This window comes from Lonsdalea quercina subsp. quercina, from assembly GCF_000688655.1.
In the GTDB taxonomy this organism is placed as follows: Bacteria; Pseudomonadota; Gammaproteobacteria; order Enterobacterales; family Enterobacteriaceae; genus Lonsdalea; species Lonsdalea quercina.
The window spans coordinates 115,344-173,014 of the sequence record NZ_JIBO01000010.1 but is presented as its reverse complement, the minus strand read 5'-3'; the positions used below and the strand labels follow the sequence as shown (position 1 = coordinate 173,014).

Annotated in this window: 52 protein-coding genes (2 of these 52 cut by a window edge); 24 read left to right on the top strand and 28 right to left on the bottom strand. The window is 55.8% G+C overall.

The genetic code is table 11. From position 1 onward, the window contains the following. The 7 genes from RZ35_RS11450 to nfsA form a co-directional block, all read right to left on the bottom strand. Positions 1-256 carry the 5' portion of a YbjO family protein gene (locus RZ35_RS11450; protein ID WP_036153256.1) on the bottom strand. Its footprint begins 197 nt before the window's first position, so the window shows 256 of its 453 coding nt (coding positions 1-256); it begins with the start codon at positions 254-256; the stop codon falls past the left edge of the window. 111 nt (positions 257-367) lie between these two features. After that, positions 368-1,213, bottom strand: coding sequence for a putrescine ABC transporter permease PotI (gene potI / locus RZ35_RS11445; protein WP_026743431.1), 846 nt, complete (start codon positions 1,211-1,213; stop codon positions 368-370). Next, entirely contained in the window at positions 1,210-2,157 is a 948-nt protein-coding gene (gene potH, locus RZ35_RS11440; protein WP_026743430.1) for a putrescine ABC transporter permease PotH, read from the bottom strand. Before potH ends, potI begins: the two co-directional genes overlap by 4 nt. A 17-nt stretch (positions 2,158-2,174) precedes the next feature. Further along, entirely contained in the window at positions 2,175-3,308 is a 1,134-nt protein-coding gene (gene potG / locus RZ35_RS11435; RefSeq protein ID WP_026743429.1) for a putrescine ABC transporter ATP-binding subunit PotG, read from the bottom strand. Between the two features lie 108 nt (positions 3,309-3,416). Beyond that, positions 3,417-4,526 carry a spermidine/putrescine ABC transporter substrate-binding protein PotF gene (potF, locus tag RZ35_RS11430; protein ID WP_026743428.1) on the bottom strand — a complete coding sequence of 370 codons (1,110 nt, stop codon included), beginning with the start codon at positions 4,524-4,526 and terminating at the stop codon, positions 3,417-3,419. 378 nt (positions 4,527-4,904) lie between these two features. Further along, positions 4,905-5,384, bottom strand: a complete 480-nt coding sequence (locus RZ35_RS11425; protein ID WP_026743427.1) for a type III secretion system chaperone family protein — start codon at positions 5,382-5,384, stop codon at positions 4,905-4,907. Between the two features lie 376 nt (positions 5,385-5,760). After that, positions 5,761-6,483 carry an oxygen-insensitive NADPH nitroreductase gene (nfsA, locus tag RZ35_RS11420; RefSeq protein WP_026743426.1) on the bottom strand — a complete coding sequence of 241 codons (723 nt, stop codon included), beginning with the start codon at positions 6,481-6,483 and terminating at the stop codon, positions 5,761-5,763. A 269-nt stretch (positions 6,484-6,752) separates the two neighbouring features. Here nfsA and RZ35_RS11415 point away from each other — a divergent pair, with 269 nt between their 5' ends. Next, the gene (locus tag RZ35_RS11415) at positions 6,753-7,016 is read left to right on the top strand and encodes a GrxA family glutaredoxin (protein WP_026743425.1); all 264 of its coding nucleotides are present in this window, start codon (positions 6,753-6,755) and stop codon (positions 7,014-7,016) included. Positions 7,017-7,141: 125 nt separating this feature from the next. On the opposite strand, the gene ybjM is transcribed toward RZ35_RS11415, so the two are convergent. Then, entirely contained in the window at positions 7,142-7,516 is a 375-nt protein-coding gene (ybjM, locus tag RZ35_RS11410; RefSeq protein WP_026743424.1) for an inner membrane protein YbjM, read from the bottom strand. Positions 7,517-7,824: 308 nt separating this feature from the next. On the opposite strand from ybjM, the gene RZ35_RS11405 reads away from it, so the two are divergent. Beyond that, positions 7,825-9,513, top strand: coding sequence for an aspartate:alanine antiporter (locus tag RZ35_RS11405; protein ID WP_026743423.1), 1,689 nt, complete (start codon positions 7,825-7,827; stop codon positions 9,511-9,513). Positions 9,514-10,048: 535 nt separating this feature from the next. Further along, the gene (gene deoR / locus RZ35_RS11400; protein ID WP_071999793.1) at positions 10,049-10,903 is read left to right on the top strand and encodes a DNA-binding transcriptional repressor DeoR; all 855 of its coding nucleotides are present in this window, start codon (positions 10,049-10,051) and stop codon (positions 10,901-10,903) included. Here deoR and RZ35_RS11395 read toward each other — a convergent pair. The 4 genes from RZ35_RS11395 to RZ35_RS11380 all read right to left on the bottom strand — a co-directional run bounded on the left by RZ35_RS11395 (position 10,839) and on the right by RZ35_RS11380 (position 14,888). Beyond that, positions 10,839-12,029, bottom strand: a complete 1,191-nt coding sequence (locus RZ35_RS11395; RefSeq protein WP_026743422.1) for a serine hydrolase — start codon at positions 12,027-12,029, stop codon at positions 10,839-10,841. The genes deoR and RZ35_RS11395 overlap by 65 nt on opposite strands. Positions 12,030-12,284: 255 nt before the next feature. Next, positions 12,285-12,944, bottom strand: a complete 660-nt coding sequence (locus tag RZ35_RS11390) for a methionine ABC transporter permease (protein ID WP_026743421.1) — start codon at positions 12,942-12,944, stop codon at positions 12,285-12,287. After that, positions 12,937-13,953 carry a methionine ABC transporter ATP-binding protein gene (locus RZ35_RS11385; RefSeq protein ID WP_026743420.1) on the bottom strand — a complete coding sequence of 339 codons (1,017 nt, stop codon included), beginning with the start codon at positions 13,951-13,953 and terminating at the stop codon, positions 12,937-12,939. The genes RZ35_RS11390 and RZ35_RS11385 overlap by 8 nt, the downstream gene beginning before the upstream one ends. A gap of 83 nt (positions 13,954-14,036) precedes the next feature. Beyond that, positions 14,037-14,888: a MetQ/NlpA family ABC transporter substrate-binding protein gene (locus tag RZ35_RS11380; RefSeq protein WP_026743419.1), complete on the bottom strand. Its 852-nt coding sequence runs from the start codon at positions 14,886-14,888 to the stop codon at positions 14,037-14,039. A gap of 183 nt (positions 14,889-15,071) precedes the next feature. On the opposite strand from RZ35_RS11380, the gene RZ35_RS11375 reads away from it, so the two are divergent. The 3 genes from RZ35_RS11375 to sanA all read left to right on the top strand — a co-directional run bounded on the left by RZ35_RS11375 (position 15,072) and on the right by sanA (position 18,119). Further along, positions 15,072-15,689: a glutathione S-transferase family protein gene (locus RZ35_RS11375; RefSeq protein WP_026743418.1), complete on the top strand. Its 618-nt coding sequence runs from the start codon at positions 15,072-15,074 to the stop codon at positions 15,687-15,689. Between the two features lie 103 nt (positions 15,690-15,792). Continuing rightward, a complete protein-coding gene (gene rimO, locus RZ35_RS11370) occupies positions 15,793-17,196 on the top strand; it encodes a 30S ribosomal protein S12 methylthiotransferase RimO (protein WP_235195110.1) in 1,404 nt (467 codons plus the stop codon). A 176-nt stretch (positions 17,197-17,372) separates the two neighbouring features. Next, positions 17,373-18,119 (top strand): outer membrane permeability protein SanA, encoded by a 747-nt coding sequence (gene sanA, locus RZ35_RS11365; protein WP_051625559.1) that lies wholly within the window; start codon positions 17,373-17,375, stop codon positions 18,117-18,119. A gap of 11 nt (positions 18,120-18,130) precedes the next feature. Here the strand turns inward: sanA and yeiB are convergent, their stop codons facing one another. The 6 genes from yeiB to RZ35_RS11335 all read right to left on the bottom strand — a co-directional run bounded on the left by yeiB (position 18,131) and on the right by RZ35_RS11335 (position 26,454). After that, the gene (yeiB, locus tag RZ35_RS11360; RefSeq protein ID WP_026743416.1) at positions 18,131-19,312 is read right to left on the bottom strand and encodes a DUF418 domain-containing protein YeiB; all 1,182 of its coding nucleotides are present in this window, start codon (positions 19,310-19,312) and stop codon (positions 18,131-18,133) included. A 197-nt stretch (positions 19,313-19,509) separates the two neighbouring features. Next, positions 19,510-20,175 carry a GTP cyclohydrolase I FolE gene (gene folE, locus RZ35_RS11355; protein WP_026743415.1) on the bottom strand — a complete coding sequence of 222 codons (666 nt, stop codon included), beginning with the start codon at positions 20,173-20,175 and terminating at the stop codon, positions 19,510-19,512. 301 nt (positions 20,176-20,476) lie between these two features. Beyond that, entirely contained in the window at positions 20,477-22,144 is a 1,668-nt protein-coding gene (locus tag RZ35_RS11350) for a methyl-accepting chemotaxis protein (RefSeq protein ID WP_026743414.1), read from the bottom strand. A 425-nt stretch (positions 22,145-22,569) separates the two neighbouring features. Beyond that, on the bottom strand, positions 22,570-24,258 hold the full coding sequence (locus RZ35_RS11345; RefSeq protein WP_026743413.1) for a methyl-accepting chemotaxis protein: 1,689 nt from the start codon (positions 24,256-24,258) through the stop codon (positions 22,570-22,572). A 675-nt stretch (positions 24,259-24,933) separates the two neighbouring features. Beyond that, entirely contained in the window at positions 24,934-25,272 is a 339-nt protein-coding gene (locus RZ35_RS11340) for an ArsR/SmtB family transcription factor (RefSeq protein WP_026743412.1), read from the bottom strand. A gap of 63 nt (positions 25,273-25,335) precedes the next feature. Beyond that, entirely contained in the window at positions 25,336-26,454 is a 1,119-nt protein-coding gene (locus tag RZ35_RS11335; protein ID WP_026743411.1) for an alkene reductase, read from the bottom strand. Positions 26,455-26,669: 215 nt separating this feature from the next. On the opposite strand from RZ35_RS11335, the gene RZ35_RS11330 reads away from it, so the two are divergent. From RZ35_RS11330 to RZ35_RS11315, 4 genes are all read left to right on the top strand, one after another. Next, positions 26,670-27,533: a LysR family transcriptional regulator gene (locus RZ35_RS11330; protein ID WP_026743410.1), complete on the top strand. Its 864-nt coding sequence runs from the start codon at positions 26,670-26,672 to the stop codon at positions 27,531-27,533. Between the two features lie 90 nt (positions 27,534-27,623). After that, the gene (locus RZ35_RS11325) at positions 27,624-28,745 is read left to right on the top strand and encodes an S-(hydroxymethyl)glutathione dehydrogenase/class III alcohol dehydrogenase (protein WP_026743409.1); all 1,122 of its coding nucleotides are present in this window, start codon (positions 27,624-27,626) and stop codon (positions 28,743-28,745) included. 17 nt (positions 28,746-28,762) lie between these two features. Further along, complete coding sequence (gene fghA, locus RZ35_RS11320) at positions 28,763-29,605, top strand: S-formylglutathione hydrolase (RefSeq protein ID WP_026743408.1); 843 nt, start codon at positions 28,763-28,765, stop codon at positions 29,603-29,605. Positions 29,606-29,808: 203 nt separating this feature from the next. Further along, positions 29,809-30,021, top strand: coding sequence for a KTSC domain-containing protein (locus RZ35_RS11315; RefSeq protein ID WP_026743407.1), 213 nt, complete (start codon positions 29,809-29,811; stop codon positions 30,019-30,021). Positions 30,022-30,058: 37 nt separating this feature from the next. Here RZ35_RS11315 and RZ35_RS11310 read toward each other — a convergent pair whose 3' ends face one another. Beyond that, on the bottom strand, positions 30,059-31,147 hold the full coding sequence (locus RZ35_RS11310) for an oxidoreductase (RefSeq protein WP_026743406.1): 1,089 nt from the start codon (positions 31,145-31,147) through the stop codon (positions 30,059-30,061). Positions 31,148-31,413: 266 nt separating this feature from the next. Between RZ35_RS11310 and RZ35_RS11305 the strand changes: the two genes are divergently transcribed. From RZ35_RS11305 to RZ35_RS11295, 3 genes are all read left to right on the top strand, one after another. Next, positions 31,414-32,925, top strand: a complete 1,512-nt coding sequence (locus RZ35_RS11305) for a sugar ABC transporter ATP-binding protein (RefSeq protein ID WP_026743405.1) — start codon at positions 31,414-31,416, stop codon at positions 32,923-32,925. 71 nt (positions 32,926-32,996) lie between these two features. Next, complete coding sequence (locus tag RZ35_RS11300) at positions 32,997-33,917, top strand: ABC transporter permease (protein WP_235195113.1); 921 nt, start codon at positions 32,997-32,999, stop codon at positions 33,915-33,917. 201 nt (positions 33,918-34,118) lie between these two features. Beyond that, positions 34,119-35,309, top strand: a complete 1,191-nt coding sequence (locus RZ35_RS11295; RefSeq protein ID WP_026743403.1) for a sugar transporter — start codon at positions 34,119-34,121, stop codon at positions 35,307-35,309. Positions 35,310-35,512: 203 nt separating this feature from the next. Here RZ35_RS11295 and RZ35_RS11290 read toward each other — a convergent pair whose 3' ends face one another. Both RZ35_RS11290 and yieE read right to left on the bottom strand, forming a co-directional pair. Next, a complete protein-coding gene (locus tag RZ35_RS11290; protein ID WP_026743402.1) occupies positions 35,513-36,985 on the bottom strand; it encodes an amino acid permease in 1,473 nt (490 codons plus the stop codon). A gap of 180 nt (positions 36,986-37,165) precedes the next feature. Next, the gene (gene yieE, locus RZ35_RS11285; RefSeq protein WP_026743401.1) at positions 37,166-38,050 is read right to left on the bottom strand and encodes a DNA-binding transcriptional regulator YeiE; all 885 of its coding nucleotides are present in this window, start codon (positions 38,048-38,050) and stop codon (positions 37,166-37,168) included. A gap of 112 nt (positions 38,051-38,162) precedes the next feature. Here yieE and RZ35_RS11280 point away from each other — a divergent pair, with 112 nt between their 5' ends. Together RZ35_RS11280 and nfo are read left to right on the top strand one after the other, a co-directional pair. After that, positions 38,163-39,242 (top strand): YeiH family protein, encoded by a 1,080-nt coding sequence (locus RZ35_RS11280; protein WP_051625558.1) that lies wholly within the window; start codon positions 38,163-38,165, stop codon positions 39,240-39,242. Between the two features lie 113 nt (positions 39,243-39,355). Beyond that, positions 39,356-40,207 carry a deoxyribonuclease IV gene (gene nfo / locus RZ35_RS11275; protein WP_026743399.1) on the top strand — a complete coding sequence of 284 codons (852 nt, stop codon included), beginning with the start codon at positions 39,356-39,358 and terminating at the stop codon, positions 40,205-40,207. Between the two features lie 158 nt (positions 40,208-40,365). Here nfo and fruA read toward each other — a convergent pair whose 3' ends face one another. Genes fruA through fruB form a run of 3 tightly spaced genes read right to left on the bottom strand, consistent with a single transcriptional unit; the run spans position 40,366 to position 44,160 of the window. Next, positions 40,366-42,078 (bottom strand): PTS fructose transporter subunit IIBC, encoded by a 1,713-nt coding sequence (gene fruA / locus RZ35_RS11270; protein WP_051625557.1) that lies wholly within the window; start codon positions 42,076-42,078, stop codon positions 40,366-40,368. 16 nt (positions 42,079-42,094) lie between these two features. Continuing rightward, positions 42,095-43,033, bottom strand: a complete 939-nt coding sequence (fruK, locus tag RZ35_RS11265; RefSeq protein WP_026743398.1) for a 1-phosphofructokinase — start codon at positions 43,031-43,033, stop codon at positions 42,095-42,097. Further along, positions 43,030-44,160: a fused PTS fructose transporter subunit IIA/HPr protein gene (fruB, locus tag RZ35_RS11260; protein ID WP_026743397.1), complete on the bottom strand. Its 1,131-nt coding sequence runs from the start codon at positions 44,158-44,160 to the stop codon at positions 43,030-43,032. Before fruB ends, fruK begins: the two co-directional genes overlap by 4 nt. Positions 44,161-44,485: 325 nt before the next feature. Here fruB and RZ35_RS11255 point away from each other — a divergent pair, with 325 nt between their 5' ends. Continuing rightward, complete coding sequence (locus RZ35_RS11255) at positions 44,486-45,667, top strand: sugar efflux transporter (RefSeq protein WP_026743396.1); 1,182 nt, start codon at positions 44,486-44,488, stop codon at positions 45,665-45,667. Positions 45,668-45,681: 14 nt separating this feature from the next. On the opposite strand, the gene RZ35_RS17395 is transcribed toward RZ35_RS11255, so the two are convergent. Beyond that, positions 45,682-45,936, bottom strand: a complete 255-nt coding sequence (locus tag RZ35_RS17395; RefSeq protein ID WP_071999792.1) for a YkgJ family cysteine cluster protein — start codon at positions 45,934-45,936, stop codon at positions 45,682-45,684. 188 nt (positions 45,937-46,124) lie between these two features. On the opposite strand from RZ35_RS17395, the gene yeiP reads away from it, so the two are divergent. The 8 genes from yeiP (at position 46,125) to yejF (ending at position 55,215) form a co-directional block, all read left to right on the top strand. After that, a complete protein-coding gene (yeiP, locus tag RZ35_RS11250) occupies positions 46,125-46,697 on the top strand; it encodes an elongation factor P-like protein YeiP (RefSeq protein ID WP_026743395.1) in 573 nt (190 codons plus the stop codon). 67 nt (positions 46,698-46,764) lie between these two features. Then, on the top strand, positions 46,765-47,754 hold the full coding sequence (locus RZ35_RS11245; RefSeq protein ID WP_026743394.1) for a CobW family GTP-binding protein: 990 nt from the start codon (positions 46,765-46,767) through the stop codon (positions 47,752-47,754). Between the two features lie 33 nt (positions 47,755-47,787). After that, on the top strand, positions 47,788-48,492 hold the full coding sequence (locus RZ35_RS11240) for a phosphatase PAP2 family protein (RefSeq protein WP_026743393.1): 705 nt from the start codon (positions 47,788-47,790) through the stop codon (positions 48,490-48,492). Positions 48,493-48,899: 407 nt separating this feature from the next. Then, a complete protein-coding gene (mepS, locus tag RZ35_RS11235) occupies positions 48,900-49,478 on the top strand; it encodes a bifunctional murein DD-endopeptidase/murein LD-carboxypeptidase (protein ID WP_026743392.1) in 579 nt (192 codons plus the stop codon). 223 nt (positions 49,479-49,701) lie between these two features. Beyond that, entirely contained in the window at positions 49,702-51,510 is a 1,809-nt protein-coding gene (locus RZ35_RS11230; protein ID WP_026743391.1) for an extracellular solute-binding protein, read from the top strand. Between the two features lie 9 nt (positions 51,511-51,519). Next, on the top strand, positions 51,520-52,599 hold the full coding sequence (locus RZ35_RS11225; protein ID WP_026743390.1) for a microcin C ABC transporter permease YejB: 1,080 nt from the start codon (positions 51,520-51,522) through the stop codon (positions 52,597-52,599). Further along, positions 52,596-53,621 carry an ABC transporter permease gene (locus RZ35_RS11220; protein ID WP_026743389.1) on the top strand — a complete coding sequence of 342 codons (1,026 nt, stop codon included), beginning with the start codon at positions 52,596-52,598 and terminating at the stop codon, positions 53,619-53,621. The genes RZ35_RS11225 and RZ35_RS11220 overlap by 4 nt, the downstream gene beginning before the upstream one ends. Before the next feature lies 1 nt (position 53,622). Then, positions 53,623-55,215 carry a microcin C ABC transporter ATP-binding protein YejF gene (gene yejF / locus RZ35_RS11215; RefSeq protein WP_026743388.1) on the top strand — a complete coding sequence of 531 codons (1,593 nt, stop codon included), beginning with the start codon at positions 53,623-53,625 and terminating at the stop codon, positions 55,213-55,215. 15 nt (positions 55,216-55,230) lie between these two features. On the opposite strand, the gene RZ35_RS11210 is transcribed toward yejF, so the two are convergent. The 3 genes from RZ35_RS11210 to rsuA form a co-directional block, all read right to left on the bottom strand. Continuing rightward, complete coding sequence (locus RZ35_RS11210) at positions 55,231-55,575, bottom strand: YejG family protein (RefSeq protein ID WP_026743387.1); 345 nt, start codon at positions 55,573-55,575, stop codon at positions 55,231-55,233. Positions 55,576-55,898: 323 nt separating this feature from the next. Beyond that, positions 55,899-57,089 carry a Bcr/CflA family multidrug efflux MFS transporter gene (locus tag RZ35_RS11205; RefSeq protein WP_026743386.1) on the bottom strand — a complete coding sequence of 397 codons (1,191 nt, stop codon included), beginning with the start codon at positions 57,087-57,089 and terminating at the stop codon, positions 55,899-55,901. A 148-nt stretch (positions 57,090-57,237) separates the two neighbouring features. Beyond that, positions 57,238-57,671: the 3' portion of a 16S rRNA pseudouridine(516) synthase RsuA gene (gene rsuA / locus RZ35_RS11200; protein ID WP_026743385.1), read on the bottom strand. The gene runs 265 nt beyond the window's last position; the window shows 434 of its 699 coding nt (coding positions 266-699); the start codon falls outside the window, past its right edge; it ends in the stop codon at positions 57,238-57,240.

Sequence of the window (57,671 nt, the reverse complement as noted above, 5' to 3'; positions counted from 1 at the left end):
CCAGATAGCACCAGCGTCCCCAGTTACGTCCATACAGCACCGCAAAACCGCAACGAACCTCAAGGCAGAACAGCAACCACGCCGCCAGCATCAGTAGCGTGGTGTCCCATTGCGCTGCGCTGTCGCTTAGCCAGCCGCCGAACCCGCCAGGCCCCAGCTCGCCAATCACCAACGCCAGCCCCACGCAGCGGGTGGCGATGATACCGGTTCCCGCCACCATCACCGCGACAGGCGTGCCGCGTCGGTACAAACGCACTACATCTTTTTTTATAGACAGAATAGGTCTCTCCCCCTAAACATAACGCCACCCCGAATGAAGGTGGCGTTATCACGACTAATGAACCGGCGCTTACTCGCCGTGTGACGCTCAGCCCTGACGGGCTTTTTGCATGTCGCGCTGCCGCTGTTTTTCCGCACGAGCCATAAACCACCAGGCGATGATACCAATTATGCCGACCACCAAGAGTATCAACGAAGCCAGCGCGTTGATCTGAGGATTTACACCCATCCTCACGCTGGAGAAGACTAGCATAGGCAGCGTGGTTGCACCGGGTCCAGAGACAAAACTGGCGATCACCAGATCGTCCAGAGACAACGTAAACGCCAGCAGCCAGCCGGAAACCAGCGCGGGGGCAATCATCGGCACGGTGATGATGAAAAACACTTTGAGCGGCGTGGCGCCTAAGTCCATCGCCGCTTCTTCAATCGAGTGGTCCAGCTCACGCAGGCGCGCACTCACCACTACCGCCACATAGGCGGAGCAGAAGGTGACATGGGCCAGCCAAATGGTCAGCATACCGCGTTCCGCCGGCCAGCCAATAGCATGACCCAACGCGACGAACAGCAGCAGCAGCGACAGCCCGGTGATAACGTCGGGCATCACCAGTGGCGCAGTCAGCATGAAGGCAAAGCCGTTCGAACCGCGAAAGGTGCCGAAACGCACCATCACCAGCGACGCCATCGTCCCAATCACGACGGCCATCGTCGCCGACGCCGCCGCAATGGTCAGGCTGAGCACAACCGCACTAATCATCGCAGAGTCATGGAACAACGCCGTATACCACTGCGTGGACCATCCGGCCCATACCGTCACCAGGCGGGAACTGTTGAATGAGTAGACCACCAGCATCAGCATCGGCGCATACAGGAAGGTAAATCCCAGCACCAAAATTACTATACGCCAGGGGGATCGCACTGCGGGTAAATCATTCATGCCTGATCCTCCGCCGTTTTATTTTGGTGTTTATGGAACCAGATGATGGGGACAATCAGTAGGAGCAGCATCACCGTCGCCACTGCGGACGCCACCGGCCAGTCGCGGTTATTGAAGAATTCCTGCCACAGAATACGACCGATCATGATGCTGTCCGGGCCGCCCAGCAGTTCCGGGATGACATACTCGCCGACCGTCGGAATAAACACCAACATCGAACCGGCGATAATACCGCCCTTGGTCAGCGGCACGATCACGCTGAAGAACGTTTTAAACGGCCGAGCGCCGAGATCCAGCGACGCTTCCACCAGCGAATAGTCCAGACGCGTCAGCGCCGTGTAGATCGGCAGCACCATAAACGGCAAATAGGAGTACACCACTCCGATGTAGACCGCCAGATTTGTGTGCAGGATCGTCAAAGGACTGTCGATGACACCCAGCCAGATCAGAAAGTTGTTCAGGATGCCGTTTTCTTTGAGGATCCCCATCCATGCATAAACCCGGATCAGGAACGACGTCCACGACGGCAGGATCACCAAAAGCAAGAGAATATTGCGAGTAGAGGGCTTGCTGTGGGCAACCGCCCAGGCCAGCGGATAGCCGAGCAGCAGACACAGCAGCGTCGAAATCGCCGCGACCTGCAGCGACTGAAGATAAGCTTCGATGTAGAGCGGATCGGACAACAACTGCAAATAGTTACCGATGTTCAGCGCGATATTCAACGTGCCATCGGCCCATGTCATCAGGTCCGTATAGGGCGGCACCGTACGCGCCATTTCCGCCAGACTGATTTTGAAAACAATCAGGAAAGGCAGCATGAACAGACACAGGAGCCATAAATACGGCAGCGCGATCACCNCTTTGTGGCCATACCGCATCCGCCAGCGCCTGAGCAGGCCGACGGTTTTCCCCGTTGTCTGATGTTGTTCAGATAAGATCGTCATTGATGTGTGCTCCCCAGCTACACCGTCAGCACCACACAGCTGTCCGCATCCCAGCACAACCGCACTTCATCGCCCCACGTCGGCGCATTTTTGCGATAGCGGTAGACGTTCTGCAACTGTGCACTGAGAACCTGTCCGCTTTTAAGACGAACGTGATAGATCGATAAATCGCCCAGATAAGCGATGTGCACCACCTCACCCACCGCAAAATTGCAGCCGTCTTCCGGCTCATTTTCGCATAACATGATTTTTTCGGGTCGCAACGCGATGGACACCGGTAAGCCGTCGACCACCGAGACGTCGGAAGCCACCTTGAGCGGATGCACCAGCCCCGGGCTTTGTAGGATGAATGCATCGTCCTGACGTTCCTGCAACAGCCCCTCGAACATGTTCACCGAGCCAATAAACTCCGCGCTGAATCGGGTAGTCGGATTTTCGTAGATCTCTTCCGGCTCGCCGATCTGCACAAATTTCCCGCGATTCATGATCGCGATACGTCCCGCCATCGTCATCGCTTCTTCCTGGTCGTGTGTGACCATTACGCAGGTAACGCCGACCCGTTCCAGAATATCCACCACTTCCAACTGCATCCGGTCGCGCAGCTTTTTATCCAAGGCGCCCATCGGTTCATCCAACAGCAGCAGCTTGGGGCGTTTCGCCAGACTTCGCGCGAGCGCAACGCGCTGACGCTGACCACCGGAAAGCTGGTGCGGCTTACGGTTGGCGAACTCCTGCATGTGAACGAGCGAGAGCATTTCCGCCACCCGATCTTTAATTTCTCCGCGCGACAGCCTGTCCTGCCTGAGGCCGAAAGCAATATTCTTCTCTACGGACATATGGGGGAATAGGGCGTAGGACTGAAACATCATGTTGATAGGACGTAGATAGGGCGGCACTAACGACAAATCCTGACCGTCCAGCATAATTTGCCCCTGCGTCGGCCGTTCAAAGCCAGCCAGCATACGCAGCAGCGTGGATTTACCGCAGCCGGACGCACCGAGCAGAGCGAAGAGTTCACCCTTATAGATGGTCAGGCTAACGTCATCGACGGCCAGTTGCCCGTCGTAGGATTTGGTCAGATTGCGGACCTCCAGCAACGGAGTGGCCGCCTTTTGGGTTTTAGACTGAGGGCGGGAAATCGCTTCGTTCAAAATAGTGCTCTCCGGCAGAAGCAAGATACATCACAGTCAGCTGACTGCGACAAATGAAGGGGCAATCAGGCGATCGTCGCCGCCTGATTGCCGAGGTCAGAAGGTGCGTTATTTACCGCTTTTGACCTTGGTCCACGAACGCGTGATCACGCGATCGATTTTCGGGGACTGTACTTTTAACGTAAACAGCTTGGCGCGAATGTCGGCCGGTGGGTAAATGCCCGGATTATTTTTAACGTCGTCTTTCACCAGCGGCAAAGCGGCCTTGTTCGGGTTAGCGTAATAGACGTAGTTAGTGACGCCTGCGATCACATCCGGTTTCAGCAGGTAGTTAAGGAACGCATAGGCTTCATCCAGATTTTTGGCATCTTTTGGGATCGCCAGCACGTCGAAGAAAGCCAGCGCGCCCTCTTTCGGGATGCTGTAGCCGATATTGACGCCATTTTTCGCCTCTTTAGCGCGGTTCGCCGCCTGCATAACGTCCCCTGCCCAGCCGATAGCAACGCAAATATCGCCATTAGCCAGATCGTTGATGTATTGCGAGGAGTGGAAGTAGCGGATGCTCGGGCGCAGCTTCAGCAGCAGGTCGTTGGCGGATTGGGTGTAGTCGCTCTCTTGGGTGCTATTAGGATCTTTGCCCTGATAATTCAGCACGGTGGCATAAATTTCCGCCGGCGCGTCGAGGAAGGAAACGCCGCAACTTTTCAGTTTTTCCAGGTTTTCAGGCTTCAGCACCAAATCCCAACTATCGAGCGGCGCGTCTTTGCCCAGTACCGCTTTAACCTTGTCGACGTTATACCCAATACCGGTGGTCGCCCACAGATACGGCACCGCATATTGATGACCCGGATCGTGAGGCTCAATCAGTTTCATCAGCTCAGGATCGAGGTTCTGGTAGTTAGGTAGCCGGCTTTTATCGAGCGGCTGGAAAATGCCTGCGCTGAGCTGGCGCTCCAAAAAGCTGGCCGAAGGCACTACCAGATCAAATCCGGTGCTGCCCGCCATCAGTTTGCCTTCCAGCAGTTCGTTTGAGTCAAACACGTCATAAACGACCTTGATGCCCGACTCTTTCTGGAAGTTCTGCAGCGTATCCGGCGCAATATAGTCAGACCAGTTGTACACATGCAGCGTTTTATCTTCCGCCGATGCCGTGACGGACGCGGCCATCAGCACACCGGCAACCACACCCGATAACCATTTTATATGTTGGGTGAACATCCGTTCAGTCCTCCATCTCAGGGGATAAATTAGGATCAACAGTGAATCTATCAATAACGCGAGTGTGTCGAGCTGGGCAGCATTCGCAATGTGTTTTCACCGACTTACGTCAGAATTCAGTATAGCGACTGACCGTCGAAGCACGGCGGACCTCATGCACACCTACCGCTTTAAAGCATAACCGTACTGAACTGGAGGCACCATAGAGGGGAGTTAAAACCGGGGTTTATGAAGGATTTACTTGTATTTGGTTGCTAGTACACATCCAATGTCGCCTAAATGCCGTGGAATATATGGCAAATAGGCGATGAAACTAAAATAAAATCTTGAGGGATAAAAATAAGAAAATGCGATGGTATTGACTGATTACTAACACGATCAATGAAGACTGGGCGCGATAACACGACTAGCAGGACTCTCTTCTTCATCGCCAATAAACAGCAGATTATTGGCGCCAGCTTCCATAATCACCATCGACGTTTGCTCTTCGGCCTGCTGCATGAAGTAGCGGAACTGTTCAAGAGTGATCCCCGCGCCTGCGCTAAAGGTTTGACAAGCGATCAGCTTAGGAAGGTTGTCGTCCTGAATGTCCAAAAATACCTTGGCTGTCAAAGAACTGGCATTGGTCTGGCTCAGGTCTCCCACCAGCGGGATAAGCGCGGTCGGCTTCACTTCGGCCAACGCGGAAAATACGATGACCTTGTCAACGATATCGACCTTGGCATCAAATATGCCGTCAAAATTTTGCATATGGGGTAAATGCAGCGCCTCACAGGAGTCACATTCGAAATAAATGATGCCCAGTTGATCCAGCCACCGCCGTAGCACATTCAAATCAGGGACGATGATTGAATCCATATAAACTTGCCTCATTACTTACCTATCAGTGAAAAAAAACACCGGCCCGCAAGACTATCGTGAGCCTATATCCGGAATAATACTCCCGCAGGTGGAAGCAACGGCGACACCTCTGGGCATGCGCATAAAGCTTGCGGGGAGTGACGAACAGTCACAACGCTGTCGAACAACAACGATAGCGTAAAACAGATTGAACGCCATCGTACCTCTGCTGCCTGACACTGTGCCCGAACGCGAGCCTAGTATATCAATAGCGACGCCGCCGAGTCCCCCTGTTTTTGCTGCCTAAACGGCCAGTCCATTTTTCAAGTGGTCATTATCGCCAACGGAAAGATGGAGTGCGGCTCGACACCGGTATTTATTACGCCATGCGCCGTCAGCGTTTGATCCATCCCTGACGATGCAGATAATCCAGAATGAATGGACGTTGCTCTTTCGCCAGCGCCGTTCTGATATGATCACTCCAGTCACCGCTTCGTTGATTACCGTTGCGGTGCTGGTAATACTCCGCCAGATGCTGGTCGTATTGCGCCAGCACCCTTTTATCCATCGGCTTGTAAGTATTTTCGTGGATCACCAACTCTGCGGGCAGTCTCGGTTTTTGATCCGGCTGAGCGGCCGGATGGCCCAGGCACAGCCCAAATAGAGGCAGCACCTGCTCAGGCAGTTCCAGCAACTCCGTTACCTCTGCGATGTGGTTGCGGATCCCGCCGATATATACGCCGCCCAGCCCGAGCGATTCCGCCGCGACCAGCGCGTTCTGCGCCATAATGGCGGTATCGATACAGCCCAGCAATAGTTGCTCCGCCAGCCCCACTTCCGCCGCCGGGAAGATTTGTAGGTGTCGGTTGAAGTCCGCGCAAAAAACCCAGAATTCCGCTGCCTGCGCCACGTACGCCTGGCCGCCGCTCAATGTGACCAGCGCCTGACGCGCCGCGTTATCGGTAATACGTATAATCGAGCTGCATTGCAACAGGCTCGAGGTCGAGGCACTTCGGGCGGACTGAAAAATGGCCTGACGCTGCTCTTCCGTCAGCGGTTGGTCGGTAAATTGGCGAATGGAGCGGTGTTGACACAGTAAATCGATAGTGGGAGTCACGATGGCAATCCTCACGCGTAATAAAAGGGCTGTCGCGCCGGCAGTCGGCGACAGCGCGACAATCAACGGGTACAAAGGCGACAGCAAACGTCGCTTAGCCCACAATTATAAGACAGCCCGCCCGACTCACAACGTCATGCGCTCGTCATCATTGCGGTATCGATAGCCTTAAGAAATCAATACGACAGGCAATGACTGCTTTTTATTAATTGGTCGAGCGGGCATAGTAGGTGGGTTGGCTAAATTTAAGTTTGAATAAAGGAGTAAGCATGTTTGCTGTAATTTTCGGACGTCCGGGTTGCCCCTATTGCGTACGCGCCAAAGAACTGGCGGAAAAACTGACCGCTCAGCGCGATGACTTCAACTATCGCTACGTGGATATTCAGGAAGAAGGGATCACAAAAGCAGACCTGTCGAAAACCGTCGGCAAACCGGTTATGACCGTTCCGCAGATTTTCCTTGATGAGCAGCACATCGGCGGCTGCACGGATTTTGAAGCTTATGCGAAAGAACATCTAAATCTGTTCAAGTGACAGCGTCACTTGGTGAGCATTGATCCAACAGAAGGCGCTGCCCGCGCCTTTCTTATATCGATCGAGCAGACTGACTCTACGAATGACTTGGCTCTTTTGACGAAATTGAGTAGAACCCTCGAATGTTATTTGTGAAAAAAATGACGGACCACCGCCCTCAGAAACAGCACAAGCAACCCACCCAGTAGAGTCCAGAATACAGACACCACCACATACGCCAGGTCTTGCCAGAATGATCCGCAAGATGCATGGCCTGAACGCAGCAGCCATAGACAAAGAGGAACTGCGATCAAGGAGCCAATCAGGGTATAGCGCATTCTGTCGCAACCCGTCAGATAGCTGGAGATCATACCTGGCAGTAAAAACAGCAACATGCCCGGCTCTCCATTACTCCCTTGTACCGTCGTCACTTTGAACGACATCATCTTCTGACTGAGAAAAACCAGTGTAAACAACACAAGACAACTGATTATCCCAATCCAACCTTTATTGTTTGCCATGCTTCGTCTTCTCACTATAAACAGGTGACAATACCTTCCGGCCTCGTCATACAGCACAGGCCACCCATCATGGTATTTCCCTGATGTGCCAAGACGTTGCTCTTGGCGCGTTTTATCTGCATACACAGCTGGTTGTCACGCAAATAAACTTTTAGAATAGCGACCGCCACACCAATCGTTACAGACACGGCTGATTCCCTTCATTTCATGCAACTCTGCTGTCGACGCCAGCGTCCTTGTGATGGAGTAAATTTAGCCTAAATTACTTTTATATCAAGAACTTAATAGTAAAAAATAAGTTGCATCCCATGAATATAAACGTCGCTGATTTGTTAAACGGGAATTACATTCTGCTGCTGTTCGTTGTTCTGTGTTTGGGTCTTTGTTTAGGGAAGTTAAGGCTAGGTTCCGTACAACTTGGTAATTCTATTGGAGTTTTGGTGGTCTCATTGTTTCTGGGCCAACAACATTTCGCCATCAATGCCGAAGCCCTCAGCCTGGGATTCATGTTGTTTATTTTTTGTGTAGGCGTCGAAGCTGGCCCCAACTTCTTTTCAATTTTTTTCCGCGACGGCAAAAACTATTTGATGCTGGCTCTGATTATGGTCGGCAGCGCGTTGATACTTGCTCTGATATTGGGAAAGGTTTTCGGCTGGGGGATCGGACTGACCGCCGGGATGCTAGCAGGCTCGATGACTTCAACTCCAGTACTGGTCGGCGCAGGCGACACGCTCAGAAACGCGTTCGGAGCCACGCCCATGCTCGGCATCGAACAGGAACACCTCAGCCTGGGCTATGCCCTGACCTATCTCATCGGCCTGGTTAGCCTGATCTTTGGCGCGCGCTACTTACCTAAACTGCAACATCAGGATCTGCCGACCAGCGCTCAGCAAATCGCACGTGAGCGCGGCCTGGACGCCGACAGTCAGCGCAAGATCTATCTGCCGATTATCCGCGCCTATCGCGTCGGGCCGGAGCTGGTGGCCTGGGCCGACGGCAAAAATCTGCGTGAGTTGGGCATTTACCGTCAAACAGGGTGCTATATCGAGCGCATCCGACGTAACGGTATTCTGGCTAGTCCGGACGGCGATGCGGTGCTGCAACTGGGCGACGAAATCTCGCTGGTCGGTTATCCGGATGCCCACGCCCGGCTCAATCCCAACTTTCGCGACGGCAAAGAGGTCTTCGACCGCGATCTGCTGGATATGCGCATCGTCACCGAAGAGATCGTGGTGAAAAACCATAATGCCGTCGGCAAGCGCCTTAGCCAACTCAAGCTGACCGACCACGGCTGCTTTCTCAACCGCATCGTCCGTAGCCAGATTGAAATGCCGATTGACGACGGCGTGGTGCTGAACAAAGGGGATGTTTTGCAGGTCAGCGGCGACACCCGACGAGTGAAAAACATTGCAGACCGCATCGGGTTTATCTCTATTCATAGCCAGCTCACCGATCTGCTGGCCTTTTGCGCCTTCTTTATCATCGGCATTATGATCGGGCTGATCTCGTTCCAGTTCAGCCACTTTTCATTCGGCGTCGGCAACGCCGCAGGGCTGCTGTTCGCAGGCATCATGCTGGGTTTTCTACGAGCCAACCACCCTACTTTCGGCTATATCCCGCAGGGAGCGTTGAACATGGTGAAGGAGTTCGGGCTGATGGTCTTTATGGCTGGCGTCGGTCTTAGCGCGGGCGGCACCATTAACAGCAGCCTGGGCGCCATTGGTCTGCAAATGCTGCTGTCCGGACTACTGGTCAGTTTGGTGCCGGTATTTATCTGTTTTCTCTTCGGCGTTTATATCCTCCGCATGAACCGCGCGCTGCTATTCGGCGCCATCATGGGAGCCCGTACCTGCGCTCCTGCCATGGATATCATCAGTGATGCAGCGCGCAGCAATATTCCGGCGCTTGGCTATGCAGGGACGTATGCCATCGCCAATGTTCTCCTGACGCTGGCGGGGTCGCTCATTGTCATCATCTGGCCGGAGCTGCCGTTGTAACGGAACGCGTATGAAAACAAACCAAAATTGATCGAAAAGCGCAGCGCGGTAAACTCGCCTTTCCGTTTATCTCCGCGCGCTGCGTCTAATAAGTGACACCGCGTCACTTTTGCCGCTGAGGGAAGAAGCAATCCGTCATCCCCGGCTTCTCAGCTTAATTTGCGAACGCATAACTTAAATAGGAAGCTAATTACCTTGAATTGTAATTAGTTATGCTTATTTGAATGCATGTTTTATTAGTTTCTTACCGTCTGTTTGCACCACCGTTAGCTAAACCGCTATATTACTGTCCCGTCTGCCGACTCACCGGCTCAGGCTATTTCCCGCATGAACATGGCTGTTCCTGCTGCTTCAGGCTGCGGTTGTCCGCACCCTGGCACGGCACACAGAACACGCTGTGCGCCACCCTTTAGACCTCTGAACTTGGGCAACCTCGCGTTGGCAACAGCCTATTGCTGTCGATGAGGGCATCGTTAACACGGAGACGGATGCCTTCCGCATAGCACATTATTGACATTATTTACTGGGGACCATCATGGTAATGCGCCGCATCGAACGGCTGAATACACTGGCACGAGCTTTAAAGAAAACCGACAAAATGCACCTCAAAGAGGCGGCGCTGTTGCTGGGCGTTTCTGAGATGACCGTGAGACGCGACCTGAACAGTGAAAAGACCAGCGTGATGTTGCTGGGCGGCTATGTGGTCAGCGATCCCAGAAGCCACAACGTCGGCGGTTATCTCATTGCCGATCGGGAACAGTGTCAGGTGGAAGAGAAGCGCCAGACCGGCGAGCGAGCGGCACAGTTGGTTGAAGCCAACGATATCGTCTTTTTCGACTGCGGCACCACGACCAGCTTCATCATCGAAGCGATCCCGGACGATATCTGCTTTACTGGCGTCTGTTACTCGCTCAATACCTTTATGGCGCTACAAACCAAGCCCTTGTGTCAGGCGATTTTGCTAGGCGGAGTGTTCAACGCGAGCAAAGCCCTGTTTACCCCTATCGGCCACCAGCACGATATGGACCATCTCTGCCCGCATGTCGCGTTTATTTCTGCGGAAGGAGTCGATCTCAAAGTGGGCGCCACCTGTCTTGATGTCGCCGAACTGGCGATAAAACACCGCGCGTTATCGGCGAGTCAACGTAATGTTCTGGTTGTCGACAACAGCAAGTTCGAAAAACGCAGTCCGGCCCGCATCGGCGAACTGACGCTCTTCGATGCACTGGTCAGCGATCGTTTACCGGCCGCCGACTACACCGGCTACTGCGCCGAACAGGGCATTCAATTGCTCACCCCGCCACCGAAGACGCCAGGTCAGTTGCTTACCCCAACAGACCGCCAAACCACTGATTCAGCTTCATCAGCACCGCATCCCACATGCGGCTAAAGAACCCGGCTTCCGGAACGTCGTCCATCGTCACCAGCGGACGCTGAGCGATAGATTTACCCTCAATCTGAAAATCCACCGTCCCGACGGCCTGCCCTTTTTTCAGCGGCGCCGTCAGCGGTGGCGAGCTGATCGTATAGCTGGCCCGCAGATTTCTTCCCTGCCCTTTGGGTATACTTAGCGCGGCGTCTTCAGCCACGCTTAAACGCGCCTGCGCACTCTCGCCGAACCACACGCGTTGCGTCGTCAGCACCGTATCGCTGCGTACGGGCGTGACCGTATCGTAGAATCGAAATCCCCAGGTCAGCAGCTTTTCACTTTCGCGAAAACGTATAGCATCGGTCGGCGCGCCCAGCACCACAGAAATCAGGCGCATCTCTCCTTGCGTAGCGGAAGCCACCAGATTATGGCCTGCGCCGCTGGTATGCCCAGTCTTCACCCCGTCCACGGCCAGGTTGCTGCTCCACAGCAGACGATTGCGGTTCATCTGACGAATATTGTTAAAGGTGAAAGACTTCTCTTTATGCAATGCATACTCCTCAGGCACATCGCGGATTAGCGCCCGGCTAAGAAGTGCCATATCGCGCGCGGTGCTGTACTGTCCTTCGGCATCCAGCCCATGAACCGTCAGAAAATGCGTATTGGTCAACCCCAACACTTTGACGTACTGATTCATCAGTCCGACAAATGCGTCCTGACTGCCCGCCACGTAGTCCGCCAGCGCGATGCTGGCATCGTTGCCGGACTGAATGACGATGCCTTTGTTCAGTTCTGACACCGCAATCTGGTCGCCGGGTTTCAGGAACATCAACGAGGAACCGCGCAGCGCCGGATTACCGGTTGCCCAGGCATCTTTTCCGACGGTCACCACATCGGTCGGGTTGATTTTACCGGCTTTTACCGCCTGCCCGATCACGTAGCTGGCCATGATCTTGGTCAGACTAGCGGGGTCGAGCCGTTCATCCGCCTGGGATTCGGCCAGCACCTGGCCGCTATTGAAGTCCATAAGGATATAGGCTTTTGCCTCAATCTGAGGCGGGGGCGGCGCTTGTTCCGCAGCGGCGGAGGATACCGTTACGAAGAGCAGGCTGGCGACACCAGCCTGTAAGTGGGGAAAACGCTTCATTATTTTCATCGTTTAACCGCTCTGTCCTTACGTCGTTAATGACGGAGAGAAACTCTATGCAGACATATTCTGACACACTCAAAATTAGCCGTTCATGTGCCGTAATAAAACGTCTCAGTGTGTAAAGTTACTCAAACCTTGATAAGAGCGTGGATGCGATGAAACAGCGAGGGTGTCAGTGGAAAAAGCGGGAAGCCACTCGTCACGCTTTTCCCACCGCCGCCCTCGGGCAGTGAGAAAAGCGCTTGAAGGCGATCAGCGGCGTTCGCGTTTATCGGCGCGTTTCGCCAGCCAGTCGCCTAGCGTTTGTACAATCTGCACCAGAATCACCAGCGCGATGACCGTCACGATCATGACCTGAGTTTCATAGCGATAGTAGCCGAAGCGGATCGCCAGATCCCCCACTCCGCCGCCACCGACGATACCCGCCATCGCCGAGTAGCCGATCAGGCTGACCAGCGTAATCGTCAGGCCGCGCAGCAGTCCGGATCGTGCCTCCGGCAGCAACACCGTGCCGATGATACGCATCGGACTGGCGCCGAACGCCTCAGCGGCTTCTACGATCCCCGGATCGACTTCCCGCAGCGCGCTGTCCACCAGCCGCGCATAAAAAGCGATAGCGGCGACGGACATCGGCACCGAGGCCGCAATAGGGCCGATGGTGTTGCCGAGCAGGATCTGCGTCAACGGCAGCAGCAGCACCAGCAAAATGACGAAGGGGATAGAACGGATGATATTCACCAGCACGGTGCTGAGCAGATAGAAAAAGCGGTTCTCCCAGAAAAGATGTCGATCGGTGACGTAGATCAACAGCCCAAGCGGCAAGCCGCCGATTACGGCGAAGAAGGTAGAAATACCCACCATCTGGAATGTTTCACTGAAAGCGGCGATCAAATCACCCCACAATTCATCCATGCAGCACCTCCACGTTAGCGGTTTTATGGCGGATATACTCAACCGCGGCCGTCACCTGCAACGGGTCCGTCGCGTGCGTCAGTAACGCCACCAAAATCCCCAGCGCCCGATTGCCGATATACTCGATTTTGCCGTGCAGAATATTCACGGACACGCCGAAGCGCGTCGCGACATCCGACAGGACCGGCTGTTCGGCGGAATCGCCGACAAACAGGATCTTCAGCAGCGTCCCCCGCAACTCCTCTTTCAGCCGGGTAGGCAGCTCCAGATTCAGCGTATGCGACACCAGCTGGCGAGTGAAATCATGCTGCGGCGTCGCGAAAATATCGAACACTTCACCCTCTTCCACCACGCGCCCGCCGGTCATCACCGCTACGCGATTACAGATCGTCTTAATGACGCTCATTTCATGAGAGATCAGCACGATGGTGATACCGAGCTTCAGATTGATCTCTTTCAGCAACGCGAGGATCGCGGCAGAGGTTTCCAGATCCAACGCCGAGGTCGGCTCATCACACAACAGCACTTCCGGATGGTTGGCGATGGCCCGCGCGATGCCGACCCGCTGCTTCTGCCCGCCGCTGAGCTGCGCGGGGTAGGCTTGAGCCTTATCCGCCAGCCCGACCAACGCCAGAATCTCCGGCACCCGCCGCTCTATCTCCGCCCGGGACTTACCCGCTGACTTCAGGCTGAACGCAACGTTTTGCGCGACGGTGCGCGTCTGCATTAAATTGAAGTGCTGAAAAATCATGCCGACTTTTTGGCGACAGTGCCGCAGTCTGGCGCCGCGAAGGTCGCTGATGCGCACGCCGTTCACGCTGACATGGCCCGAGGTCGGGCGCTGCAACAGGTTGACGGTGCGCAGCAAAGTACTTTTCCCGGCCCCACTCGCCCCGACGATGCCATACACATCGCCCCGGCGGATATGCAATGAAACATTATCCACTGCTTTCGTTTCTCGTTGTTTTCCATGAGGAAAGTCAACGCTGACGTTGTCTATGCGAATCATGGTTCGCGCGCTCCCAACCGAATAACGGAACAACAGAAAGCCGGTCACTGACCGGCTCTATAAAAGGTCACGCAGCCGGACCGTTATGGGGCGGCCGTCGGCGCAGGCGTCTGCGCGTGCATCCATTCCGGTTTCTGGAACTGACTGAACATCGTCGCCGGGTTATCGATAACCGCCGCATAGGCCGGCGACTCGACGGCGGCTTTGATGTCCTTCACGAACGGTTTATCCACGTCCGCCGTCCGAACGGCAATCACGTTCTTGAGGTTTTCATCCAGCGTCTCCTGCTTCAGCGCAGAAGAGAGTTTCAGTCCGGCGGAAATGGCGAAGTTACCGTTGATCAACGAGGCCGTCACGCTATCCAGCGTGCGGGGCAGCTGAGCGGCTTCAAGCGGTTTGAACACCAGCCCTCGCGGGTTGCCCACGATATCTTTTTCCGACGCTTTGGTCGGATCGATGTCCGGCTTGATGGTAATCAGCCCCAGCGACTGTAGGAAACGCAGGCCTCGGGCCAGGTTGGTGGGATCGTTGGATAACGTCACGATGTCGCCTTTCTTCAGTTGATCCAACGAGGTGATTTTGCGCGAATAGAAACCCATGCTGGCGGTCGGCACCGCGATCAGTCGGGTCAGTTTCAGACCTTTATCCGCCGCGAACTTGTCCAGATAAAGAGTATGCTGAAACAGGTTGGCGTCGATGCTGCCGTTCGACAACGCGAGGTTCGGCTGCACGTAGTCGCTGAATTCACGCACCACGACTTTGTAGCCTTTCTGCGTCAGCTCCGGTTTGATGGCCTGTTTAACCATATCGCCGTAGGGGCCAGGCGCGACGCCGAATACGATGGTGTGTGCGTCACTCTGAGCGAAAGCGCCGTGAATACCCGAGGCCAACAGCGCGGCGGCAAACGTCGCTCGCATAGCATGCGAAAATGTCATAATACCCTTCCTGTCTGAGTCATTGTTGTCATTGGTTATCATGATTATTAGGGGAATCAGCGTAATAAATAAATAATAAAAAACCCTATGATTATACCGGCATAACGAGGGACCTGTTTTTGGCGCTTGGCCACCTGGTCTCATCGACCTTGATGGTCAAAACGTAACAGAAGGATAAACACAATGCTAACCCTGTGGGGACGCGAGAACTCGACGAACGTGAAGAAGGTACTTTGGTGCGCGGAGGAGCTGGGACTGACATACCAGCACATTCCGCTGGGTGGGACTTTCGGGGGTAATCACGATCCCGACTATCTGGCGCTGAATCCCAACGGACTGATCCCCTGCCTGCGGGACGATGAGCTGGTGCTGTGGGAGTCCAACAGCATCGTGCGTTATCTGGCGGCACAGTATGGACAAGGTTCTCTCTATCTGGCCGACCCGAAAGCGCGCGCGGAAGCGGAAAAATGGATGGACTGGGCGCTTTCTTTTGCGGCGTTTTTTGGCCCTGTCTTCATCAATATGATCCGCACGCCTCCCGCCCAGCGCGATAAGGCCGCCGTGGAAGCCCATATTGACCGTTGCGAATCGCTGCTGAGCATTGCCGATAGCGCACTGGCGACTCAGCCCTGGTTATCCGGAGAGCACTTCGGCGTCGGCGATATCCCGCTGGGCTGCATCGCCTACGGCTGGTTCGGCATGCCCATCACACGCCAGCCTCGTCCCCATCTGGAGCGCTGGTACCAGCAATTGACGACGCGTCCGGCGTTCAAAAGCAAAGTCATGATCCCCCTCAGCTAAACGCCCCGATCCGCCGTCAAGATTGGCGGCCGGATCTGTTTCCTGCCGTTGATTCAGGTATAATCCGCCGACTTTTCCCGTACAACCCGATGTATGAGACGCTATGACTGTTAACACCTTCGATCCTTCGCAGACCACCACGCTGGCGGCCCCGGAGAAAACGCTGGCCCGGCAAAAGAATGGCGGCGACAAGCCGCAGGGCAATAAAATTGGTTTTGTCAGCCTGGGCTGCCCCAAAAACCTGGTGGACTCCGAACGCATTCTCACGGAGCTGCGCACCGAAGGGTATCAGGTCGTACCGAGCTATCACGACGCCGATCTGGTGATCGTCAACACCTGCGGCTTCATTGACAGCGCCGTTCAGGAGTCGCTGGAAACCATCGGCGAAGCGCTCAATGAAAACGGTAAAGTCATCGTCACCGGCTGTCTCGGCGCCAAAGAAAATCAAATCCGCGAAGTGCATCCCAACGTGCTGGAGATCAGCGGGCCGCACAGCTACGAGCAGGTGCTATCGCACGTCCATCATTATGTTCCACAGCCGGAACACAACCCATTCACCAGCCTGGTGCCCGAATCCGGCGTGAAGCTGACGCCGCGTCACTATGCCTACCTTAAGATCTCAGAAGGCTGCGATCATCGCTGCACCTTCTGCATCATCCCCTCAATGCGCGGAAAACTGGATAGCCGTCCGGTCGGTTCCGTACTGGATGAAGCCAAGCGTCTGGCCGACGCCGGCGTGAAAGAACTGCTGGTCATTTCGCAGGATACCTCCGCCTACGGCACCGACATCAAACACCGCACCGGTTTCTGGAATGGTCAGCCGGTCAAGTCCAGCATGGTCAGCCTGTGCGAGCAGCTGGCGACGCTGGGGATCTGGGTCCGCCTGCACTACGTCTACCCCTACCCACATGTCGACGAGGTCATCCCGTTGATGGCGGAAGGCAAAATTCTGCCGTATCTGGATATTCCGCTTCAGCACGCCAGTCCGAAGGTCCTCAAGCTGATGAAGCGCCCCGGCGCGGTCGAGCGCACGCTGGAACGCATCAAACGCTGGCGCGAACTCTGCCCGGCGCTGACGCTGCGCTCAACCTTCATCGTCGGTTTTCCCGGCGAAACGGAAGAGGATTTTCAGATGCTGCTGGATTTCCTGAAAGAAGCGCAGCTGGATCGCGTGGGCTGCTTCAAGTTCAGTCCGGTGGAAGGCGCCACCGCCAATACGCTGCCCGACCCCGTACCGGAAGAGATTAAAGAGGAGCGCTACCACCGCTTCATGCAGTTGCAGCAGCAGATTTCCGCACAGCGACTACAGGCGAAAATCGGGTTGGCGCTGCCGGTATTAATCGACGAAGTGGATGAAGAAGGCGCCATCGGCCGCAGCATGGCCGACGCCCCGGAAATCGACGGCGCGGTCTATCTGAATGGCGAAACTCGCCTCAAGCCGGGCGATATCGTCACGGTGAAAATTGAACACGCAGACGAATATGACTTGTGGGGCAGCCGGGTCTGATAAGGCCGCACCGGGGAAGACTGTTCCTCCCGTCCCCGGTGTTATTGTCCTTTTGATTGATCCCTTGCACTAAAATTCATCATTAAGCGTTCCGCCGGGACGCTTCGCCTTGCGCGAGCCAGGCAGGTAAAGNAGCCTTGCCGCATGATTTGATTCGTGCTGAGTAAGGCAGACGCATGTGGAAACGCCTGACATTTGGTCTTTTCACCAGCATCCTGGTGCTGGCAGGAGGCGCATTTCTGCTTGATCGCTGCATCAGCTGGCGCACGGCCCCCTACATTTTCGACGACCTGAAAGACCTTCCCGCCCGCCCCGTCGGCGTCGTGCTGGGGACGGCAAAATACTACCGCGCAGGCGGCGTTAACCAATATTATCTGTTCCGCATTCAGGGCGCGCTTAACGCCTATAACAGCGGGAAAGTCAGTTATCTGCTCCTCAGCGGCGACAACGCGCAGCATAGCTATAACGAGCCGATGACAATGCGGCGGGATCTCATTTCCGCAGGCGTAGCGCCGATGGATATCGTGCTCGACTACGCGGGTTTCCGCACGCTAGACTCGATTGTTCGCACCCGCAAAGTATTCGACACCAATGACTTCACCATCATCACCCAGCGCTTCCACTGTGAACGCGCGTTGTTTATTGCGCTGCATCTGGGTATTCAGGCCCAGTGTTATGCGGTGCCGTCGCCTAAGGATATTTGGATGGTAAGGATTCGGGAGTTCGGCGCCCGTCTGGGCACGTTGTTCGATCTGTATATTTTGAAGCGCGAACCACGGTTTCTCGGTCCGATGATCCCGATCCCCGCCCCTCATACGATTTCCGCCGATGAGCCAGGTTATCCGGCCGTGCCGCCCGAGTATCTGCCGGCCTCCCCGACGGAAGCGATCGGCAAGAAGTCCGCCGACGCATTCCATCCTTGAGCAGACCGGATTTATTCGCTGATGGCGACATCGGGCTTGCCCGCGACAAACCGCGTCAGACGACGCCACAACCACTCCATCGGCCCCTGCCGGAAGACCCGCAGCCAGTAATGCGCGAACAGCAGATTGANGAGCCATATCGGCGGCACCAACGCCAACAGCGCCAGCCGGTCGAGCTTCATGAACCAGCCCAGCCTGTAGAACAGCGTGGTGCAGATCAGCGTTTGCAGCAGATAGCTGCTTAGCGCCATCCGCCCGATATCGCTAATCCACTTCGTCAAACGCCAGTGCCGCAGCGTCGGCCAGTAACCATAGCACAGCGCCAGATAGCCGATGGCTTGCAGCGGCGCGCTCAGTTCGCCGGGGATCTGCAACAACAGTCCGCACCAGCGATACTCCCAGTTCAGATGCCACTGCGCCGCCACGCCCGCACTGTCGATGATCAGCGCGGGGACCAGCAACACCAACGCGACTTTACGATAGTGGCTCAGGCTGAATTCGCCCTTCAGCCACCCGCTGCGCATTAGCGCGCCGCCAAGCAGCATCGCCCCACAAAGCAGCCAACCGTACTGCACGCCCATCGACAACAGGCTTTGGCTTAGCATTGAGAGGCGATTGCTCCAGGCTTCCGGGCCGCCGGTCACCAACCAGTGCGCCTCATAGGCGAGATCGGCGGGACCCGGTTGCCAAAATCGGCCGCCGGTTTGGCTCAGTAGTTGGCTCAACACCACCAGTATGGCGATGCCCGCCAGATACATGATCGTCCCTGCGCGCAGCAACATGCTGGGGCTGTCAGCCATCCGCAGCATGCCGCAACACACCAGACCAATTAGCCCGTAATCCAGCAGAATGTCGCCATCCCAGAAGAAAAGGCTGTGAATCAGGCCGAAGATCATCAACCAGAACAGTCGTGCGTGGATCCAGCTCCGCCCTCTCGGCTGTAACAGTTGTAAGCTTGCGCCGAACAGCAAGGCAAACATAGTCAGAAATTTCCCCTGCACAAAAATATCCATGATCGCCCAGGTCCAGGCATCGCGCACAGAGGGCAGACCATTATAGGCGGGATTGAGGTAGGCGGCTTCGGGCAAACCAAAGGCGGAAACGTTCATCAGCAGAATGCCAAGCAACGCCACGCCGCGGACAAAATCCAACGTGGCGATGCGGGGTTGTTGTACTCGGGATGGAGTGACCATAGGCGTAAAGGTAGCTCGCAGTCTAAGTAAATCTAGGGATTGTTCGGTTCATAAATTGTAATGACTGATAGCCTAAAAACCTACGGTTTTACCACCAGGGGCAAAGGGATAGCGCAAACGAAGGGAAAAGAGCGGTGTGAGGGATGCAAAACAACCGGCGTCTTTGCACAGACGCCGGTGAGTTTTTCTGCGAACCATTAGTTGTGATGGCGCACCGCGCGCAGGAACTCCTGACGCGTATTTTGGCTGGACTTGAACAGACCGCCCAGCGACGTGGTGGTAGTGGCGCTGGTGGCGTCGCGGATACCGCGCGCTTTGACGCAGTAATGCACAGCATCGATAGAAACGGCGACGTTATTGGTGCCTAACAGTGTTTGCAGCGCGATCAAAATTTGCTGGGTCAGACGCTCCTGTACCTGCGGACGCTGAGCGAAAAATTGCACGATGCGGTTGATCTTGGACAGGCCGATGACGCCATCTTTAGGGATATAGGCGACTGTCGCTTTGCCGTCGATGGTCACAAAGTGATGCTCGCAGGTGCTGGTCAGCGTGATATCGCGCACCGTCNCCATCTCATCCACTTTCATCTTGTTTTGAATGATGGTGATTTTGGGGAAGTTGGTGTAATCCAGACCAGCGAAAATCTCTTCGACATACATCTTGGCGATACGGTGCGGCGTTTCTGTCAGGCTGTCGTCCGTCAAATCCAGACTGAGCAGATTCATGATTTCCGTCATGTGTTCCGCGATGCGGCTTTTCCGGGTTTCCCGGTCCAGCATTTCCCCGCGCAGCGGCGTTTCCAGTCCGCGCGCCAACAGCGCTTCATGTACCAGGGCGGCTTCTTGGGTCAAAGGTGATGACATTATCGTTCTCCAGCAGGTGTGACTTTATGCGGCGCCATACCGTCTTCAGGCGTTGCCCGCAACAGGCCGTGGAATTGACGACTGCACACACGATCAATACAGTGCCACTGACGGATGCACCCTGCGCGAAAGCGCGCAATTTAACGAGGGACACAGCCTAATGGAGAGTTAGGCGATGATCCAGTGATTGTGTATCGTGATTGATGAAATTGCTGCAAGCAATGAAGGGTGACGACCGCCAACAGGGGAACAACGGTTATCCGGCTCGTTGTAAATAGCCGAATAACCGGGTGCGCGATGTTTAGAATTTTTCCCAGCCGTCATCGCTGTTCGTTCGCGTCGCGGTCAGAAGTTTCACCGCTGATGTTGGTGTCGATTTTACCGTCGGGATGCGGGTTGTCGAATTAGGACAATCGTCATCTTCTAACTGGAAGAGATCGACCACCTTCGCCAGATCGTGCGACTGCTGATCCAACTGCGTGACGGCCGCGGTCGACTCTTGCACCAGCGCGGCATTTTGTTGCGTCACGCCGTCCAGTTCATGTACGGCCTGGCCGACCTGAGTAATCCCCTGAGTTTGCTCGTCGGTGGCGGCATTGATTTCGCCGATCAGATCGCTGACGTGGGCAATCGCCGTGATGATGGTTTGCATCGCCTCGGCAGACTGCTGCACCTGCTTGTCCCCCACCTGCACATTCACTTCCGACTCTGCGATTAACTCCGCGATCTCCTTCGCGGCCTGGGCGCTGCGCTGCGCGAGACTGCGAACCTCACTCGCCACGACGGCGAATCCCCGTCCCTGCTCGCCGCCGCGCGCGGCTTCCACCGCCGCATTCAACGCCAGAATGTTGGTCTGGAACGCAATGCCGTTAATCACGTTGGTAATGTCTGAAATTTTACTGGAGCTGGAGGTGATTTTCGCCATCGTCTTGGCAACGTTGCTGCTGATTTCGCCCCCTTTCTTGGCCACGCCTGCGGCGTCCTGCGCCAGAAGACGCGCTTGATGCACATTCTCCGCATTGTGTTTTACGGTCGAGCTTAGCTGTTCCATGCTGGCCGCCGTCTCCTGCAACGCCGCCGCCTGTTGTTCTGTACGCCGAGACAAGTCGTCGCTACCCACTCTGATTTCCGATGTTCCATGGTCAATGGAACGGGNGGTATCGCGAATAGCGGTCACAGTATCGCGCAGTCGCGATTGCAAAAGTTTGATGTCCGGGATTAACCGACCGGCGCAGTTGCGTCCGAACTCAATCAGTTCGCAACCCAGACGCCCTGCCGTCAGCTGCGCCAGATGCGATTTGATCACCTCAATCGGCTTGACCAGATAGTTGCGCAGATAATATTCGGTAAAGATCAGCACCATGATCCCGGCCAGCAGCACGATGATAATCGTATTGCGGTTGCGAACGTTATGTTCATTGATGGAAGGAATGATTTTGGAGGCCGACATCTCGTCGCTGTATTTTTTCAGCTCATCGCTGAACGTCCAAGCCATCGGCGGAAACACTTCGCGGAACAGCGTGCGGAAACTTGAGATATCGTTGCGCTGAAGTGCGGCATTCATGGGGTCTACCGCATCCGTGATCACCTTTTCCCAGGTGGTGTAAACTCCGCTTGACGTGGTGGGTTCAATCCCGAGGTGTTGGGAATTTTTGAAGTTCTCAAGCGCTGTTTTCGTATTCTGAATAGCGGCCTGCGCCATATCCATCGTTTTTTTAGCGTTAACCTGATCGTTATCCTGCATATAATCCATCGCGCGTTCCAAACGGATCACGGCGCGAAAATATTGGTCATTGCCGTAAATTAAAAAGGAGTAATCTTTTTTCTGCTCCTCGCCCTGCGTCAGTAAATTCGTCGCTTGATTCAGAGAATAAATACTAAATCCAGACGCGATACCCCATATCACGATCAGTGTGCCCACAATGGCTAATACCATCGCATGTATGCTGATGTTTTTCAGAAAATGCATATCCCACCCCATGAGAGTCTTTAATAGGTCCGCGCCCTGACGCGAACAATATTCTTTCTTTTCGTTAAACGAATGTACCGCGATGATTAACCCGGTTAAGACACGTCAAGCGCCGCCCTGCTGCATGCCTTAACTATCTGATTTAACCCCCATCTGAGAAATACGTCCAGGCGTGAACGGCGATGGGACAACCGTCTCAGACACCTGCCGGGTTTTAGTGCACTAAGTATAGGCATGGATATAAAAAGGGGTATTCATCGCCACGCTTTTATCCAAAGCGATAATGAGAGCTGCGAAAAACGACTATTTTTCGCTGTACGGTTTTTTGCCGTCAGCGTTATATGGCGAGCACGGAAAGATAGAGAGGAATAAAGAAACGCACTGGTGAAACCAGNGCGCTTAACGGTACAGATTAACAACCAAAATTAAAACTGCTCCCAGTCGTCATGATTGTTTTGCGTCTTGCTGGCGACGGGTATTGCAACCAATGCCGGCGTTTGGCTCAGCGCTGGGCGTTTTAGCGCCTGACCGTTTGGGACGCGACCCGAGGCCGGACGCGCTTCGTTATCCAGTTTGAAGACCGCCACGGCATCGGTCAGATGACGCGCCTGTTCCTCCAGAGATCCTGCGGCGGCGGTGGCTTCCTGCNCCAGCGCGGCATTTTGCTGAGTCACCCCATCCATTTGCGTCACCGCCGTGCCGACCTGCTCGATACCGCGGCTCTGCTCATCTGAAGCCGAGGCGATTTCCCCAATCAGGTCGTTGACGTGGGTAATCGAGGTAATAATGGTGCCCATCGCTTCGCCGGCTTTCTTCACCTGGCTGGAACCGATATCGATACGCGATACGGATTCGGCGATCAGACTTTCAATCTCTTTGGCCGCCTGAGCGCTACGCTGCGCCAGATTGCGGACTTCCCCCGCTACTACGGCGAAACCACGCCCTTGTTCACCGGCTCTGGCCGCTTCCACCGCCGCATTCAACGCCAAAATATTGGTCTGGAACGCGATGCCGTTGATGACGCTGGTGATATCCGCAATCTTCCGGGAACTGGTCGTAATGTCATCCATCGTCCCCACGACTTCATCCGTGATCTCGCCGCCTTTGCGCGCGACGATAGACGCTTCTTGCGCCAATTTGCTGGCCTGATGGACGTTTTCGGCGTTCATTTTCACGGTCGAACTAAGCTCTTCCATGCTGGCCGCCGTTTCCTGCAACGCGGCGGCCTGCTGTTCGGTACGCGCGGACAGATCGTTGTTGCCCATGCGAATCTCGCTGGAGCCTTGATGAATGGAGAAGGCGCTATCGCGGATAGTGCTCACTGTTGACCGCAGGCTGTTTTGCAAAAAGGTTACGTGCGGGAACAGCTGACCGGCGCAGTTGCGGCCAAACTCAGTCAAATGGTGGCTCAGTTGACCTTCGCTCAAACGTTCAAGGTGCGACTTCAGCTGATTGATCGGTTTCACCAGATAGTTGACCAGATAACGGTCGCTGGTAATCAGAATGATCAGGCCCAGCACCATCGTCACGATCAGTATGCGTTTGTTCATCGAGGTCATCGCATGAACGTCGTCGATAGCTCGGTTGCCCTGCAACACCTCGGCAAAGTGATCCGAATTAGCCGCAAAGCTGACGCTCAGGGAAGGATACGTCACGCGGTAAATCTGCCGGAATTCGTCGATACGGCCAGCCTGCAATGCGGCGAACATAGGGTTAATTCCAGACTCGATAAGCGAAGACCAGGTAGATGCGGTCTGAGTAAACAACGCGGGGTCCACGTCAAGCGGATCGCTTTGGCGGAACTGGTCCAGCGCACCCTGGGTGCTTTTTATGGCAGCGCCGGCTGAATCCAGCAGGGTTTTCGCGGTTGCCGCATCACCCAGCTGCACATAATCAGCGCTTCTCAGCATACGCGTCACGGCACGAAAATAGTGATCGCCCCCTTTCACCAGTAACAGATAGCTTTTTTTCTGCGACTGATTGACCTCAAGCAGAGACTCCATTTTATTGAATTCTGAAACGGTAAATAAGGATACACCGACCCAAAGGACAAGGAATATACCCAGTATGATTAACATCATAGCCCTGATAGTGACATTCTTCAGAAAGCTCATAAATAAACTCCGTATGTTTTACTAACGATTTCATGACCGTACTGATAAACAACACGGGCTATTAATCTGTAAAACGTTATTTTATTAAAAGGAATGACAGGTGCTGTATGTTGTCGCTTGCTGGCGAGGTCGCCTGGCCGTTCCATTTTTCCTTAAATGGACCATACAAGTAACAAATGACGCGGCTAGTATATATCGACCTAGCGATTAGGTTAGTTATTATTTTTGATAGTATTATCAATGATGAAAAAGGATATGAAGGTGGAGGTCAATTGCAGAATTCTCGTGCTGAAACGGGGGTCTTGATACTATTTTTATTCATTATTGAAAAAACAAATACTTACTACCGGTGAATTAAAAGGATAGATTTCCACTTTAGATTAATTTGACCGGTATTTTATGCATTGCGCTTATTACGCACGAGATAAATCCACGGAGTTAGAATTCGCTGAAATAGGTAAAGATAATCACTCACGTTACTGGTATTTTTATCAATCCTCGTAAGATTAACGCGCTACAGCTTATCGCTTCGGAGTGTTTAGTGTTCTCGCCCTATTAATAAAGTCGCAACGTGCCCAGAACCAACCCATGGACTTAATCTTTAACCCACGGCCATTGAAATAAAGACCGTGTCCTATGATGGCGGAAATAAAACGAAGGGGGGAATAGAGGGGATTAACGCGTAGGCTCGTCGTCTGCAATGGTCACGCCCAGATCGGCGATCAACGCCGTCATAATGTCGGATATACGACCTTCGTTACGTTTATAGTAGGTCCAGATGCCGACCTTGGTGGCTTCAACCACGCCCAGTTCCTGCAAACTTTTGAGGCATAGCGAGGTGGCTGGCTGCGATAAGCCCGCTTTTTTCTGAATCAGACTCGCGCATACGCCATATCGCTGATAGTCGTAGAGCTGCGTCTCATCGGCGAATGCGGTATCGGGGTCTTTCAGCCAGGCCAGAATAGCTCTGCGCGTAGGATGAGAAAAAGCCTTGAGCGCCTCATTTAAGCCCATAATTCGTTCACCTTGTTGTCATAGTCAGCGGCATCTCATCAGATGCCGCCCGCTTAATTACTCTTAGCTCGACGGATAGTCAATATAACCTTTATCCGTTCCACCATATAGCGTGCCTGCATCGACGGCATTTAATGCCAATCCATGCCGGATACGGTGCGGCAAATCCGGGTTGGCGATAAAGGTACGGCCGAAGCCGAACAGATCGCCGTATCCCTTCGCCAACATACGTTCCGCTTTTTGTTGGGTGTATTTCCCTGCATACATGATTACGCCCAAGAAGGTTTCGCGCAGCGCCTGACGGAACGTTTCCGGCAACTCGGGATTGTTCTCCCAATCGGCTTCGGCGATAGACAGATAGGCGATCCCCATTGACTGCAGCATGGCCGCCGCTGACACATAGGTGTGGTGCGGATCGTTTTCCACCAGCCCCAGATACACGCGCTCTTCATCTGTGGTTTCGAACAGCGGCGCAAAACGCACGCCGACCCGTGACGCGCCGAAAACGTCGATGACGGCTTCGGTCACTTCTTTCAGGAACCGCAAACGGTTGGTCAGCGAGCCGCCGTACTCATCGGTACGCTGGTTGGTATGGTGAGAGATGAACTGATTGATCAGGTAACCATTGGCGGCATGCAGTTCGACGCCGTCGAAGCCCGCGTCCCGCGCATTTTCAGCTGCTTTGCGATACTGCTGCACTAGCGCCTTGACTTCATCCGTCGACAGGGCGCGGGGCATACTGGGATCCGCCAGCGTGCCGGTGCCCGGCCCGGTTTCAATAAAGACTTTGACATTTTCGGCCCGCAGTGCAGACGGAGCGACCGGCGCTGCGTCACCCGGCTGTAGCGACGTATGGGAAACGCGGCCCACGTGCCATAGCTGGCAAAAAATCACGCCGCCCTCTTCATGCACCGCGTCGGTCACCTTACGCCAGCCCGCCACCTGCTCCGCATTGTAAATACCGGGCGTCCAGGCATAGCCCTGCCCTTGAGGTTCAATCTGGCTGCCTTCCGTCACCATAAAGCCGGCGGTGGCGCGCTGGCGGTAGTAGGTTGCCATCAGGTCGTTGGGGATATCGCCGGGCTGGGTGCTGCGGGAGCGGGTCAGCGGCGGCAGGGCAATACGGTTGCGTAGCGTGAGATCACCCAAGTTCAGGGGAGTAAACAGTGAATGTTCAGACATCATTTTTTTCCAATATCGTTGAAAGAAGTTCGCCACCCTAACACATTTATAGATTTAAATGTAATGATATGACGCCATCTTTTTCACCTTTTGCCTCCCGCCTCGAATTTGGCAATGTATCCTAAATAGTTAAGAAACATTGCAACCATGTAAATCAATCTATACTATTCAGTTTATCAAAACCAATTGGATAGACTTGTTCACGAATAGAGAATATGGACCTTACCCAACTCCGCATGTTTTGTCTGGTTGCCGATAGCGGCTCCATGGCTCGCGCCGCCGAGCAACTACAGCGGGTTCCTTCTAATCTGACAACGCGGTTACGTCAGTTGGAGTTAGAACTCGGCACCGATCTGTTCATCCGCGAAAAACAACGCCTGCGGCTATCGCCAGCCGGACACAATTTTCTTGGGTACGCCCGCAAAATTCTCGCGTTGAGCGATGAAGCGTTAACGATGAGTCACAGCGGCGCGCCAGGGGGGCAGTTAGTGTTGGGCACAGAAGAACCCGCCGCCCTGCTGTGGTTGCCCGAGCTATTGGCACAATTTCACTCTCGATTCCCACAGGTGGCGATCTCGCTGAAATGCGCCGCCGGATCGCAATTGTTGGATGAAGTCAGTCACGGCGATCTGGCCGCCGCGCTGGTCAGTTGTCCCATCGATAACGAAGCGCTACACCACTGTCGGATAGTGAGCGATCGCCTGGTACTCATTACCTCTCGCCAACACCCGGCGGTGAATCAGGCCAAAGATTTGGACGGCGCAGTGATCCTGCAAGCCGCCGATGCCAGCGATTACCGGTCTCGTCTCACCGACTGGAGCCGCGGTCAGAGCACGCTATCAGGCCCGTGGAACACAGTGAACTCGCTCAGCACGCTGGTGGCGAGCGTCGCCGGCGGGACCGGAGCGGCATTTCTGCCTCAGTCTGTATTGAACGCGATCCCCGGCGGCAGCCAGGTTCAGGTCCATTTGCTTCCTGAGACGGTCGCCGATATCGCCGTCGAACTGGTATGGCGTCGGGATGCGTTTGGTCCCAACGTCGAAGCCTTGAAAAAACTGATGATTAAACGATTCTCATAGTAAGCCTTTTCGCGAGGTCGCTGGGCGACCTCATCGTGACCCATAACGACCCCGTGAAATTACCGCGGGTCATTGATACAGGAATTCACCATGCAAACCATTAAAACCCGTGCCGCCGTCGCCTGGGGCCCCAACCAGCCATTGTCCATTGAAGAAGTCGATTTGATGCCGCCGCAAAAAGGCGAAGTCCTGGTCCGCATCATCGCCAGCGGCGTTTGCCACACCGACGCCTATACCCTGTCCGGTAAAGATCCCGAAGGCGTGTTCCCGGCGATCCTTGGTCACGAGGGCGCAGGGATCGTCGAAGCCGTCGGCGAAGGCGTCACCAGCGTCGCCGTCGGCGATCATGTCATTCCGCTCTACACGCCGGAATGCGGAGAATGTAAGTTCTGTCGTTCGGGCAAAACCAACCTGTGCCAGGCAATTCGCACGACGCAGGGCAAGGGCCTAATGCCGGACGGCACCACGCGATTCTCGAAAGACGGCCAGCCCATTTTCCATTACATGGGAACGTCGACCTTCGCCGAACACACCGTGGTTCCGGAAATTTCGCTGGCGAAAATCAGCCCTGAAGCACCGCTGGAAGAAGTCTGCCTGCTGGGTTGTGGTGTCACGACCGGCATGGGCGCCGTCACCAATACGGCGAAAGTTCAGCCAGGTGACACCGTGGCGGTATTCGGTCTGGGCGGCATCGGCCTCTCTGCCATTATCGGGGCGAAAATGGCTGGCGCGGGACGAATCATTGGCATCGACATCAACACCAGCAAGTTCGAGCTGGCGCGTAAACTGGGCGCGACGGAACTGGTGAACCCGAAAGAGTATGACAAACCGATTCAGGACGTCATCGTCGAGATGACCGACGGCGGCGTCGATTACTCCTTCGAGTGCATTGGCAACGTAAATGTCATGCGTTCGGCGCTGGAGTGCTGCCATAAAGGCTGGGGTGAATCCGTGATCATCGGCGTCGCCGGGGCGGGCGAAGAGATCTCAACCCGTCCGTTCCAGTTAGTGACCGGTCGAGTATGGCGAGGCTCCGCCTTCGGCGGCGTAAAAGGCCGCAGCCAGCTGCCGGATATCGTGCAGCGCTATCTGAATGGCGAATTCCCGCTGACCGACTTCATCACTCATACGATGAAGCTGGAAGACATCAACGACGCCTTCGACTTGATGCATGAAGGTAAGTCTATTCGTACCGTGATTCACTTTAATTAAGCTGAGGTCGCCCCATCATGACTGCGCCACTGGAACTTCTTGAGCAACACCGCCTGTTCGGCGGCTGGCAACAGCGTTACCGTCACACCTCTGCCGTTTTGCAGTGCGAGATGACGTTTAGCCTTTATCTGCCGCCGACGGCGGATAATACGCCACCGCCGGTGCTGTACTGGCTGTCTGGATTGACCTGCACCGATGAAAACTTCGCGGTCAAATCCGGAGCGCAGCGCGTCGCGGCCGAGCTAGGATTGGCGCTGGTCATCCCGGACACCAGCCCCCGCGGCGAGGCGGTCGCCGACGACAGCGGGTACGATTTGGGTCAGGGCGCAGGTTTTTACGTTAACGCGACCGAAGCGCCGTGGGCATCGCACTACCGGATGTTCGACTACCTCAGTGATGAACTGCCGGCGCTGATTCAGCAGCATGTCAACGTCAGCGACCGTCAGTCCATCAGCGGTCATTCGATGGGCGGCCACGGCGCGCTGATGCTCGCGCTGCGCCATCCGGGACGCTATCGTTCGGCGTCGGCTTTCGCGCCTATCGTCAACCCCAGCGCGGTGCCCTGGGGGCGCAAAGCCTTCAGCGCCTATCTGGGTCAGGACGAAAAGCGGTGGCGCGACTACGACAGTTGCCACCTGCTGGCCACCAGCGAGCATCCGCTGCCGATACTGATCGATCAGGGCGAGGACGACCCGTTCCTGCCTGAGCAGCTACAGCCGCAGGCGCTGGAAGCGATCGCCCGCCAGCGACAGTGGCCGCTGACGCTGCGCATGCAGCCGGGCTATGATCACAGCTATTTTTTCATCGCCAGCTTCATCGAAGATCACCTGCGTTTCCACGGGAAATTCTTGCAGCAATAAGGTCAGAGGGGTTTAATACCTGCACGGGCACAGACAGGCTTAGCTGTTCTGAGGTCTGGCGGCGTCAGGCCGATTTTCCGGATCCCAGCGCTCTGCCTTGCAGGCCCGTTCCGTAGATAAAATAAGACACACACAGTCACAGCATTGCTGAACGCCCTCGGTTCCAGGCGGTAATGCTGCGCAGCTAACAGGGAGTGACCAATTTGCAACGTAAGCGTGTTTCATCCGCCGATCTGTTTGCCGTCGGCTACGATGCTGAGACCAGCATTCTCGAAATCGAATTTCTTAATGGAAGCCTGTACCAGTATCGAGGCGTCGCGCGCATGATCTATGAAGAGCTACTCGCCTCGAACTCAAAAGGCAGCTATTACTCTCGCTACATCAAAAACTCATTTCCCTACGAAAAACTGCAGTAATCATTCAGGGCGGGAAACCGCCCTGCCTTCATTAATCTCACCCGTTCCCGGACTCCACCCGCCTGAACGCCATCAGCAGACGCGCCTCATCCAGCGCCACGGGTACATAGTAGATGGATTCGCCCGGCTGTAGCGTACGAGCGACAATCGCGTTCATCGCCGCCGTGTCGTTAATGTCTATCGCCAGATCGGCCAGCGTGGTGGGCAACCCCATCAGACGAAACGCCGCGCTAAGCTCAAGCAACGCATCGGTATCATCCAACAGCGCGCACTGCACCAGAATGCCGTAGGCCACCTTGGTGCCATGAAGAAAACGCTCCGTGTGCGGCAACACCGTCAGACCATTATGCACCGCATGCGCCGCCGCCACGCGCGTGTAGCGCTCGCCCAAACCGCCGACCATCCCGCCGCCGGCGATAATCGCTTCGACCACGTCCAGAAAGTTCTGATTGATCGTTCCCGATTCAACCGCCTTCAGCGCGGCTTCGCTTTGTCGCAGCAACACGTTGCGAATGTCCAATGCCGTCTGCAACCCCAGCCGAACGGTCAGCGGCAGCGTTTCCGGGCGGGGGCTGAGCACCACGGCTTCGTACCACTTGGCGAGCGTATCGCCGATACCGGCCAGCAGATAGTCCACCGGGGCAGACAGGATAATACGCGGCTCCACCAAGACCATGTGGTTGGCGTCTTCGAAAATTTCGAACCGTAACGCCTGTCCCTCATCGTTATACCAGACGGACAGCGGCGTCCACGCCGCGCAGGTCGCCGCGATAGTCGGGATCGCCACCAGCGGTACACCCAGACGCCGCGCCACCACTTTAGCGGTATCCAGCACCGCCCCGCCGCCGACGCCGATAACGACAGTACGATCGTCGCCCGCCAAGGTGACTAATCTCTCGACCTCGCTTTCACTGCAATGTGCGGCAAACTGCGCCTGTTTCACGCTCTCCGCCGCAATTTCGGCGGGCAAATATGGCTTTGCGGCGTTCAACGCACGCTCGCCGTGGATCCATAGCGCCCGTTCAAGCATCGGCGTAGGATAGAATTCAGTCAGCTTGTCGATAGCCCCTGGAAAGGAAAAATAATTCGCCGGCCCAACCTGGACGCGGATAGGTGTTGTGCTCATTATCGGTTATTCCTTGCGTTACAGCGTGTTGGCCTTTTATGACGGCGGGGCGGTCACTCCGATGGCGTGGTTTATCGTCAGACCGTCAACACATCTTAAAATCATCCGGTCCTATTCTTAATCACTTTTTTGCTTAAGTTATGCTTTTTCATTTTTAAAGGCGGCGCGGATCCCCGCTATTCTGCATTCTTTATCACCCAAAAGTGTGTTAATTTTCAGCCAGCTAACGCCACTATCCCTTATCGCCGAGACGAGTTGCCGTAGTTATGTCCATAGCTCACCGTTCACGTTTGGAAATGCGCGGCATTTCCATCTCCTTTGCCGGTTTCACGGCGTTAAAACAGGTGCAGTTTGCCCTGGAGGGCGGTTCTATCCACGCTCTAACGGGCGCTAACGGCGCCGGAAAATCCACCCTGATGGCGATTCTGTCGGGGTCGCACGACCGCTATACCGGCGACATTTTGCTGGACGGCGAAGCCGTCTCTATCCACTCCCCGCGCGATGCGAAGCGGTATGGCATTCATCTGGTTCAGCAGGAAGTCGACGCGGCGCTAGTGCCGACGCTCTCGGTCGCGGAAAACATCATGCTGGACACCCTGGCGCAAAACGGCCACGGCCTGAGCTGGGCGCGCATTCGCCGTCAAGCCGCCGCGCTGTTGACTCAGTTGGGGATAGATCTCAACGTGCGTCGCCGCATGGAGTGCTGCACGCTGGCTGAAAAACAGCAGGTCTTGCTGGCGCGCGCGCTATCGCATGACTGCCGTTTTCTGATCCTCGACGAGCCGACGGCGCCGCTGGACCAGGAGGAGAGCGAACGGCTCTTTGCCGTTGTGCGTCGCCTGCAGGCAGAGGGCATCGGCATCGTGTTTATCTCCCACCGCATTCACGAACTGAAAGCGATTTGCGACACGCTGACGGTTCTGCGCGACGGCGAATTCGTTAGCCGTACGCCGATGCAAGGGCTGAGCGGCGAACAGATCGTTGAAAATATGCTCGGCCATCAGTTAACCGACATCTTCCCGCCTCGCTCACCACTGACGCATGACGAGACGCTGTTGCGCGTTGAAGGCCTGCATGACGACATGTTGCTGCAGGATATCTCTTTGACGCTGCGCAAAGGCGAAATTCTGGGCATTGCCGGTCTGGCGGGCGCCGGAAAGACTGAGCTGTGCAAGGCGCTGTTTGGGGCGAGCCGCTGTCGCATTAACGCGGGAGAATATCGGGGAAAGCCCTGGAAGCCCCGTACGCCTGCCCACGCGGTCTCTGCCGGGATCGCACTGGTGCCGGAAGAGCGCCGCAAGGAAGGCATTTTCATTGATGACACCGTGTCCATGAACCTGAGTATCGCCGCCAGCGACAGCTTTTCCCGTTGGGGCGTGTTCAGTGGACGTCAGGCCGCCGCCTGGGCGAAAACATTGATCCGGCAGCTCGACATTCGTACCCGAGGGCCGCAGCAGACCATTCGTCGATTATCCGGGGGCAACCAGCAAAAGGTCGCCATCGGTAAATGGATGCGCAGTGATATGCAGGTGCTGATTTTCGACGAACCGACCAAAGGCGTGGACATCAAAGCCAAGCAGGATTTGTTTAGTTTGATAGGTGAGCTGTCGCGTCAGGGGAAAGGCATCATTTACGCCTCGGGCGAATTTTCCGAACTGGTGGGGCTGTGCGATCGCATCTGCGTGCTGTGGGACGGCCGTATCGTAGCGGAACTGGACGCCGCGACGACGGACGAAGAAACGCTTTTATTGTATTCAACCGGAGGAACTCCTGCGTGAGTCAGCCACATTCATCTAACGGGGATTTCCCTGCCTTTAATCGTCTGTTCGATTTCCTGTACAAATGGGGCATGCTGCTGACCGTTGTCGCGCTGGTGGTGCTGTTTGGACTGGCATCAGATAATTTCCTCGACCCGTACAACATCATCAACATCCTACGCTCCATCGCCATTGTGACGGTGATCGCGATCGGCGTGTCGCTGTCACTGTCTGTCGGCGGCTTCGACCTGTCTGTGGGGTCAACGGCCTCGCTGGCTAACGCGCTGGTGGTTTCGCTGTTCGTCTGGTACGGCTTCGGCACGACGGGCGCGATTTTGCTGACGCTGGCGCTGTGCATGCTGGTGGGATTATTCAACGCCTTCCTGATCGTCATTCTGCGCATTCCGGACATGCTGGCGACCCTGGCGAGTCTGTTTGTAATTCAAGGCGTCGCGATGACCTATAGCTACGGCGGCTCCATCACCCAAAACATGGTTTTACCCAGCGGAGAAATGGCGGAAGGTCTGATCCCGGCGTTTTTCTCCACCCTCGGGCAGGTGCCCACCATCGTCGTGATCATGCTGGTGGTCACCGTCGTCGTACAACTGTACCTCTCACTGACCCAACACGGGCGTCGGATGTATGCCATCGGCGGTAATCCCGAAGCCGCGCGTCTCGCGGGTATTCGCACCGCGCGTTACCGGGTGTTGGCCTACGTATTCTCCTCACTGTTGGCCGCGCTGGGCGGTATCTTGCTGGCATCGCGCATCGGTTCTTCTCAGGTCAATGCCGGCGGCGGCTACCTGATGGATGCCGTGGCGGCCGCCTATATCGGTTTCTCGCTCGCCGGTTCCGGCAAACCGAACGCACTAGGCACGCTGGTCGGGGCCGTGCTGCTGGGCGTGTTGCAGAATGGTCTGGTCATGCTGTCCGTGCCCTATTACGCGATGGACATCATCAAAGGGCTGGTGCTCGCCGCCGCACTGGCGATGACCTACTTCCAAAAGCGGTAAGCGCCGTTCCGGCGTATCAAAAGCCTTTTCAGATTGATACGCCGGTAACCACGCCTGTTATTGCACAAACCGGTTAAATTCTCGTTATAAAGCACACATTTCGCTTAAAAAAATTCATACAAAATTGTGAACTACATCGTATTCTTTTACCTCTTTGTCTAAAATAAGCGCGTCCGCCCTTATTAATCTCGAGAAACATTTATGGAATCCGCCGCTCCATCACGCTCCACAGCCTGGATGCGTGTCATTACGCTATCTGTTGCAGCATTTATTTTTAATACCACAGAATTTATCCCAGTCGGACTTCTCAGCGGCATAGCGCAGAGTTTTGCCATGAAGACAGAAGAAGTCGGGCTGATGATTACCATCTACGCCTGGATTGTCACCCTGGCGTCCTTGATCTGCATGCTGCTAACCAGCGGCATCGAGCGACGCAAACTGCTGATCGGCGTGTTTTGTCTGTTTATCGCCAGCCATGTGCTATCGGCGATGGCCTGGAACTTCACCGTGCTGGTGATTTCCCGCGCCGGAGTGGCGCTGGCGCACTCAGTGTTCTGGTCGATTACCGCCTCGCTGGCGATCCGCATGGCGCCGCCGGGAAAACGTGCGGCCGCATTGAGTATGCTCGCCACGGGTACGGCGCTGGCGATGGNGCTGGGCCTGCCGATGGGTCGTGTTGTCGGCCAGCTGCTGGGCTGGCGCGTGACCTTCATGGTGATTGCTGTCGGCGCCACGATTTCGCTGATCCTGCTGGCGCGACTGTTGCCGCGTCTGCCAAGCGAACACTCTGGCTCGCTGGCCAGCGTTCCCATGCTGTTCAAGCGTCCGGAGCTGGTGACGGTGTATGTGCTGATCGTCATTCTGGTCACCGCGCACTTCACGGCTTACAGCTATATTGAACCGTTTATCCAGAATGTGGCCGGTCAGTCGGAAAACTTCACCACGCTGATCCTGCTGCTATTCGGGGCTGCGGGCATTCTCGGCAGCGTGCTGTATAGCCGCTACAGCGACAAACATCCGACCGGTTTTCTGCTCAGCGCGATTGGACTGCTGGTGCTTTCGCTGTTGCTGCTGCTGCCTGCCGCCGGCTACGAATCCGGCATGATTATTTTGTGTATGGTATGGGGCATGGCGGTCATGGGGATTGGTCTGGCGATGCAGACCAACGTTCTGAGCCTTGCTCCCGATGCCAGCGACGTGGCAATGTCCATCTTCTCGGGCCTGTATAACCTGGGCATCGGCGCCGGCGCCCTGCTCGGCAGTAAAGTCAGTCTCTATTTGGGCATGAGTACGATCGGGTATGTGGCGGCGCCGCTGGCGTTACTGCCGCTGGCGTGGATTCTGTACTCGTACTATCGCCGCACCCGTCCGGAAAGGCATCCCGCCGTCTGACGGCTCACGAACATCCTCCTCCGGCTCCCCGCGGGCCGGAGTTTCTCCTCCCTTCTTTCANCCCTCCTGTACTGATTGTCCGCAGACAGCCCTCCCTTTCTCACGCCGACGCCATCGCTACCTAGCGCCCCCTCAACGCCCATAAAAAAGCCGGTCAACACGAAGCGTGCGACCGGCTTTTTCAGTCATGTTCCCTGACGGGGTTACTTATAGCGCGGAAAGACCATATCGGCGTATTTCACAAAGCGCGTCCGTTTTACCAGCTTGTAGCTGAACCAGATTAACAGGAACAAAGGAATGCCAATGTAGGTTGCCGCCACGCCGTACCAATCAATGTTGTCCGCCAGAAACGCCTGATAGTTCTGTCCCAACGTGATAATCAGGCACAGCACGAACGCGAAGATCGGCCCCAGCGGGAAGAAGCTGGACAGATACGGTAATGCCGTCAAATCACCGCCCTGCTTGATGTAACCGCGACGGAAGCGGTAGTGGCTGATGGCGATGCCGAGCCACGCGATAAAACCGGTCATGCCCGAAGTGTTTAGTAACCACAGATAGACTGTCTGATTACCGAACATGGACGTCAGGAAACACAATGCGGCCACAACGGTCGTCGCATAAAGCGCGTTGCGCGGCACGCCCCCACGGGATAGCTGGCCGAAAATCGCCGGCGCTTTACCTTCCCGCGCCAGCGTGAACAGCATTCGCGTTGAGGCATACATACCAGAGTTCCCTGCGGACAGCACGGCCGTCAGTATGACGGCGTTCATTACCGCGGCGGCAGACAGCAGACCGGCGTTCTGGAAGACCAGCGTGAACGGACTGACGCTGATGTCTTTGACATCGGTACGCAGTAGGTTCGGGTCGGTGTAAGGAATAATCAGGCTGATGATGAGGATGGCGAACACATAAAACAGCAGGATACGCCAGAACACCTGACGGATGGCACGAGGAATATTCTTCTGCGGATCTTTGGATTCACCGGCGGCAATCCCAATCAGCTCCGTTCCCTGGAAGGAGAAGCCCACGATCATCGCGACGCCGATCATCGCCGAGAAACCGCCCGCAAAAGGCGCATCGCCAATTTCCCAGTTATGCAGGCCCGCGTGCTCTCCCCCTCTCAAGATACCGACAATCATCAGCACGCCCACGCCGATAAACACCAGCACGGTGACGACTTTGATGAGGGAGAACCAATACTCTGCTTCGCCAAACCCTTTCACGGAGATGTAGTTCAGCAGGAAGATCACGGTCAGGAATAGCGCGCTCCAAATCCAGCCCGGCACATCGGGATACCAGTAGCCCATCACCAGCTGCGCTGCAACCAGATCGACGGCGATAGTCACCGCCCAGTTGTACCAGTAGTTCCAGCCCAGGGCGAAGCCGAATCCCTCTTCCACATAGCATGCGCCATAGGTCGAGAAAGAGCCGGAGACCGGCATGAAGGCCGCCAGTTCCCCGAGGCTGGTCATCAGGAAGTAGACCATCAAACCAATGAGCACATAAGACAACAGCGCTCCGCCCGGTCCGGCCTGCGCGACCGTGGCCCCGGAGGCCACGAAGAGTCCTGTCCCGATCGAACCGCCAATGGCGATCATCGTAAGATGCCGTGCTTTAAGTTCACGGCGTAGCGTTCTGCCCCCTTGTGATGGGGTCTGAGTATCGTGTTGAGCCATCTTGATTCCGCTTGGCCGATAAAATTGAGGCCGAATTGTAACAAATACCCCCCGGCTGGGTAGTGGGAATCGCTAATCATAAGAGAGGTTAATAACCCATCTCTGATTATAAGAAACAGCTATTTATGCTCCACAGAGACAATCATTAGCCGCCCAGTAGTCCATGAGCGATAACGGCCATTACGCTTTGCTGACCGGCTGACGACAGTAATCCAGAAAACGGCACAGCACATTGGAAAGATGCTTTTGCCGATGGTGGACCATATAGAGTGTGCGATTGAGGTTATGCAGCGGCACCTCCAGCTCCACCAATGCGCCCGACGCCAACTGATCGGCAATGACATGACGGGACAGGCAGCTGATTCCCATACCGTAGCGCACCGCGTGTTTGATCGCCTCCGAATTGCCCAGCTCCATCATCAGTTGGAAATGCGGCAGTCTGTTTAGCAGCAAATGGTCCAGCACTTCACGCGTTCCCGAACCCTGCTCGCGCAGAATCCATGGCGCATTCGCGAGCGCCTCCAGGGTCACCGGCCCCTGACTGGCCAGCGGGCTGTCGGCGGCACAGAACACGACCAGCTCATCCTCGACCCAGGACTGCGTGATCAAGTCCGGATGATGGCACGGCCCTTCGATCAATCCGAGGTCCACGCTGAACTGCGACACCGCATTGACGACGTCCTGGGTGTTGCCGACCTGCAACTCCAGCGGCGTGTCAGGCGCATCGCGGCGATAGCGAGCGATGATCGCCGGCATCAGATAGTTGCCGATGGTACTACTGGCGTAAATGCGTAGGGCGCCGACGTCACGGCGAAACAGCTGTTCGATCTCCGAAGACTGTTCCAGCAGCGCCAATGCCTTTGGGAACAGCAATCGTCCGTGCTCATTGACCACCAGCCGCTTACCGACCCGGTCGAAAAGCTGTACGCCCAGATGCCCTTCCAAATCGGACAGTGCCGCGCTGACGGCCGATTGCGACAACGCCAGCGCGACGGAAGCCTGCGTCGTCGACCCCGTCTTCAAAACCTCGGTAAAGACTTCAAGCTGACGTAAGGTGATGTGCATAGTGCGCTCTTATCGTTAATACTCATAGGTTATAAATATATAATCAATTTCTATTTTAAGCACGCGGCGCATAGGCTGTGACCCCAAGAGATCCCGTCACAAGGTACATGCTATGCAGATATTCCTGGCCCGCCTTCGGGCCGTTCCCGCCACATTTACCGCGCAACAGCGCTTGCCTGGCATTCTCGCAATAGGTCTGATCTCGCTGGCCGTCTTGTGGCTGGCGGATCTCCCCGCGATCAGCCGTTGGGGGCTTGGCTCCCTGACGCTGGCGATCCTGCTGGGGATGGTGCTGGGCAATACGCTCTATCCGTGGGTGCAGGCGTCGTGCGATGCGGGCGTACAGTGGACGAAGCATCATCTGCTACGTCTGGGGATCGTGCTTTATGGATTCAAACTCAGTGTCGTGCAAATCGCCGCCATCGGGCCTCGCGGGCTGATGATCGACATCCTCACCGTGTCCTCTACGCTGCTCTTAGCCTGCTGGCTGGGCCGCCGCTGGTTCAAACTGGACACGCAGACGGTATTGCTCGTCGGCGCAGGCAGCAGCATCTGCGGCGCGGCGGCGGTATTGGCGACCGCGCCCGTGCTAAAAGCCAACGCGGATAAAGTCGCCGTGGCGGTTTCCACCGTGGTGATATTCGGCACGACGGCCATGTTTGTTTACCCTTGGTTCTTCGCGCATTTCCCTTTCAGCCATATCGTGCCATTTACGGCGCAGACGTTTGGCGTCTATATCGGTTCGACGCTGCATGAAGTTGCTCAGGTGGTCGCTGCGGGCCATGCGATTAATAACGAGGCAGAAAGCATGGCGGTCATCGCTAAAATGCTGCGCGTAATGATGTTGGCGCCCTTTCTATTTTTACTTGGCCTGTGGCTGAAACGGCAGCGTCTGGCGGGTGTCGATGCGGAGGAATCCGCACCCATGCTGTTTCCCTGGTTTGCCGTCGTGTTTATTTTGGTCGCGGGGTTTAACTCGCTATCCCTATTGCCCGTCAGTTGGGTAAACACGCTGGTCAAGCTCGACGGAATGCTGCTGACGATGGCGATGGTGGCGCTCGGGATCGCCACTCGCGTCCAGATGCTCAGACAGGCGGGCATCAAGCCGGTGCTGTTGGCATTGCTGCTGTTTATCTGGCTGATCGTCGGGGGCGGCGCGATCAATCTGGGCGTGATGCATCTGTTTTCCTGATTCGGACACGCCGGACTTGCCGTCCCCGGTGGCGATAATGTCATAATGCGCTCGCCAGGCGACGCCCTGCGGTATCCATCCCGCCGGGGCGTTCCGACATAAAGGAGAGAAGAATGAAATNCGTAGGTGCTCACGTCAGTGCAGCAGGCGGCGTTGATCAAGCCGTCATCCGCGCACACGAGATCGAAGCAACGGCATTTGCGCTGTTTACTAAAAACCAGCGTCAGTGGCGCGCCGCGCCGTTAACCCCGGACGTGATCGACCGCTTCAAGTCTGCCTGTGAGCAATATCATTACACCCCGGCTCAGATCCTGCCCCACGACAGCTATCTGATTAACCTGGGTCACCCCGTTGAAGAGGCGCTAGAAAAGTCACGTGCCGCGTTTATCGACGAGCTGAGTCGCTGTCAGCAACTGGGGCTGACGCTGCTGAACTTTCACCCCGGCAGCCATCTGCAGCAGATTGACGAAAGCCGCTGCCTTTCGCGCATCGCCGAGTCCATCAACATGGCGCTGGATGTCACTGAAGGGGTCACCGCCGTGATTGAAAATACGGCGGGACAAGGCAGCAACCTCGGTTTTCGATTCGAGCATCTGGCCGAAATCATCGATCAGGTTGAAGACAAAAGCCGGGTCGGTTTTTGCATTGATACCTGCCACGCCTTTGCCGCGGGCTACGACCTGCGCACAGAAGAAGATTGCCAGCGCACTTTCGATGAGCTGGAAAAGGTGGTTGGTTTCCAATATCTCCGAGGGATGCATCTCAACGACGCGAAAAGCGAATTCAATAGTCGAGTCGACCGTCACCATAGCCTGGGCGAAGGTAACATCGGCAAACCGGTTTTCAGCTACATCATGCGCGATCCCCGATTCGATGGTATTCCCCTGATTCTGGAAACGGTGAATCCCGATATCTGGCCGGACGAAATTGCATGGCTGAAGTCCCAGCAGCGCGCTGAACGCTGAGCCACGTCCCCTTAACCGGGGACGCATCTCAAGATGATTCCGCCAACCCGCCGTCCTGCGCGACGAATGGCGTCCTCACTCATCGTTTCCCCCAAAAAAAACGCCAGTCTACGGACTGGCGTTTACCATCAACATCCTTATTGTCTCTTGGGCCTAACTCAGACGTGTTCACTCTGCGCCGGCACCGACGCGGTGGGTTCTGGCCGTTTCAGCAGTGCGTACAGCACGCCGCTGACCACCGTACCCGCGATAATAGAGAGCAGATACCCGATAACGGGCGTAATCGCTCCCGGAATCAACAGCACAAACAGACCACCATGCGGGGCCATCAGCTTGGCGCCTACCGCCATAGACAGCGCGCCGGTCAATGCGCCGCCGACAATACAACATGGCAGTACGCGCATTGGGTCTCGCGCAGCGTAAGGGATTGCGCCTTCGGAAATGAAACACATCCCCAGCACCAGCGCAGCCTTGCCTCCTTCGCGCTCGGGTGGAGTAAATTTCTTACCCGCCAGCAGCGTCGCCAGCCCCATCGCCAACGGTGGCACCATCCCGCCAGCCATCACGGCCGCCATCGGTGCATAAACCTGGCTACTCAGCAGCGTCGTGCCAAAGACGTAAGCTACCTTGTTCACCGGCCCGCCCATATCCGTACACATCATGCCGCCCAATACCGCGCCGAGAATGACCGCGTTCGCCGTGCCCATTGACTGCAACCAGGAAGTCAGTCCCGTCAGGATTTTAGCGACCGGGGTGCCGACCACATAAACCATGACCAAGCCGGTAATCAGCGTCGCTATCAGCGGGATAATCAGTATGGGCTTCAGTGCCGTGAGACTTTGCGGTAGCTTGACATGATTATTGATCGCACGAGCCAAATAACCGGCCAGGAACCCGGCGATGATCCCACCGATAAATCCTGCGCCAGTGCTCACGGCCAGCATCCCGCCGACCAGACCCGGCGTCAACCCCGGTCGGTCTGCGATGGAAAAGGCGATATAACCGGCCAGCACCGGCACCATCAGCGCAAAAGCGGAACCGCCCCCGATCTTCATCAGCGCCGCAGCCAAGGTCCCTTCCTGCTTGAACGCCTCAATGCCGAACACGAAGGACAGGGCAATACACAACCCACCGGCCACGACCATCGGCAGCATGTAAGACACCCCGGTCAGCAAGTGGCTGTAAGGCCCCGTCCCACCCTTTTTACCGCCAGCAGCCGGGGCGCCGGACTGTCCAGACGGCTGATAGACGCTCGCTTCCGCCAGCGCCTTATCTAACTCCTGTGCGGTTTTTTTCAGCGCCAGACCCGTCGAGGTGCGATACATCTTCTTGCCAGCGAACTTGCTGAGGTCGACTTCAATATCGGCAGCGACGATCACCACGTCCGCCTGGTCAACCTCTTCTGGCGTAATAGGGTTACCCGCGCCAACGGATCCGCGCGTTTCGACTTTGACCCACCAGCCGCGCTTCTTCGCTTCCGTCTCGATGGCTTCCGCCGCCATAAACGTATGAGCGACGCCGGTCGGACACGCGGTGACGGCGACCACGCGGGTCACGCCGGTCGATGCGGCGTTGGATGGCGCCTTCGTCGTTGCCGCGGCGCTCGCCTGATAAGGCGCGGCCTCCGACTTGGCTTGTTCCAGCAACGCCTCCGGCTGACTCAGCGCCTGCGCGACATCCGCGAAAAACACCTTTTTCCCGTTCAGCGCGCTGTCCGCCTGTTGACCGCCAACCACGACGACCAGTTCAGCCTCAGTTGGCTGTTCCGTCAGCGTGAGTCCCGCTTTCGATACGGCGGCGCCAAGCTGGTTGTGCACCAATCTGCTTTTGACTCTTCCTAATGACTTGTCGAATATCAGCAGCGTTTTCATTGTGCTTCTCCTGCTGTTAATTGAAAGGTTTCAGATCTACGCGGGCCATCATCGCCGCGAGCTGCGGCCGGTCCGTCACGCCAACGTTGCTTTGGCTGACCGCCAGTGCCGCCACCGCTGTCGCCAGACGCAGCGTGTGCTCGCTGGACTCGCGCATCAATAAGCCGTAAATCAGTCCGCCAACCATCGAGTCGCCAGCACCGACGGTACTGATCACATCGCAAGCGGGCGGCTTGGCCAGCCAGGCGCCGGAAGCATTGACCCAGAGCGCGCCTTCCGCGCCCAGGGAAATGACCACATGCGCAATGCCCTGTTCACGCAGCGCGTGCGCGGCATCAACCACATCTTCCAGCGTCGGCAATTTACGCCCCGCCCAAATTTCCAGCTCGCGCCGGTTGGGTTTCACCAACCACGGCGATGCCTTCAGCCCCGCCACCAATGCTTCGCGACTGCTGTCGAAAATGATGCACGGACATTGACTACGCAGGCGGGTCATCCAGTCGGTAAACGCTTCAGGGTCGACGCCCGCCGGCAGACTTCCGCTGACCGCCACCATGTCAAACTGCCCCAGCCAGCTCAGCGAATCGTTAACGAAGCGCTGCCAGTCCTGTGGCGTCACTTCAAAGCCCGAGAAGTTCAGATCGGTGACATCCCCATCCTGCTCCGTCAGCTTAACGTTAATGCGCGTGCGGCCGTTGACCACCTGAAAACGGTTGGCGATCCCCAGCTCGCTGAACAGCTGCTGAAACCCATCCTGATTATCTTTACCCAGGAATCCGCCCACCGTGACATCAATCCCCAGGTCCTTTAAAACCTTGGCGACATTTATCCCTTTACCCGCGGCGTGCAGACCTGCGGTTTGAACCAAGTTGACTTCACCACGTTCGACCTGCGGGCAGTACCCCACCAAATCGTAAGCCGGATTCAGCGTAATGGTCGCGACTCTCCTGCTCATGCTCCCTCTCCTAATCCGGATGCAATAGCTTCACCAATGGCTTTCAGCGCGGCTTCCGCATCGCTGCCATTGGCCGTAAAACGTAAGCGATGGCCGGACTTCACGCCCAGAGCCACCACTTTCATCAGGCTGCGGCCGTTGGCCGGTTTGCCCGTCCCATCAAGGTTGGCGACGGTGATTTCACTCGTAAACTGTTTGATGACATTAACCAGCATGGCGCCGGGACGGGCATGCAGGCCGTGCTCGTTACGAATTACGAATTCGGCCACCAGCGCGTTACTCTCTTCCGTCGCTTCGCTGGACAACAGGGTCAGTAGCGTCGGCGCGTCGGCGCTGAGCAGGCTTTCGGACTTGCCAGCGCTCAATAGCTTGCTCAGGTAATCAATTGGCGCATTCACCTGGTCGTCGACAGCTGACATTGTCAGCAGCATCGCCACTTTTTCGTCATCGACGCTGAACGGTTCGAGTGGACGACTGATCGCCAGCGCGCTGATCAGATTGCCTTCCTGACTGTCGCTGACCCAGATGCCGTCGCCTAGATGTAGCGGCTTGCTGGCCACTACATCGCTGACGAAACGGGCATCGACGGCGCCGATCTGCTGCAATTTGCCTGCATTTAGCGCCTGTAACGTGATCAGATTGTCCGTCGCCACGTTCAGGGAAATCAGCGAGGCGTCGAAGCGTAACTCCGCGGCCTGTTGCTCGCCCATCAGCAGACTGCGTAACTCTTCCGTCGACGTGGTCGTCGCCAGACGTTCTGCCACGCTGTCGTCGCTCAAAACGTGCGTCAACTGACGCAGCAGCGCCAGATGTTCGTCGGAACGTGCCGCGATCCCCAACACAACGTAAGCCGTTTGATTGTCTCCCCAGGCGATCCCTTTGGGAAACTGAAACACCTGAACGCCCGTTTTGCGAACCAGGTCGCGCGTATCCGTCGTTCCATGCGGTATAGCGATACCGTTTCCCAGATAAGTAGAGGTTTGCAGTTCACGCTGTAGCATTCCTTCAACATACCCTTCGCTGACGCAACCGGCTTCAGTCAGCGCGGAAGCCACTTGTTTAATGGCCTCCTGCTTGTCGCCGGCGCTCGCCCCTATATGAATATCTTGCTGTGACAACTGGAACATAGCTCTTCTCTCCTGCCAAACTTGAATCGTTTCAGCTTTTAAGGGAAAAAAATGGCCTGGTGATGAAAATCGTTTCATAAAACACGCAACTGAAACGTTTCAAAAATACTGCGTCTTTCCCAATATCTATGCAAGCATTGTCCATAAAACTCAGTGTGATTCTTAGAGGTCACGCACACTTTCGCATCAACAAGGTTATAGTTCAGTTTGAGCGCGATGCCAGCTGAAAACTTGCTGAAGGACACGGAAAAAAACGATTTACCCTTTCACGTCACGCTGGCGTAGAATACGGCGCTCGGTCTCATTTTTACTCCGCAAGAACGTCATGCATACATCAGCCGGTACATCGCGACGACTGCCCGACATTACCGCGTCAGCTTTTCTGCTGATTGCGTTTCTCTCGGGTATCGCCGGCGCCTTACAGCTCCCCACCCTCAGCCTGTTCCTTTCCACGGAAGTCCACGCCCGTCCAGTGCTGGTGGGGCTGTTTTACACTGGCAATGCGATCATCGGCATTATCGTCAGCCAACTCCTGGCCAGTTACTCCGATAACCGCGGCGATCGCAAACGGCTGATCGTGGCCTGCTGCCTGTTCGGCGCGCTGGCCTGCCTGCTATTTGCCTGGAATAGAAACTATGCGGTGCTGTTGTTGGTGGGCGTTCTCCTCTCCAGCTTCGGATCAACGGCCAACCCACAGCTGTTCGCGCTGGCGCGTGAGTATTCCGACCGTGCCGGACGTGAAGCCGCGATGTTTAGCTCGGTGATGCGCGCGCAGATCTCGCTCTCCTGGGTTGTCGGTCCGCCCGTTGCCTTCGCGCTGGCGTTGGGCCTGGGCTTCCCCGCAATGTATATGGCCGCGACCGGCGTTTTTTTGCTGTGCAGCCTGCTGGTCGCGCTACTGCTGCCGTCCATGCCGAAGCACGGACGCGTCAAAACAGCCGAAACGCTGGATTCGCCCCGCCGTTATCGTCGCGATACGCTGCTGCTCTGCGTCGCCTGTACCCTCATGTGGACCTGCAACGGCATCTACCTTATTAATATGCCGCTTTATTTAGTGCATGAGCTCAAATTGGAAGAAAAACTGGCGGGCGTGATGATGGGAACGGCGGCAGGGCTGGAAATTCCGGCGATGCTGATTTCGGGCTATTTCGCCCGACGCCTCGGCAAGCGCTATTTAATGCGTCTGGCGATTGCCGCCGGCCTGCTATTTTATCTCGGATTGTGTCTGCTGGATTCGCCGTGGGCGCTGCTGGCGTTACAGTTGCTGAACGCCGTGTTTATCGGCATTTTGGCTGGTATCGGCATGCTCTATTTTCAGGATTTAATGCCGGGTCAGGCGGGGGCGGCCACGACGCTGTTTTCGAACACGTCCCGCGTCGGCTGGATCATTTCGGGTTCGCTGGGCGGCATGGTGGCGGAGATCTGGAGCTATCATGCAGGATTCATCTTCGCGCTCGGCTTGAGTCTGGCCGCAGGCTACTGTATGTGGCGCATAAAGGATGTATGATCCACCGCCAACGTTCAAGGCGCCGTGGCGTTTTCTAACTGGATAAGATAGAGGAGCGCCTCGTCCCGGTTTTCGCCACACATATCCCGCTGGGGCTGTAGGCTGGCGCACACGGCAGGCCGAAGCGGAGAATGGAAAATGCCACAGCGCATTCGCTCGTCAAGATGAATGCAAGGCGTATTGGCGGGCTTTCCCTCAGGCATGCCGGGCAGCGGACTCGATATTGAGGGTGCAATGCAGCAAGCGCCGCAGCCGGGACGACAGTCCATCAAGATGTTCCTGTGGGTGATGAGGCGCTAGGCGCACAAAGGCGGACCTTATCAGCCCTCAACGGTAATGACTACCGATTTTCCCGGCGTTGACGCCGCGTAACGTAAATCCTGCTTGCCTGAATCCGGCCGCGCGAGTAACTTGTCGCCACAAAAATTTATCTCACCCTTTACAAGGTATGTCTTCCATGGCAAGAGCTAACGAAATCAAACGCGGTATGGCCGTCAACTACAACGGTAAACTGCTGCTGGTCAAAGATATTGATATTCAGAGTCCGAGCGCCCGCGGCGCCAGTACGCTGTACAAAATGCGTTTCTCCGACGTTCGTACCGGTCTAAAAGTCGAAGAGCGCTTCAAAGGCGACGATATCCTCGACACCATCACGCTGTCCCGCCGTCAGGTGACCTTCTCTTATATTGATGGCGACGAATATGTCTTTATGGATGATGAAGACTACACGCCGTACAACTTCAAAAAAGAGCAAATCGAAGATGAGCTGCTGTTTATTCCTGAAGGCGGCATGCCCGGTATTCAGGTTCTGACGATGGATGGACAGATTCTGGCGCTGGAACTGCCCCAGACGGTCGATCTGGACATTGTCGACACTGCACCTGGCATCAAAGGCGCTTCCGCCAGCGCGCGCAACAAACCGGCCACGCTGAACACCGGTCTGGTGATTCAGGTGCCGGAATACCTCAGCGCCGGTGAAAAAATTCGTATTCATATCCCGGAGCGCCGTTACATGGGCCGCGCCGAGTAAGGCTGACTGTGCCCGCGCCCGGTTCCCGCCGGGCGTTTTGGTTCACTAATTTCTGTGGGAGACGCCTGTGCTAACCCAAGTCAACGTGATTACCGGCTTCCTCGGCAGCGGCAAAACCACCACCTTGCTCCATCTGTTGTCTCAGAAACCGACTGATGAAATTTGGGCGGTGCTGGTCAATGAATTCGGCGAAATAGGCATCGACGGCGCTTTGCTGGCTGACCGCGGTGCCGTGCTGAAAGAGATCCCCGGAGGTTGCCTGTGTTGCGTTAACGGCTTGCCGATGCAGGTCGGGCTGAACATGCTGCTTCAGCAGAAGAAACCGCATCGTCTGCTGATCGAGCCCACCGGGCTCGGGCATCCGAAGCAAATTCTGTCGTTGCTGCGTTCCTCGACCTACCAGCCTTGGCTGACGGTGAAGGCCACGCTGTGCGTCCTGGATGCGCGACAATTGGCGGAGCCACGCTACACGGAAAACGAAAACTTTCGCGACCAGTTGGCGGCGGCGGATGTGATTATCGCCAATAAGCAGGATACCTACGACGATGGCGATCGCGCCGCGTTAAGCCGCTGGTATGACAAGGTTGGGCAAGCGCGCAGGCTCCTCTCCGTGAGTCAGGGAAACATTGATGCTGCACTGCTGGATCTGCCGGGAGAACGCGGCGCCGATCTGCCGTCCGCCCGTCATCNCCATCCTGGCGAACCGGTGCGCAACGGGCTGGCGGCTCTGAGTCTGGACGGGCAGACGACCTGGAGACGTGCGCTTAATCACGGACAGGGATACCATTCCTGTGGCTGGATATTCGACGCTGAAACCGTATTCGACACGGCGAAGCTGTTGGACTGGGCGCGTTTGTCCCCGGNGAGCCGTGTCAAAGGGGTGCTGCGTATTCCGGAAGGGACGCTGGTGGTCAACCGTCAGGGCAACGATCTTCATATCGAAACACGCTCGGCACCGCCCCCTGATAGTCGTATTGAGATTATTAACGAGGCTGAAGCAGAGTGGAATTCACTCCAGCGCACGTTGCTGCAAGTTCGTTTAACCACAATGCGATAATTATTTTTTATTCTTTTTAATTGAGCCGTTCTTATGTCCAAACGAAATATTCCTGTGATTCTTTTATTCAACGCGATTGGCATTGCGTTATTTCTTTCTTGGTATTTACCAGCCAATCACGGCTTCTGGTTTGCCATAGATGAATCCATTTTCTTTTATTTTAATCAGCACCTATCGACCAACCACGCCTTTTTGATGCTGGTCGCAATGACAAACAACCGCGCGTTTGACGGCTGCTCACTGTTGGCGATGGGTGCGCTATATCTGAGTTTTTATCTCAAGGCCGCTCCCGTCGAGCGTCGTCGCCTGCTGATCCTGGGGATCGTCATGCTGCTCACCGCCGTGGTGCTCAACCAGCTCGGTCATCTGCTGCCGGTGCAGCACGCCAGTCCGTCCCTGTTCTTCGAGAACATCAACCGCGTCGGCGAACTCACCGGCATCCCGACCAAAGACGCCTCACGCGACAGCTTCCCTGGCGACCACGGTATGATGCTGATGATTTTCGCGGCCTTTATGCTGCGCTACTTCGGCGTTAAAGCCTTTTTCATTGGCGTGCTGATTACCATTGTCTTTTCACTGCCGCGAGTGATGATTGGCGCTCACTGGTTTACCGATATCGCCGTCGGCTCACTGTCCGTCGTGCTGGTGGGATTAAGCTGGTGGCTGCTGACGCCCGCCAGCGACGCGTTGCTCAATGCCCTCAACCGTCGGCTTCCCGGTCAATACCGCCCGCAGTAAGGCTTCGCCGCAGCCGGATATTCTGTTTTTTGGCTGCGGCTCTCCCTTCTTTTCCCCGCGTTTTCATCTGTAAATACCTTGTTCTGCTATCATTATTCCTTCCCGTAGGGATTTACATGAGTTCTTTGTAAAATTTCATCACGAATTCATATAAATAAAAGGGGGGAAAGTACTCGCAATATTTTTTTCATTCCGGTAGTCTCGACAAAATCTGTTATTTATGAACGATTGTCCGCCACGCGCGAAACGCTATAGATCCTGTTGCTATAGAAAAAAGTGCCGCACGGCACGGTTTGGCGATCCGGTTGTTGTCCCTAAATAACGATTCGTGAGTCTTATTTCGTTTGGCAAATACAGCATATAGCGATCGTCTCGTTCGCTAAGGACACGAAGGGAATATAACAATAATGGTCAAATCTCAACCGGTACTGAGATACATCTGGCGGGCAGTACCTGCCGTCGCGGTGGCAATTGTACTCACCGCCTGTAGCAGCAATCACAGTAATACAGCAGCAAATTCTCAGACTGATAGTCGTGTGGTTAATGGTGATCCTTCACTACAAGCCTCTCAGGCTGAATTCGAAACGATGGTCCAGAACGTGGAAGTGAAAACCAAGTTGCTTGACCAGTACGCAAGTTGGAAAGGCGTTCGTTACCGTTTAGGCGGTCAGACCAAGAAAGGCATCGACTGTTCCGCCTTTGTTCAGCGCACCTTCCGCGAACAATTTGGCATGGACCTTCCCCGCTCCAGCTACGAGCAACAGGAAGTCGGTCAGAAAATCCAACGCAATAGATTACGCCCTGGCGATCTGGTGCTGTTCCGCGCTGGTTCGACAGGACGCCATGTCGGCATCTATCTCGGCAGCCAGCAGTTTGTCCACGCGTCGACCAGCAGCGGCGTCACTATCTCCAATCTGGACGAAACCTACTGGAAGCACCGTTACCAGGAAGGGCGCCGGGTACTCGAGCAGGGTCCGCACAGCTGATCCTTTTATTCCCTGTTGATGCCGACCAATTGCAATCTGAAACGCCGCTCGTTCATCGCGGCGTTTTTTATTGGCGCGCACCGGCTCCTGCCAACGTGGAAGGAATACGCTAAAATGCCTCTTTGTGCCTAGCGCCATCGCTTTTCACATGGCAACGCAACACGCCATATCAACACGTTGGCCAGCATTACTTGAACGACGTTATTCAGGAGTCAGCTGCCCGATGTTTAAATCCGTCGCTTTCACCTTACTGCTTATCGCGTCCCCGCTATCAGGGCTGGCGGAAACGCTGCAACAGCCTTTTGCTTTCACTATGTTGGACGCTCCGAAGTACGATAAAAACTTCACCCATTTCGACTATGCCAATCCCGACGCCCCGAAAGGGGGGCACATCACCCTCAGCGCGTTAGGCTCGTTCGATAACTTCAACCGTTTTGCCTCGCGCGGATTGCCTGCGGTCAGAACAGAAGCCCTTTATGACTCGCTGTACGTCAACTCCGATGATGAGTCCGGCAGCTATTACCCGCTGATTGCCAACGGCGCCCGCTACGCCAGCGACTATCGCTGGCTGGAGGTTGACCTGAATCCCCACGCCCGCTTTCATGATGGCTCGCCGGTCACCGCCTCAGACGTTGCTTTCACCTTCAATACCTTTATGACGCAAGGCGTGCCGCAGTTCCGCGTGTATTACAAAGGCACCGCCGCCCGAGCGATCAGCCCTCACACAGTTCGGTTCGACTTCGGCGCGCCGGATAAAGACAAGATGATCGGGCTACTGACGCTACCCGTTATCCCAGAAGCGTTCTGGCGACATCACAAGTTTAACGAACCGCTAACACGGCCTCCTCTGGCGGGCGGCGCTTACCGGATCTCCGACTATCATATCGGCCAATACGTTGTATATTCCCGCGTGAAGGACTATTGGGCCGCCGACCTGCCGGTCAATAAAGGGCTGTATAACTTCGATTCCATTCGCTACGACTACTATCTGGATGAAAGCGTGGCTCTGGAAGCCTTTAAAGCCGGCGCTTTCGATATGCGCATCGAAACCTCGCCCAAACAGTGGACGACGTTGTATCAGGGCGGCAACTTTTCCAGAGGTTATATCGTCAAAAAAGACGAGCTGAACACGGCGGCGCAGTCGACGCGATGGCTGGTATTCAACACCACAAGACCGCTGTTTCAGGATCGACGGGTGCGTCAAGCGCTAACGCTGGCGTTTGATTTCAACTGGATGAACAAAGCGCTGTTCTATAACAGCTATCAACGCGCCAACAGTCTTTTTCAAAACACAGAATATGCCGCGACGGGAAGCCCGAGCGCCAGCGAGTTGCAGTGGCTAACGCCGCTGAAAGATCGCATTCCCGCGGAAGTTTTCGACCCCGCCTATCGTCCGCCCGAATCCGACGGTAGCGGCTATGACCGCACTCATCTGCTACAGGCGCTCGACCTGCTGAAGCAGGCCGGCTGGGAGCTGAAAAACAATACGCTGATTAACCCGCAGACCGGCCGTCCCTTCCGTTTCGAACTGCTGATCTCCAACGCAGGCAACGCCCAGTTCGTGCTGCCGTTTCAGCATAGCTTGAAGCGGCTTGGCATTGATATGCAGGTGCGTATGGTGGATGCGCCGCAGTTCAATAACCGTTTGCGCAAACGGGATTTCGATATGCTATCGCGGCCCTATGTCACCGAACCTTATCCCAGCGCCAATCTGGCGATGAGCTGGAGCAGCAAGTATCTCGACTCAAGCTACANCTCCCCCGGCGTGCAAGATCCCGCGATCGATCATCTGATCGACGAAATTATTCGTCATCAGGGCGATAAGTCAGCATTGCTGCCGCTAGGACGCGCGCTAGACCGGGTAGTGACCTGGCATCAGTTCATGATCCCCATGTGGTTCAGCAATCACGACCGCTTCGCCTACTGGAACAAGTTCGGCATGCCTGCCGTGCGCCCAACCTACGCGCTGGGATTTGACAGCTGGTGGTACGACGCCAAAAAAGCCACCACCCTCCCGGCCGAACGGCAATAAGGACTGTTTATGGGAACTTACCTGTTACGACGACTGCTTTTCGTGATCCCAACGCTGTGGGCGATCATCACCCTCAATTTTTTTATCGTGCAAATCGCGCCGGGCGGACCGGTCGACCAGGCTATCGCCGCGATTGAGATGGGGCAACTGAGCGGCTACGGCAGCGCGGGCAATGCCAATGGTCCCAGCGGTAAACCCTCGGTAGAGAATACCTACCGCGGCGGTCGAGGATTGGACCCGGAAGTGATACAGGAAATCACTCAGCGCTATGGCTTCGACAAACCGCTGCACGAACGCTATTTCAAGATGCTGTGGGACTACGTGCGTTTCGACTTCGGCGACAGTCTGTTTCGCGGCGAGTCGGTGATCGGCCTCATCAAGGATCGTATGCCGGTTTCTATCTCGCTGGGACTCTGGAGCACCTTAATTATCTATCTGGTCTCGATCCCGCTGGGGATCAAAAAAGCGGTTCGCGACGGTTCAGCCTTTGATACCTGGAGCAGCACCCTCATCGTTGTGGGCTACGCCATCCCGGCATTTTTGTTCGCCATCCTGCTAATCGTGCTATTCGCGGGCGGCAGCTATCTGGATTGGTTCCCGCTACGCGGGCTGGTATCCAGCCACTTCGATACCCTGCCCTGGTACGGGAAAATAACCGACTATCTATGGCACATCACTCTGCCCGTGCTGGCACTGGTCATCGGGGGCTTCGCTACGCTGACGATGCTGACCAAAAACGCCTTTCTGGATGAAATCCGCAAGCAGTACGTCGTTACGGCTCGCGCCAAGGGATTGAACGAGAAAAGTATTCTGTACCGTCACGTGTTCCGAAACGCCATGCTGCTGGTCATCGCCGGTTTCCCCGCCACCTTTATCAGCATGTTTTTTACCGGTTCTCTGCTCATCGAAGTGATGTTTTCTCTCAACGGGCTAGGACTGTTGGGCTATGACGCGACTCTGCAACGCGATTATCCCGTTATGTTCGGCACGCTGTATATTTTTACGATTATCGGATTGTTGCTGAATATCATCAGCGATATGACCTATACGCTGGTCGATCCGCGTATTGATTTCGAGGAGCGCCGATGAGCCGACTTAGCCCTCCTAACCAGGCCCGCTGGGCACGTTTCCGACACAACCGCCGGGGCTACTGGTCACTATGGATTTTTCTGGTCTTCTTCATCGTGACGCTGTTTTCGGAGCTGATCGCCAACGATGCGCCTCTGCTGGTGCGTTACGACGGTCATTTTTATGTTCCTTTCATGGCAAACTACAGCGAAACCGCCTTTGGCGGCCAGTTCGCCACCACAGCCGACTATCGCGACCCGTATCTGGTCAAACGGCTTGAGGATCACGGCTGGGCGATTTGGCCGCCGATCCGTTACCACTACGACACCATCAATTACGCTACGACCACAGCATTCCCTTCTCCGCCGTCCTGGGATAACCTGCTCGGCACTGACAGTCAGGGCAAGGACGTTTTGGCGCAGGTGCTGTATGGATTTCGTCTATCGTTCCTGTTCGGCTTATCACTGACGCTGCTGTCCTCCTTTATCGGCATTGTCGTGGGCGCGACGCAGGGTTACTACGGCGGACGGCTCGATCTGTGGGGTCAACGCTTTATCGAAGTCTGGTCGGGAATGCCGACGCTGTTTTTGATTATTCTGCTCTCCAGCGTGCTGCAGCCCACGTTCTGGTGGCTGCTGGCGATCACCGTTCTGTTCGGCTGGATGACGCTGGTCGGTGTGGTGCGTGCGGAGTTCCTGCGCACCCGCAACTTCGATTACATCCGGGCGGCTCAGGCCATGGGCGTCAGCGATATCATGATTATTTTCCGCTGTATGTTGCCTAACGCGATGGTGGCGACGCTGACGTATCTCCCCTTCATCCTGTGCGGCTCTATCATCACGCTGACGTCGCTGGACTTTCTGGGCTTCGGCCTGCCGATGGGATCTCCATCTCTGGGAGGACTGCTGCTTGAGGGCAAGAATAACCTGCAGGCGCCGTGGCTGGGGATCACCATTTTCATGGTGATGGCGATCGCCCTTTCACTCCTTATCTTTATCGGCGAAGCGGTGCGCGACGCCTTTGACCCGAGCAAGGTGTATTGATATGACCACGACTCCCCTGTTACAGATCAAGGATCTTAGCATCGCTTTTCAGCACGGTGACATGGAGAGGCGCGTGGTGGACGGCGTCTCTTTCGATATCAACGCGGGCGAAACGCTCGCGCTGGTCGGCGAGTCCGGTTCGGGGAAAAGCGTAACGGCGCTATCTATTTTACGCCTGCTGCCTTCCCCGCCGACACGCTATCCTCAGGGTGATATCCTGTTCGAGGGCCAATCCCTGCTGCATGCGCAGGAAGAAATGCTGAGGCGGCTGCGAGGCAACCGTATCGCCATGATTTTCCAGGAGCCGATGGTTTCGCTCAATCCGTTGCAAAGCGTGGAAAAACAGCTGGCGGAGGTGCTGTCGCTACACCGTGGCATGCGTCGAGAAGCCGCACGCGGCGAGCTCGTCGAGTGTCTGGAACGCGTCGGCATCAGGCAGGCTAAATCCCGCCTGGCTGACTACCCGCATCAGCTTTCGGGCGGAGAACGCCAGCGCATCATGATCGCCATGGCGCTGCTCACTCAGCCCGACCTGTTGATTGCCGACGAGCCGACGACGGCCTTGGATGTCACCGTACAGGCGCAAATCCTGACACTTCTGGCCGAGTTGAAGCAAGAACTCGGGATGAGCCTGCTCTTTATCACGCACAACCTAAATATCGTCCGGCGTCTGGCGGACAACATCGCCGTCATGCAAAACGGCAAATGCGTTGAACAAAATCAGGCCAGCGCGCTGCTGACCGCTCCTCAGCATCCCTACACGCGCTGCCTGCTGGACGCCGAACCGACCGGCTCGCCNCCCGCGCTGACGACCGAACACGCCCCGCTGTTGACGGTGAAGCATCTGAGCGTCAGCTTCCCGGTCAAAGACGGGTTGCTGAGACGTAAAAAGGCAGAAAAAAAAGTGGTGCAGGACATCAGCTTTACGCTGCGACGGGGAGAATGTCTGGGAATCGTCGGCGAATCCGGTTCCGGCAAAAGTACGACAGGGCTAGCCTTGCTAAGGCTACTGGCCTCTCAGGGGGAAATCTGGTTAGACGGCCAGCCGCTTCATCAGTTTGGTCGCCGTCAGATGCTGCCAATGCGGCGACGCATACAGGTGGTGTTTCAGGATCCGAACTCCTCGCTCAACCCGCGCCTGAACGTGGAACAGATTATCGCCGAAGGGCTGACGGTGCATGCCAAAATGACGCCCGCAGAGCGCGAAGCAAAGGTCATTGCCACGCTTCAGGAGGTGGGACTCGCCCCCGACAGCCGCCACCGCTACCCGTCAGAGTTCTCCGGCGGCCAGCGCCAGCGCATCGCTATCGCCCGAGCGCTGATCCTGAAACCCGAACTACTGATTTTGGACGAGCCGACATCTTCGCTCGACCGTAGCGTGCAGGCGCAGATATTGACGCTGTTGCAGGCGCTTCAGCGCAAACATGGGCTAGCCTATGTATTTATCAGTCACGATCTGCAAGTGGTACGCACGCTATGCCATCAGGTCATCGTGTTGCAACAGGGGAAGGTCGTGGAGCAGGGAGACTGCCGGGACGTCTTTACCCAGCCGCAGCAACCCTATACACAAGAGTTACTGCAATTATCGATGTGAGCGACGGGATGCCGTTCAGAAGGGATATTGCGGACTGATGGGCTCGGCAATAGCCACACCCAAATTTTTCAGCCGGCACAGGGCGGTGCTTTCATCTTGACGGTGCAGAAACAGGCAAGTCTCCCCTTCCCATTCCAGCACGCTGCACTCCACCTGAATTTCGTCCAGCGATCGTTTAAGCTGCGGCATAATACGGCGGGCATCCTCTTCATCATGACTTAACATCTTGAATCCGATGAGGTTATCGTCATCTTCGCTGCCGTTGAGGGGGATCGGTTCCACTCGGATACCCGTGCAACCGGTTAACCAACGGTAACTTTGCGGCAAACGATGAACCACCGAAAGTTGAAGACTATTCACAGCTGTTTTCCTCGGTTAAGCAAAAATGAAAACTTACAAAATAACAACATAATAAAAATATCGGNGACGCAGGCTTCCTGCCTAACACCCGCCTTCCGCTAGGGTGCCCGTGGCGGTAAAACCGCCCGGCGACCTGTTCGTGATAACCCATTCTGGCGGTTATATTTTGTTAAGGCGATCACGAATGAGGGGTAATTTTTGTTATATGTAACCTTTTACCCCCGTTTTCTCAACTGTTATTTTCATATTATTCACTTTTTAGAGCAAAATATTCACAATTAAGGAACATTTGTGCCTCTTTGTTGTGGCGCATTGCAATCCGCTCAGGCGCGACGAGGACGGTTGGCATAGAAATAGAGCGCCAGCGCGCCGGCGGAGCATGCCACCATACTAATCACCATTGGCCAGGCAGTATGGAACGCCGCCACCGACAACGAAAAGCCGACCAGAGACCCCAATCCGAAGCGCAGCGTACCTGCAATGGACGAGGCGGTTCCCGCCATATGCGGAAAATCGCCCAGCACCACGGCCAGCGCATTCGATGCAACCGTCGCCATGCAGCCGACGTAGACGGCCACACCGACGACCAGCGGTAGAAATCCCAGATGCAGGGCGCAAACCGCCACCAGAAAGATCCCCATGACAAACTGAATCAAAATACCCAGTCGGAACATGAATAACGCGCCCATTCTCGACACAATGCGACTGTTCAACAATGTCATCAGGAACAAAAAGATGATGTTAAGCGCAAAATAGTAACCAAAATTCTGCGGCGATACGCCGTTCAGATCGATGTACACGAACGGCCCCGCACTGAGAAACGAGAACATGCCGGCGAACGACAGGCCGCTGGCAAGCATATAACTCATCACTCGGCGATGGCGGAACAGCAGCACGAAATTGTTTAGCGTCGTTTGCAGATTGAACCGCTGTCGGCGTTCGGGGGGCAGCGACTCACGCACATATTTCCAGACCAGCACCGAGGTCAGAAGCGATGCGGCGGCAATGGTCCAGAAGATGGCGTGCCAATTCAACCAAAACAGCAGCGCCCCGCCCAAAATAGGCGCCAGCAGTGGAGCGACGGTCATGACCAAGATGACAAACGACATCATCCGCGAGAACTCTTCTTTGGAGAACAGATCCCGCATTAGCGCGTTGATGACAACGCTGGCGGACGCGGCGGACAGGCCGTGGAGAAAGCGCATCGCCACCAGCTGCTCCACCGTTTGCGACAGCGCGCAGGCGACGGCTGCAATCGTAAACATGATCACGCCCCCAAGGATCACCGGGCGACGTCCAACGCTGTCCGACATCGGGCCGTAGAAAATCTGGCCGATGGCGAAGCCGAAGATATAAGCGCTGAGCGTCATCTGCACGCGTCCAGCGTCGACGGCGAACTCTTTGGCGATGACCGGGAGCGCAGGAAGATACATGTCGATCGCCAGCGGCATCAGCATGGAGATCAGGCCCAGAATGACGATCAGGCCAACGCGGGAAGGTAGTTGAGCTTGCACTGAAAATCATTCTCCTGGTAGACAACATACTCCCACGACGACGCATCGCCTGGCCCTGCCCCCTCTCACCCGCCGCGCTGACAGACGCGGCGAATGACGAAACGCGGGTCTGAGGGACCTATACCGACGACGCCCCGACCAAAAACGGCTAAAGCCCGACGCTGGCCACTTCTTCCGGCGTGAGAGGACGGTACTCCCCCTCATCCAGCGCGTCATCCAGGACGATGCCGCCAATACGCTCCCGGTGAAGCGCCACAACGTGGTTACCCACCGCGGCGAACATTCGTTTCACCTGATGGTAGCGGCCTTCGCTGATGGTCAACCGCACCTGCTGGTCGCCGACCTGCTCCAGCCTTGCGGGCAACGTCAGACTTTTTTCATTATTTAACTGGATCCCAGCGGCGAACTGCGCGGCCGTTTCTGGCTGTAGCGGCTGTTCCAGCGTCACAAGATAGGTTTTCTCGCAGTGATGTTTGGGCGAGGTGATGCGATGAGACCACTGCCCATCGTCCGTCAACAGCACCAGTCCGCTGGTATCGATATCCAGACGGCCTGCGGCGTGTAACTTGTGCGCCATCGGCT

What these genes read in the sequence shown, in the direction of transcription:
- RZ35_RS11220 (WP_026743389.1), top strand. Translation starts at nt 52,596, where the DNA reads ATGAGCCGACTTAGCCCTCCTAACCAGGCCCGCTGGGCACGTTTCCGA.
- fghA (WP_026743408.1), top strand. Translation starts at nt 28,763, where the DNA reads ATGACTGCGCCACTGGAACTTCTTGAGCAACACCGCCTGTTCGGCGGC.
- deoR (WP_071999793.1), top strand. Translation starts at nt 10,049, where the DNA reads ATGGTAATGCGCCGCATCGAACGGCTGAATACACTGGCACGAGCTTTA.
- fruK (WP_026743398.1), bottom strand. Translation starts at nt 43,033, where the DNA reads ATGAGCAGGAGAGTCGCGACCATTACGCTGAATCCGGCTTACGATTTG.
- RZ35_RS11325 (WP_026743409.1), top strand. Translation starts at nt 27,624, where the DNA reads ATGCAAACCATTAAAACCCGTGCCGCCGTCGCCTGGGGCCCCAACCAG.
- RZ35_RS11335 (WP_026743411.1), bottom strand. Translation starts at nt 26,454, where the DNA reads ATGTCTGAACATTCACTGTTTACTCCCCTGAACTTGGGTGATCTCACG.
- sanA (WP_051625559.1), top strand. Translation starts at nt 17,373, where the DNA reads ATGTGGAAACGCCTGACATTTGGTCTTTTCACCAGCATCCTGGTGCTG.
- RZ35_RS11425 (WP_026743427.1), bottom strand. Translation starts at nt 5,384, where the DNA reads ATGGATTCAATCATCGTCCCTGATTTGAATGTGCTACGGCGGTGGCTG.
- RZ35_RS11225 (WP_026743390.1), top strand. Translation starts at nt 51,520, where the DNA reads ATGGGAACTTACCTGTTACGACGACTGCTTTTCGTGATCCCAACGCTG.
- RZ35_RS11240 (WP_026743393.1), top strand. Translation starts at nt 47,788, where the DNA reads ATGTCCAAACGAAATATTCCTGTGATTCTTTTATTCAACGCGATTGGC.
- RZ35_RS11330 (WP_026743410.1), top strand. Translation starts at nt 26,670, where the DNA reads ATGGACCTTACCCAACTCCGCATGTTTTGTCTGGTTGCCGATAGCGGC.
- RZ35_RS11290 (WP_026743402.1), bottom strand. Translation starts at nt 36,985, where the DNA reads ATGGCTCAACACGATACTCAGACCCCATCACAAGGGGGCAGAACGCTA.
- rimO (WP_235195110.1), top strand. Translation starts at nt 15,793, where the DNA reads ATGACTGTTAACACCTTCGATCCTTCGCAGACCACCACGCTGGCGGCC.
- RZ35_RS11380 (WP_026743419.1), bottom strand. Translation starts at nt 14,888, where the DNA reads ATGACATTTTCGCATGCTATGCGAGCGACGTTTGCCGCCGCGCTGTTG.
- RZ35_RS11375 (WP_026743418.1), top strand. Translation starts at nt 15,072, where the DNA reads ATGCTAACCCTGTGGGGACGCGAGAACTCGACGAACGTGAAGAAGGTA.
- yieE (WP_026743401.1), bottom strand. Translation starts at nt 38,050, where the DNA reads ATGCACATCACCTTACGTCAGCTTGAAGTCTTTACCGAGGTTTTGAAG.
- ybjM (WP_026743424.1), bottom strand. Translation starts at nt 7,516, where the DNA reads ATGGCAAACAATAAAGGTTGGATTGGGATAATCAGTTGTCTTGTGTTG.
- RZ35_RS11310 (WP_026743406.1), bottom strand. Translation starts at nt 31,147, where the DNA reads ATGAGCACAACACCTATCCGCGTCCAGGTTGGGCCGGCGAATTATTTT.
- mepS (WP_026743392.1), top strand. Translation starts at nt 48,900, where the DNA reads ATGGTCAAATCTCAACCGGTACTGAGATACATCTGGCGGGCAGTACCT.
- RZ35_RS11390 (WP_026743421.1), bottom strand. Translation starts at nt 12,944, where the DNA reads ATGGATGAATTGTGGGGTGATTTGATCGCCGCTTTCAGTGAAACATTC.
- RZ35_RS11415 (WP_026743425.1), top strand. Translation starts at nt 6,753, where the DNA reads ATGTTTGCTGTAATTTTCGGACGTCCGGGTTGCCCCTATTGCGTACGC.
- fruB (WP_026743397.1), bottom strand. Translation starts at nt 44,160, where the DNA reads ATGTTCCAGTTGTCACAGCAAGATATTCATATAGGGGCGAGCGCCGGC.
- yeiP (WP_026743395.1), top strand. Translation starts at nt 46,125, where the DNA reads ATGGCAAGAGCTAACGAAATCAAACGCGGTATGGCCGTCAACTACAAC.
- potF (WP_026743428.1), bottom strand. Translation starts at nt 4,526, where the DNA reads ATGTTCACCCAACATATAAAATGGTTATCGGGTGTGGTTGCCGGTGTG.
- RZ35_RS11280 (WP_051625558.1), top strand. Translation starts at nt 38,163, where the DNA reads ATGCAGATATTCCTGGCCCGCCTTCGGGCCGTTCCCGCCACATTTACC.
- RZ35_RS11300 (WP_235195113.1), top strand. Translation starts at nt 32,997, where the DNA reads ATGCTGCTGACCGTTGTCGCGCTGGTGGTGCTGTTTGGACTGGCATCA.
- RZ35_RS17395 (WP_071999792.1), bottom strand. Translation starts at nt 45,936, where the DNA reads ATGGACTGTCGTCCCGGCTGCGGCGCTTGCTGCATTGCACCCTCAATA.
- potI (WP_026743431.1), bottom strand. Translation starts at nt 1,213, where the DNA reads ATGAATGATTTACCCGCAGTGCGATCCCCCTGGCGTATAGTAATTTTG.
- RZ35_RS11305 (WP_026743405.1), top strand. Translation starts at nt 31,414, where the DNA reads ATGTCCATAGCTCACCGTTCACGTTTGGAAATGCGCGGCATTTCCATC.
- fruA (WP_051625557.1), bottom strand. Translation starts at nt 42,078, where the DNA reads ATGAAAACGCTGCTGATATTCGACAAGTCATTAGGAAGAGTCAAAAGC.
- RZ35_RS11385 (WP_026743420.1), bottom strand. Translation starts at nt 13,953, where the DNA reads ATGATTCGCATAGACAACGTCAGCGTTGACTTTCCTCATGGAAAACAA.
- RZ35_RS11255 (WP_026743396.1), top strand. Translation starts at nt 44,486, where the DNA reads ATGCATACATCAGCCGGTACATCGCGACGACTGCCCGACATTACCGCG.
- RZ35_RS11395 (WP_026743422.1), bottom strand. Translation starts at nt 12,029, where the DNA reads ATGAAGCGTTTTCCCCACTTACAGGCTGGTGTCGCCAGCCTGCTCTTC.
- RZ35_RS11405 (WP_026743423.1), top strand. Translation starts at nt 7,825, where the DNA reads ATGAATATAAACGTCGCTGATTTGTTAAACGGGAATTACATTCTGCTG.
- RZ35_RS11340 (WP_026743412.1), bottom strand. Translation starts at nt 25,272, where the DNA reads ATGGGCTTAAATGAGGCGCTCAAGGCTTTTTCTCATCCTACGCGCAGA.